The organism is Streptomyces sp. NRRL S-378, assembly GCF_000720645.1.
Taxonomy (GTDB): domain Bacteria; phylum Actinomycetota; class Actinomycetes; order Streptomycetales; family Streptomycetaceae; genus Streptomyces.
Window position 1 is genome coordinate 1 of record NZ_JOBX01000053.1, and the last position, 47,691, is coordinate 47,691.

50 protein-coding genes are annotated in these 47,691 nt (G+C 71.6%); 37 read left to right on the forward strand and 13 right to left on the reverse strand.

The annotated features are described in order from the left end of the window. Positions 1–335 precede the first annotated feature (335 nt). The 5 genes from rpe (at position 336) to IH80_RS0129235 (ending at position 3,562) form a co-directional block, all read left to right on the forward strand. Entirely contained in the window at positions 336–1,022 is a 687-nt protein-coding gene (gene rpe, locus IH80_RS0129215; protein ID WP_030964474.1) for a ribulose-phosphate 3-epimerase, read from the forward strand. 105 nt (positions 1,023–1,127) lie between these two features. Next, positions 1,128–2,177 carry a sugar-binding transcriptional regulator gene (locus tag IH80_RS0129220; protein WP_183067549.1) on the forward strand — a complete coding sequence of 350 codons (1,050 nt, stop codon included), beginning with the start codon at positions 1,128–1,130 and terminating at the stop codon, positions 2,175–2,177. Positions 2,178–2,401: 224 nt separating this feature from the next. Further along, a complete protein-coding gene (locus tag IH80_RS0129225) occupies positions 2,402–2,623 on the forward strand; it encodes a CarD family transcriptional regulator (RefSeq protein WP_030841491.1) in 222 nt (73 codons plus the stop codon). Between the two features lie 49 nt (positions 2,624–2,672). Continuing rightward, positions 2,673–3,134 (forward strand): ribonuclease domain-containing protein, encoded by a 462-nt coding sequence (locus IH80_RS0129230; RefSeq protein ID WP_030964477.1) that lies wholly within the window; start codon positions 2,673–2,675, stop codon positions 3,132–3,134. Then, a complete protein-coding gene (locus IH80_RS0129235) occupies positions 3,131–3,562 on the forward strand; it encodes a barstar family protein (RefSeq protein WP_078906798.1) in 432 nt (143 codons plus the stop codon). Before IH80_RS0129230 ends, IH80_RS0129235 begins: the two co-directional genes overlap by 4 nt. A 76-nt stretch (positions 3,563–3,638) precedes the next feature. Here the strand turns inward: IH80_RS0129235 and IH80_RS47220 are convergent, their stop codons facing one another. The 5 genes from IH80_RS47220 to IH80_RS0129260 all read right to left on the reverse strand — a co-directional run bounded on the left by IH80_RS47220 (position 3,639) and on the right by IH80_RS0129260 (position 7,102). After that, positions 3,639–4,109: a group II truncated hemoglobin gene (locus IH80_RS47220; RefSeq protein WP_030964480.1), complete on the reverse strand. Its 471-nt coding sequence runs from the start codon at positions 4,107–4,109 to the stop codon at positions 3,639–3,641. Further along, positions 4,106–4,435, reverse strand: a complete 330-nt coding sequence (locus IH80_RS47225) for a putative quinol monooxygenase (protein WP_030964481.1) — start codon at positions 4,433–4,435, stop codon at positions 4,106–4,108. Before IH80_RS47225 ends, IH80_RS47220 begins: the two co-directional genes overlap by 4 nt. 72 nt (positions 4,436–4,507) lie before the next feature. After that, the gene (locus IH80_RS0129250; protein ID WP_030964483.1) at positions 4,508–5,017 is read right to left on the reverse strand and encodes a hypothetical protein; all 510 of its coding nucleotides are present in this window, start codon (positions 5,015–5,017) and stop codon (positions 4,508–4,510) included. A 55-nt stretch (positions 5,018–5,072) separates the two neighbouring features. Further along, the gene (locus IH80_RS0129255) at positions 5,073–6,806 is read right to left on the reverse strand and encodes an FAD-dependent oxidoreductase (RefSeq protein ID WP_030964484.1); all 1,734 of its coding nucleotides are present in this window, start codon (positions 6,804–6,806) and stop codon (positions 5,073–5,075) included. Further along, positions 6,803–7,102: a UBP-type zinc finger domain-containing protein gene (locus IH80_RS0129260; RefSeq protein ID WP_386392252.1), complete on the reverse strand. Its 300-nt coding sequence runs from the start codon at positions 7,100–7,102 to the stop codon at positions 6,803–6,805. Before IH80_RS0129260 ends, IH80_RS0129255 begins: the two co-directional genes overlap by 4 nt. A gap of 261 nt (positions 7,103–7,363) precedes the next feature. Here IH80_RS0129260 and IH80_RS0129265 point away from each other — a divergent pair, with 261 nt between their 5' ends. The 27 genes from IH80_RS0129265 to IH80_RS0129395 all read left to right on the forward strand — a co-directional run bounded on the left by IH80_RS0129265 (position 7,364) and on the right by IH80_RS0129395 (position 34,296). After that, positions 7,364–8,188: a type 1 glutamine amidotransferase domain-containing protein gene (locus IH80_RS0129265; protein ID WP_030964488.1), complete on the forward strand. Its 825-nt coding sequence runs from the start codon at positions 7,364–7,366 to the stop codon at positions 8,186–8,188. Positions 8,189–8,230: 42 nt separating this feature from the next. Further along, positions 8,231–9,871: a thiamine pyrophosphate-binding protein gene (locus IH80_RS0129270; protein ID WP_030964490.1), complete on the forward strand. Its 1,641-nt coding sequence runs from the start codon at positions 8,231–8,233 to the stop codon at positions 9,869–9,871. Positions 9,872–9,928: 57 nt separating this feature from the next. Beyond that, complete coding sequence (locus tag IH80_RS0129275) at positions 9,929–10,363, forward strand: nuclear transport factor 2 family protein (RefSeq protein ID WP_030964492.1); 435 nt, start codon at positions 9,929–9,931, stop codon at positions 10,361–10,363. Between the two features lie 40 nt (positions 10,364–10,403). Further along, positions 10,404–10,859: a nuclear transport factor 2 family protein gene (locus IH80_RS0129280; protein ID WP_030964493.1), complete on the forward strand. Its 456-nt coding sequence runs from the start codon at positions 10,404–10,406 to the stop codon at positions 10,857–10,859. A gap of 15 nt (positions 10,860–10,874) precedes the next feature. Further along, positions 10,875–11,246 carry a nuclear transport factor 2 family protein gene (locus IH80_RS0129285; RefSeq protein ID WP_030964494.1) on the forward strand — a complete coding sequence of 124 codons (372 nt, stop codon included), beginning with the start codon at positions 10,875–10,877 and terminating at the stop codon, positions 11,244–11,246. 10 nt (positions 11,247–11,256) lie between these two features. After that, positions 11,257–12,861 (forward strand): GMC family oxidoreductase, encoded by a 1,605-nt coding sequence (locus tag IH80_RS0129290; RefSeq protein ID WP_030964496.1) that lies wholly within the window; start codon positions 11,257–11,259, stop codon positions 12,859–12,861. Continuing rightward, positions 12,854–13,465, forward strand: coding sequence for a DJ-1/PfpI family protein (locus IH80_RS0129295; RefSeq protein ID WP_030964497.1), 612 nt, complete (start codon positions 12,854–12,856; stop codon positions 13,463–13,465). Before IH80_RS0129290 ends, IH80_RS0129295 begins: the two co-directional genes overlap by 8 nt. Next, on the forward strand, positions 13,465–13,902 hold the full coding sequence (locus IH80_RS0129300) for a VOC family protein (protein ID WP_030964498.1): 438 nt from the start codon (positions 13,465–13,467) through the stop codon (positions 13,900–13,902). Before IH80_RS0129295 ends, IH80_RS0129300 begins: the two co-directional genes overlap by 1 nt. A gap of 1 nt (position 13,903) precedes the next feature. After that, the gene (locus IH80_RS0129305; RefSeq protein WP_030964499.1) at positions 13,904–15,727 is read left to right on the forward strand and encodes an AGE family epimerase/isomerase; all 1,824 of its coding nucleotides are present in this window, start codon (positions 13,904–13,906) and stop codon (positions 15,725–15,727) included. Between the two features lie 37 nt (positions 15,728–15,764). Beyond that, the gene (locus IH80_RS0129310) at positions 15,765–16,109 is read left to right on the forward strand and encodes an STAS domain-containing protein (RefSeq protein ID WP_030964501.1); all 345 of its coding nucleotides are present in this window, start codon (positions 15,765–15,767) and stop codon (positions 16,107–16,109) included. After that, positions 16,106–18,253 (forward strand): glycogen debranching protein GlgX, encoded by a 2,148-nt coding sequence (glgX, locus tag IH80_RS0129315; RefSeq protein ID WP_030964502.1) that lies wholly within the window; start codon positions 16,106–16,108, stop codon positions 18,251–18,253. Before IH80_RS0129310 ends, glgX begins: the two co-directional genes overlap by 4 nt. Before the next feature lie 16 nt (positions 18,254–18,269). Next, positions 18,270–18,581, forward strand: a complete 312-nt coding sequence (locus IH80_RS0129320) for an STAS domain-containing protein (protein ID WP_030964503.1) — start codon at positions 18,270–18,272, stop codon at positions 18,579–18,581. Positions 18,582–18,595: 14 nt separating this feature from the next. Next, a complete protein-coding gene (locus IH80_RS0129325; RefSeq protein ID WP_030964504.1) occupies positions 18,596–19,051 on the forward strand; it encodes an ATP-binding protein in 456 nt (151 codons plus the stop codon). After that, on the forward strand, positions 19,033–20,292 hold the full coding sequence (locus tag IH80_RS0129330; RefSeq protein WP_051810095.1) for a PP2C family protein-serine/threonine phosphatase: 1,260 nt from the start codon (positions 19,033–19,035) through the stop codon (positions 20,290–20,292). Before IH80_RS0129325 ends, IH80_RS0129330 begins: the two co-directional genes overlap by 19 nt. Continuing rightward, on the forward strand, positions 20,293–21,036 hold the full coding sequence (locus IH80_RS0129335; RefSeq protein ID WP_030964507.1) for a MinD/ParA family ATP-binding protein: 744 nt from the start codon (positions 20,293–20,295) through the stop codon (positions 21,034–21,036). A gap of 69 nt (positions 21,037–21,105) precedes the next feature. Beyond that, positions 21,106–21,846, forward strand: coding sequence for a type 1 glutamine amidotransferase domain-containing protein (locus IH80_RS0129340; protein WP_051810097.1), 741 nt, complete (start codon positions 21,106–21,108; stop codon positions 21,844–21,846). Positions 21,847–21,882: 36 nt separating this feature from the next. Continuing rightward, positions 21,883–23,367 (forward strand): aldehyde dehydrogenase family protein, encoded by a 1,485-nt coding sequence (locus IH80_RS0129345; protein ID WP_030964509.1) that lies wholly within the window; start codon positions 21,883–21,885, stop codon positions 23,365–23,367. A 31-nt stretch (positions 23,368–23,398) separates the two neighbouring features. Beyond that, positions 23,399–24,013 carry an NADPH-dependent F420 reductase gene (locus tag IH80_RS0129350; protein ID WP_030964513.1) on the forward strand — a complete coding sequence of 205 codons (615 nt, stop codon included), beginning with the start codon at positions 23,399–23,401 and terminating at the stop codon, positions 24,011–24,013. Continuing rightward, positions 24,010–24,522, forward strand: coding sequence for a (2Fe-2S)-binding protein (locus IH80_RS0129355; protein WP_234432423.1), 513 nt, complete (start codon positions 24,010–24,012; stop codon positions 24,520–24,522). Before IH80_RS0129350 ends, IH80_RS0129355 begins: the two co-directional genes overlap by 4 nt. A gap of 5 nt (positions 24,523–24,527) precedes the next feature. Next, positions 24,528–26,933, forward strand: coding sequence for a xanthine dehydrogenase family protein molybdopterin-binding subunit (locus IH80_RS0129360; protein ID WP_030964515.1), 2,406 nt, complete (start codon positions 24,528–24,530; stop codon positions 26,931–26,933). Next, positions 26,930–27,760: an FAD binding domain-containing protein gene (locus IH80_RS44980; RefSeq protein ID WP_030964517.1), complete on the forward strand. Its 831-nt coding sequence runs from the start codon at positions 26,930–26,932 to the stop codon at positions 27,758–27,760. Before IH80_RS0129360 ends, IH80_RS44980 begins: the two co-directional genes overlap by 4 nt. A gap of 88 nt (positions 27,761–27,848) precedes the next feature. Beyond that, on the forward strand, positions 27,849–29,069 hold the full coding sequence (locus IH80_RS0129370) for an MFS transporter (RefSeq protein WP_030964518.1): 1,221 nt from the start codon (positions 27,849–27,851) through the stop codon (positions 29,067–29,069). Then, positions 29,066–30,595 carry an ATP-binding protein gene (locus IH80_RS0129375; protein ID WP_051810101.1) on the forward strand — a complete coding sequence of 510 codons (1,530 nt, stop codon included), beginning with the start codon at positions 29,066–29,068 and terminating at the stop codon, positions 30,593–30,595. The genes IH80_RS0129370 and IH80_RS0129375 overlap by 4 nt, the downstream gene beginning before the upstream one ends. A 12-nt stretch (positions 30,596–30,607) precedes the next feature. Then, a complete protein-coding gene (locus IH80_RS0129380; RefSeq protein ID WP_030964520.1) occupies positions 30,608–30,949 on the forward strand; it encodes a nuclear transport factor 2 family protein in 342 nt (113 codons plus the stop codon). Between the two features lie 101 nt (positions 30,950–31,050). After that, entirely contained in the window at positions 31,051–31,695 is a 645-nt protein-coding gene (locus IH80_RS0129385) for a TMEM175 family protein (RefSeq protein ID WP_037881427.1), read from the forward strand. A 73-nt stretch (positions 31,696–31,768) separates the two neighbouring features. Then, on the forward strand, positions 31,769–33,082 hold the full coding sequence (locus IH80_RS0129390) for a transposase (RefSeq protein ID WP_078906800.1): 1,314 nt from the start codon (positions 31,769–31,771) through the stop codon (positions 33,080–33,082). Continuing rightward, the gene (locus IH80_RS0129395) at positions 33,082–34,296 is read left to right on the forward strand and encodes an XdhC family protein (protein WP_063757353.1); all 1,215 of its coding nucleotides are present in this window, start codon (positions 33,082–33,084) and stop codon (positions 34,294–34,296) included. Before IH80_RS0129390 ends, IH80_RS0129395 begins: the two co-directional genes overlap by 1 nt. Here the strand turns inward: IH80_RS0129395 and IH80_RS0129400 are convergent. After that, positions 34,240–34,605, reverse strand: coding sequence for a hypothetical protein (locus IH80_RS0129400; protein ID WP_030964525.1), 366 nt, complete (start codon positions 34,603–34,605; stop codon positions 34,240–34,242). The genes IH80_RS0129395 and IH80_RS0129400 overlap by 57 nt on opposite strands. A 269-nt stretch (positions 34,606–34,874) precedes the next feature. On the opposite strand from IH80_RS0129400, the gene IH80_RS0129405 reads away from it, so the two are divergent. Continuing rightward, on the forward strand, positions 34,875–36,317 hold the full coding sequence (locus IH80_RS0129405) for a GuaB1 family IMP dehydrogenase-related protein (RefSeq protein ID WP_030964526.1): 1,443 nt from the start codon (positions 34,875–34,877) through the stop codon (positions 36,315–36,317). Between the two features lie 69 nt (positions 36,318–36,386). Here IH80_RS0129405 and IH80_RS0129410 read toward each other — a convergent pair whose 3' ends face one another. The 6 genes from IH80_RS0129410 to IH80_RS0129435 form a co-directional block, all read right to left on the reverse strand. After that, on the reverse strand, positions 36,387–37,634 hold the full coding sequence (locus IH80_RS0129410) for a sensor histidine kinase (protein WP_030964527.1): 1,248 nt from the start codon (positions 37,632–37,634) through the stop codon (positions 36,387–36,389). Further along, complete coding sequence (locus IH80_RS0129415) at positions 37,631–39,361, reverse strand: cation acetate symporter (protein ID WP_030964529.1); 1,731 nt, start codon at positions 39,359–39,361, stop codon at positions 37,631–37,633. The genes IH80_RS0129410 and IH80_RS0129415 overlap by 4 nt, the downstream gene beginning before the upstream one ends. 95 nt (positions 39,362–39,456) lie before the next feature. Continuing rightward, positions 39,457–39,732, reverse strand: a complete 276-nt coding sequence (locus IH80_RS0129420; protein ID WP_030964530.1) for a hypothetical protein — start codon at positions 39,730–39,732, stop codon at positions 39,457–39,459. A gap of 187 nt (positions 39,733–39,919) precedes the next feature. Continuing rightward, complete coding sequence (locus IH80_RS0129425) at positions 39,920–40,744, reverse strand: LytR/AlgR family response regulator transcription factor (RefSeq protein WP_030964531.1); 825 nt, start codon at positions 40,742–40,744, stop codon at positions 39,920–39,922. Positions 40,745–40,868: 124 nt separating this feature from the next. Continuing rightward, complete coding sequence (locus tag IH80_RS0129430; protein ID WP_030964532.1) at positions 40,869–41,822, reverse strand: SCO0930 family lipoprotein; 954 nt, start codon at positions 41,820–41,822, stop codon at positions 40,869–40,871. A gap of 116 nt (positions 41,823–41,938) precedes the next feature. Then, a complete protein-coding gene (locus IH80_RS0129435; protein WP_037881445.1) occupies positions 41,939–42,916 on the reverse strand; it encodes a GDSL-type esterase/lipase family protein in 978 nt (325 codons plus the stop codon). 690 nt (positions 42,917–43,606) lie between these two features. On the opposite strand from IH80_RS0129435, the gene IH80_RS0129445 reads away from it, so the two are divergent. Both IH80_RS0129445 and IH80_RS0129450 read left to right on the forward strand, forming a co-directional pair. Further along, on the forward strand, positions 43,607–45,097 hold the full coding sequence (locus IH80_RS0129445; RefSeq protein WP_030964534.1) for an amino acid permease: 1,491 nt from the start codon (positions 43,607–43,609) through the stop codon (positions 45,095–45,097). A gap of 10 nt (positions 45,098–45,107) precedes the next feature. After that, positions 45,108–45,563 (forward strand): Lrp/AsnC family transcriptional regulator, encoded by a 456-nt coding sequence (locus IH80_RS0129450; protein WP_030027017.1) that lies wholly within the window; start codon positions 45,108–45,110, stop codon positions 45,561–45,563. Between the two features lie 42 nt (positions 45,564–45,605). On the opposite strand, the gene IH80_RS0129455 is transcribed toward IH80_RS0129450, so the two are convergent. Beyond that, positions 45,606–45,797 carry a DUF1059 domain-containing protein gene (locus IH80_RS0129455; protein WP_030964535.1) on the reverse strand — a complete coding sequence of 64 codons (192 nt, stop codon included), beginning with the start codon at positions 45,795–45,797 and terminating at the stop codon, positions 45,606–45,608. Between the two features lie 168 nt (positions 45,798–45,965). On the opposite strand from IH80_RS0129455, the gene IH80_RS0129460 reads away from it, so the two are divergent. Both IH80_RS0129460 and IH80_RS0129465 read left to right on the forward strand, forming a co-directional pair. Further along, the gene (locus IH80_RS0129460) at positions 45,966–46,703 is read left to right on the forward strand and encodes an SAM-dependent methyltransferase (protein WP_030964536.1); all 738 of its coding nucleotides are present in this window, start codon (positions 45,966–45,968) and stop codon (positions 46,701–46,703) included. Positions 46,704–46,864: 161 nt separating this feature from the next. Further along, positions 46,865–47,665, forward strand: coding sequence for a carbon-nitrogen hydrolase family protein (locus tag IH80_RS0129465; RefSeq protein ID WP_030964537.1), 801 nt, complete (start codon positions 46,865–46,867; stop codon positions 47,663–47,665). Positions 47,666–47,691: the final 26 nt, after the last annotated feature.

Sequence of the window (47,691 nt, forward strand, 5' to 3'; positions counted from 1 at the left end):
GCCTGACCACCGCCTGGCCTGACCACCGCCTGGCCTGACCACCGCCTGGCCTGACCACCGCCTGGCCTGACCACCGCCTCACCGCCCCACCACCGCCTCACCGCCCCACCACCGCCCCGCCGTCCTACCACCGCACCACCCACCGCCGCCCCTGCACCCGCCCGTGCTTTCCGGCCCGCACCGGCGTGCCGCCGCTCGCCCTGCCCCGGTGCAAGGGCGCAGTGGATCTGTAAGGGTGGGTTAAGGGTTGCTCGTGATCTGTTTAGCGATGCTGAGTGGATCCTGACTTGCGGGGTCGTGGCCGGAACCGGCTGCAGGCATGGCAGGCTTGGGGCATGGCCGCTCAGATTTATCCCAGCATCCTGTCCGCCGACTTCGCCCGTCTCGCCGAGGAGGCGAAGGCCGTCGAGGGGGCCGACTGGCTGCACGTCGACGTCATGGACAACCACTTCGTCCCGAACCTCACCCTCGGTATCCCGGTCGTGGAGTCCTTGAGCCGTGCCACGGACATCCCGCTGGACCTGCACCTGATGATCGAGAACCCGGACCGCTGGGCTCCGCAGTACGTGGAGGCGGGTGCGGGCTCGGTCACCTTCCACGCCGAGGCCGCGGCGGCGCCCGTGCGCCTCGCGCGGGAGATCCGGGCGAAGGGGGCGCGGGCCTCCATGGCGCTCAAGCCCGCCACGCCGATCGAGCAGTACGAGGACATCCTCCCCGAGCTCGACATGCTGCTGATCATGACGGTCGAGCCGGGCTTCGGCGGCCAGCCCTTTCTCGACATCATGCTCCCCAAGATCCGCCGCACTCGGGAGCTGATCGCCAAGCACGGTCTGGAGCTGTGGCTCCAGGTCGACGGCGGGGTGTCGGCCTCGACCATCGAGCGCTGCGCCGAGGCCGGCGCGGACGTCTTCGTGGCGGGCAGCGCGGTCTACGGGGCGGTCGATCCGGCGGCCGCCGTCCGCACGCTGCGTGACCAGGCGGGTGCGGCGATCGCGGCGGCGCCGTGGGCTTGTGACCACTGAGCCGAGCATTGATGAACAGCTCGGTGAACGGGAGCTGTCCAGGCTGATCAACGGCCGTCGGATCTGACAGGATGAACGACGAGTCGAGAGTGTGAACACGAGAGTGTGAACAGCAGTGAGGAGAACGCGGTGTCTGCAATGTCGGCGGGACGGTCAGCCCTGCGGATGGGACCCGCGGAGCTGGTGCAGGCGGCGGCCATGGCGCGCCGCTTCTACCTGGAGGGCAAGTCCAAGATCCAGATCGCCGAGGAGTTCGGCGTGAGCCGCTTCAAGGTGGCCAGGGTGCTGGAAACCGCCCTCGAACGCGACCTCGTGCGCATCGAGATCCGGGTGCCGGCCGAGCTCGACGCCGAGCGGTCGGACGCGCTCCGGGCCCGGTACGGGCTCCGGCACGCCGTCGTGGTGGAGTCGCCCGCCGACACCACCGAGGACGCCCCGGACCCGGAGAACCTGGGCGCGGTCGCCGCCGACCTGCTGGGCGAACTGGTCAGCGAGGGAGACGTACTGGGTCTCGCGTGGGGCCGGTCGACCATCCACATGGCCGCCTCCCTGCACCGCCTCCCGCAGTGCACCGTGGTCCAGCTGACCGGCGTGTACGACGCGGGGACGGCGGAGCGCGGTTCGGTCGAGGCCGTACGCAGGGCCGCACAGGTGTCGGGCGGCGACGCGCACCCGATTTACGCGCCCATGCTGCTCCCCGACCCGGCGACGGCAGCCGCGCTGCGCAGCCAGACGGGGATCGCCCGCGCCTTCGACTACTTCGACAAGGTGACGGTCGCGGCCGTCTCCATCGGTTCGTGGGAGCCGGGCATCTCGACCGTCCACGACATGCTGACGGACGAGGAGCGGGCGCACTACGCCTCGCTGGGTGTCGCGGCCGAGATGTCCGCCCACCTCTTCGACGCCGAGGGCCGGCGCGTCGGCCGGGACCTCGGCGAGCGGTGCATCACCGTCGAGGCGGACCGGCTTCGGCGGATCCCCGAGGTCGTGGCGATCGCGGGCGGGCTGCGCAAGGCCTCGGCGATCGGCGCGGTGCTGCGGTCGGGGCTGGTGACCAGCCTGGTCACGGACACGGCGGTCGCCGACTACCTGCTGACCGAGTCGGCTCCAGGGCTGCGGCCGGCGCTGGACCGGGCCGACCCCGACGACCTGTAGGACCCGGCGCGGGGCCGCTGCGCCGCGTACGGAGGAGCGCGGGCCCGGCCGGGCCCGTGGTGCGTCGGGTCGTTCCTGGGTGCCCGCGGAGGGGGACCGGAGCGGGATGGAGCGGGTTCGGCGCGGACGTACACCTGCTCCGGGGTGCCGCTGATGCGGATGTTGCCCGGATCGAGATCCGAAGGGCCGCCGCGCGGCGGCCCGCGGGGCGCATACTGAATGCAATGACAAAATCAGCAGTTCCTCGCCGCCATTTGCCGTCCAGCCCGTTCAAAGCCCCCGTGGAACAGCCCATCCGGCAGTTCAGCGTCGGCGATCGGGTCACTCACGACGAGCACGGCCTCGGCCGTGTCGTCGGAATCGAGGAGGGGATCGCCGTTCTCGTCGACTTCGGTTCGGTCCAGAAGCGCATCCTGAGTCCCTACAGCAAGATGGCCGCGCTCTGACGCGACCGAGCGATTCGCGGGCGAATCGGATATTTGGCACCATCGGCGCATGATCTTCCGGAACATGCCCCGATGGTTGTCGTGTTCACTGGGGGCCGTGTTCCTCTGTGTCGCGCTCGTCGCGACGGCGGGCTGTGGTGCGCAGAGACCCGGCCCCGCCGTCGCCAGCGGCAGCGCCGAGCTCAGTGCGGCTCCCAGCGCCGCACCCGACGCGGTTCCGGGCTGGGCGCAGGGGATGGCCGTCGTGCGCGCCGAAGCGCTGCCGCGGCAGGCGCAGGACGTCCTCGCGCTCATCGACAAGGGCGGCCCGTACCCGTACCGGCAGGACGGCACCGTCTTCGGGAACTTCGAGAAGGCCTTGCCGCGCCACAAGCGCGGCTACTACCACGAGTTCACGGTGCGCACGCCGGGGGAGCGGGACCGCGGGGCCCGGCGGATCGTGACGGGTGAGGGCGGGGAGTTCTACTACACGGACGACCACTACCAGACCTTCAAGGCGGTTCTCCGATGACCCTGCATCCGCAGCCGCTCGCCCCGGCCCTCGCAGCCGCCGAGGCCGCGGGCTGGACGACCGTACGGCTGGACCTGGACGGCGTACGGGGCAAGGCCGAGCTGATGAGGCGGTGCGGGGAGGCCATGCGGCTGCCGGAGTGGTTCGGCGGGAACTGGGACGCGCTGGCCGATGTCCTGCAGGACCTGTCCTGGTTCCCGGAGGCGGCGGGGCGGCTGGTCGCCGTCACGTCGTGGCGTGGGTACGCGGGGGCGCGGCCTGCGGAGTGGGAGACGTTGGTGGAGGTCCTGGAGGAGGCCGTGGACTTCTGGCGGGAGCAGGATTCCGGGCTCACCGTGGTGCTGGCGGAGCCGGAGCCCGAGCCCAGGCGCGGGCCCGCTGCCGGGGTTCCGCCCCGGGCCCCGCGCCTCAGGCGCCGGCGGGGCTGAAGGGTGCGGCGGGGGTGAGGAAGCGGGGCCGGGGCGGAGGGAACCGGGTGGCCCGGAGCCACCCGGTTCCGGGTTCTCAGTCCGTCTTCGGGATCCAGGGTGGCGTCTGGCCCCAGGACCAGACCGGGATCTTGGCCGCGTCGACCGGCGGCGGGTTGGGACCCGAGTAGATCAGGGCCATGCGGGTGCCCCACTCGATGTAGTAGGCGAACACCCCGCGGAACTCCGGGTCCGTCGGGAGGCCGACCTCGTCGGCCGTGTCCATCAGCAGGTCCACCCAGCGGCGGCGCTGCTTCTCGGTGATCGCCCGGCCCAGGTGCTTGGTGGCCATGTGCTGGTGGCCGCCGTGGTGGGCGGTGTAGTCCGCCGGGCCGCCGAAGACCTCCGACAGCCAGACCGCGACGTGCTGGGGGTGCTCCGAGTCCATGCCCGCGAAGACCGGGGCCAGGATCTCGTCCTGGAGGGCGTGGGCGTAGAAGGCGTCGGTGAGGCGGTTCATCGCCTCCGCCCCGCCCATCCACTCGTAGATGGTGGGTGTGGTGCTCATCGCTGTCCGGCGCCCTTTCCCGTGCCCACGACGCCCGTCACGAGGTAGTGCTGCATCTCCTCGATGGCCGTCACGTACGGGCGGATCGCGCTGAAGAAGGCCGGGAAGTGCTCCCCCTTGCGGAAGCCGCCCAGGTGCGCCTCGATCGAGGTCCAGCGGATCCGGAGGATGTAGCGCTCCTTCTCCTCCTCGCACCGGGCGAGTTCGTAGTCGATGCACTCGGGCGAGGCGGCCAGGGACTCGGCCGCCCGGGCGTACGCGTCCTCGAAGGCCTCCTGGTCGTCCAATGCGATCCGGTAGCGGATGTATTCGACGGTGGTCGTCATGGTGCGTACCTCTCCCTGGGTGTAGGTCTCGGTCAGCCTTACGCGATCACGCGACGCCATGGGGCGGATTCGTCATTCGGACCCGGACTTCATGGAGTCGGTCGTGCCGGAGACGTCGGGACCCTGGGCGCGGACCCGGCCCACCTGGTCCAGGGATTCGCGCAGCTCCGTCAGCCAGCTGTCGGTGTTGCGCCCGACGAGGCGTACGCACCAGGCCAGTGCGTCGGCGCGGCTGCGGGCGACGCCGCCGGCGACCAGGGTGTCGAGGACCTGGCGCTCGGACTGGCGCAGCCGGGTCATGACGGGGACGGCGAGGTGGGTGAAGAGGGTCGTCTCGTCACCCACCCTCACGCCCCAGGCGACCTTGCGACGGTAGAGCTCCTCGGCCTCGCGGGCCACCTCGATGCGCTGTTCGCGGGTGCGTTCGCGGAACGCCCGTACCGACTCGTTCGCCGGGGCGGTGCCGACGACCGTGATCTCCTCGCGGTCGACGGTGACCGAGTCGAGGGACTCGTACACGTCGACCGGCAGGCGCTCGGCGAACCACGCGCGGAGCTGTTCGCTCTGTTCGGCTGTAATCATGTAATCAACGTTGCATCCGCCCCGGCCTTGATCACAAGGACCGGGGCGTTCGCTCTCAGCCCATCGAGCGGTAGCGGTGGATCAGTGAGACGGCCATGGCCCCTTCGCCCACGCCCGACGCGACCCGTTTGACCGAGTGGGCGCGGACGTCGCCCGCCGCGAAGACGCCGGGCACGCTCGTCTCCAGGGGGTAGGGCGCGCGCTCCAGGCTCCACTCGGCCGGGAGCTCGCCGCCGTTCGTGATCAGGTCCGAACCGGTGAGGACGAAGCCGTACTCGTCCCGCTCGACGACGCCCGCGAGCCAGTCGGTGTGCGGGCGGGCCCCGATGAAGGTGAACATGAAGCGCGCCGGGATCTCGGTGTCGTGGCCCGTCTCCGCGTCGTGGAGGGTCAACCGTTCGAGGTGCTCCTCGCCGTCCAGCCGGACCACCGTGGTGCGGACCTTGACCTCGATGTTCGGGGTGCGTTCGATCTCGTCGATCAGGTAGCGGGACATGCTCGCGTCCAGGGAGGACGCGCGCACCAGGATCGTCACGCGGGCGGCGTACTTGGCGAAGTGCACGGCGGCCTGCCCCGCCGAGTTCGCCCCGCCGACGATGAACACGTGCTGGGAGATGCAGGCCGAGCTCTCGGTGGTCGCCGCCCCGTAGTAGAGGCCGGCCCCCTCGAAGCGGTCGGCGCCCGGCGCGTCGAGCCGGTTGTAGGAGACGCCGGTCGCGAGCAGGACCGTCTCGGCGGAGATCTCCGTGCCGTCGGCGAGGGTGAGGATCTTCGCCGGGTCGTCCCGGGTCAGCGAGACCACCTCCACCGGGTGCAGGATCTCGGCGCCGAACCGGGAGGCCTGGATGGTCGCCCGGCGGGTCAGGTCGCCGCCCGAGAGGCCCGAGGGGAAGCCGAGGTAGTTCTCGATCAGGCTGGAGGTGCCGGCCTGGCCGCCCGGGGCGCGGGAGTCCAGCATCAGCGTGGACAGGCCCTCGGAGGCCGAGTAGACGCCGGCCGCCAGGCCCGCGGGGCCCGCGCCGACGATGACGCACTCGTAGTGCGGGCGGGAGGCGGTGGTGGCCAGGCCCAGGCGCTGGGCGAGCTGGGTGTCGGTCGGTGCCGAGAGCACCGACCCGTCGGGGAAGCGGACCAGGGGCAGGGCGCCGTCGGGCTGGGCGGCGATCAGGGTCAGCGCCTCGGGGTCCCGTTCGACGTTGAGGAAGCGGAACGGCTGCCCGTTGCGGGTGAAGAAGTCCCGTACGGCGTGGGTGCCGGGGGAGACCAGGTGGCCGGCGACGATGATCCCGTCGTAGGCGGGCCGGTAGGTCGCCAGCCAGTCCGAGAGCAGGTCGTCCAGGACGGGGAAGAGCCGTTCGTGCGGCGGGTCCCACGGTTTGAGCAGGTAGTAGTCCAGCCGGACCCGGTTGATCGCGGTGATCGCCGCGTCGGTCTCGGCGTACGCGGTCAGGAGCACCCGGCGGGCGTCCGGGAAGCGGCTGACCGCCTCCAGCAGGAACTCGACGCCGGTCACGTCCGGCATGCGCTGGTCCACGAGGAACAGGGCCGGGTCGTGGCCCCGCTCGTCGAGGGAGTCGAGGATCTTCAGGGCGTCGGCGGCCGAGGAGGCGCCGAGGACCCGGTAGCGGTCGCCGTAGGCGCTGCGCAGGTCCCGGCGGACGGCGCGCAGCACCTGCGGGTCGTCGTCGACGGCCAGGATCACCGGCTTGCGGCTCTCCGCACGCTCGGCGGCGGCCGGGGACGCGGCGGGGGCCGCGGGCGCGGGGGAGCTCTCCCGGGCCGTGCTCATGCGGGGTCCAGCATCAGCTTGTCGGTGTAGCACCACGCCCAGTCCTCGCCCGGCTCGTGGGAGGCCGCGATCGGGTGCTCGGTGGTCCGGTAGTGCCGGGTGGCGTGACGGTTCTTCGACGAGTCGCAGCACCCGACGTGTCCGCAGGTCAGGCACAGCCTCAGGTGCACCCAGGTGTCGCCGGCGAGGAGGCACTCCTCACAGCCCGCCGCGGTGGGCTCCACCGGGCGTATCTGATCGATGTGTGTGCACAGCAGGTCCATCGTCATCGTCGCCGTCCCTCTCCTCGTGCTCATGCTCGTCACAGCAACACGGCTCGCGCGCCCGCGATTCACGGCGCGTCCAGACCTTAGGACGGGCCCCGCGAAATGGTTCACCGATTCGGCCGAAGTCAGGTAGTCCTGGAGGTACTTCATGACGTTCTCGAACGACTTCCTGAAGTGCCGCCGTCGCCTGTACCGCTACCTCACGAAGTCGCATGCCAGCGCTTTGACGAAGGCCCGGGGCCCGGCCAGTGTGGGGAACGCCAACGACAACAGGCGGCGCTGGAGGAATACGTGAGCAGAAAGATTCTGGTCATTGTCTCCGAACACGGTTACTGGGCCGAAGAACTGATAGGACCCGTCTCGAAGTTCGACGAGCGGGGCTACGAGGTCATATTCGCCACGCCGACCGGGAAGCGTGCACACGCTCTTCCGCCGAGCCTCGACGCGAAGTACATCGACCCGCCCCTCGGACGCTCGGTGACCACCGAGGAGAACGCCAGGCTGGGGCGGGAGTTCGAACAGTCGAGCCGGCTGGACTCACCGCTCGACATCGAGGCGTGGGTGCCCGAGCGCCCGTACACGAGCGACGCGGCCTACCTGCCCAAGCTGGAGCAGTACCACCGCGACCTCGACAAACTCGACGCCGACATCGCCGGGTACGACGCGGTCCTCATCGTCGGCGGCAGCGGCCCCATCGCCGACCTCGCCAACAACGAGCGCGTGCACGCCCTGATCCTGGCCTTCCGGAAGGCCGGCAAGGTCGTGGCCGCCGAGTGCTACGGGGTCGCCTGCCTGGCCTTCGCCCGGGACTGGGACGACCGCAGGAGCATCATCTGGGGCAAGCACGTGACCGGCCACTGCAAGGAGTACGACTACAAGGACGGCACCGGATTCCTCGGTACCGACTTCAACATGGGGCCGCCGCCGTATCCGCTGGAGTACATCCTGCGTGACGCGACGGGGCCGCGCGGCGCGTACCACGGGAACTTCGGCAAACCCGTCTCGGTGATCGTCGACTTCCCCTTCGTCACCGGACGTTCCACCCCCGACTCCTATCTGACGGGACAGAAGATCGTAGAGGTCCTGGAGGACGGGCTCACCCGATACGGCTGGTAGTCCCGGAACGCGCCGGGAAATCGAATGGTCGAGGGGGAATTCATGGATGCCACTCCCGGACGGGAAAGGCTGATCGAGCAGTTCAAGGCCGACGGCCTGAAGGTGATGTTCGGAAATCCGGGGACGGTGGAACAGGGATTCCTCGACGCGGTGGACGCCGCGGAGGACTTCCGGTACGTCCTCGCCCTCCAGGAGACCGTGGCCGCCGGCATCGCCGACGGGTACGCCCGGGCGACCGGCGGCGCGGCCCTCCTCCAGCTCCACTCCGGGGTGGGTCTCGGAAACGGCATCGGGATGCTCTACCAGTCGCTGCGCGGCCACACCCCGCTCGTCGTCGTCGCCGGCGACGCCGGGGTGCGCTACGACGCCATGGACGCCCAGATGGCGTCCGACCTGGTCGCGATGGCCAGGCCCGTCACCAAGTACGCGACGCGCGTCACCGATCCCCGGTCCGTGCTGCGCACCGTCCGGCGGGCTGTGAAGATCGCGCTCACCCCGCCCCGCGGGCCCGTGTTCGTCGCGCTGCCGATGGACGTGCTGGACGAGCTCAACTCCGAGCCCGTGCTGCCGGCCACCGTCCCGCTCACGGACGTGGCGCCCTCGCCGGCGTCGGTGGGCCGGGCGGCCGGACTGCTCGCCTCCGCCGAGCGGCCGGTCGTGCTGGTCGGGGACGGGGTGGCGCTCTCCGGGGCGCAGCGCGAGCTCGTCGCCGTCGCCGAGCTGCTGGGCGCCGACGTGTACGAGGTCGACTCCTCCGAGGTGAACATCGCGGCCTCGCACCCGCTGCGGCGCGGCCAGACGGGCCACATGTTCGGCCCGCACAGCAAGGAGCTCATCGGTGACGCCGACGGGGTGCTGATCGTGGGCACCTACGTCTTCCCGGAGGTGTTCCCCGAGCTGGCGAGCCCCTTCCGGGCGGGAGCGAAGGTCGTCCACATCGACCTCAACGCCTATGAGATCGCCAAGAACCACCCGGTGGACCTGGGCCTCGCCGCCGACCCCCGGCAGGCGCTGCACGCGCTGGCCGGGGTGCTGGAGCGGCAGCTGACCCCGCAGCGCCGGGCCGCCGCGGCCGCCCGGCTCGACATACGGACCCGGGAGCGGGCCCGGGCCGCGGGCGCGGCCGCGGAGGACGACGGCACGCCGATGGCCGTCTTCCTGCGGACCCTGGCCGAGCGCACCGGCAGGGACCTGATCGTCTTCGACGAGGCGCTGACCACCTCGCCGCTGGTCACCCGGTACCTGCCGGCGGAGCGCCCCGGCGACTACCACCTCACCCGGGGCGGATCGCTCGGCGTGGGCTTCCCCGGGGCGGTCGGCGCGAAGCTGGCCCGCCCGGACCGGCTCGTCGTGGGCTTCGCGGGCGACGGCGGGTCCATGTACACCTACCAGGCGCTGTGGACCGCTGCCCGGCACGGCATCGACGCGAAGTTCGTCGTGTGCAACAACCGCAAGTACCGGCTGCTGGACGACAACATCGCCCAGTACTGGCGGGAGCGGGACATCCCCGAGCACGGCTTCCCGGGCTCCTTCGACCTCTCGCACCCCGAGATCGACTTCGCCGGACTGGCCCGCTCGCTCGGCGCCGGCGGGATGCGGGTGGAGAAGCCGGACGAGGCGGTCGCCGCGGTGGGCCGGATGCTGTCCCACCCCGGGCCGTTCCTCGTCGACGTCCAGATCTGACCGCACGCCAACGCAACAGGCGCAACAGGCGCAACAGACGGAAGAGGAGGAGACCGCATGCCCGCCGAGCGGCAGCTGACCGAGGACGCGATCCGCACTTTCGCCGAGAACTGGTACGTGGCGCTGGACCGGCACGTGGGCCTGGCCGACGTGCTCGCCCTGATCACCGAGGACCTGGAGTTCAAGGTCCCCGAGGACACCTTCCTCGGACACGAGGGCTTCGGCCGCTGGTACGAGGCCGTCACCCACCGCTTCTTCGACGAGGTGCACACGGTCACGAAGGTGGAGCCCGTCATCGAGGGCGACCGGGCGGTCGTCCGGGTCCTCGTCAACTGGCAGGCCAAGATCTGGGACCCGCCGGCCGCCCGCAGCCAGTGGCTCGGCTTCGATGCCGACCAGACCTGGACGGTCGTCGCCGGCCCCGACGGACCCCTGATCCAGCAGTACACCGTCAACGACCTCGCCCCGATGCCCGGTTCCGGCTCCCTGTGACCGAGACCGTGACCGCGACCGCGGTGAAGGAGGAGCGACGATGACCGAAGTGACGCGGGAGCGGGTCCGGGAGGCCTACGCGGCCCTCGGCTCCGGCGACCGGGCACGGATCCTGGAGTACTACTCCGAGGACCTGCGCTGGCTGGTGCCGGGCAACCACCCCCTGGCCGGCTGGTACGAGAGCCTGGACGCCTTCCTGGAGCTGATGGGGCAGACCCACAAGCTCACGGGCGGCACCTTCCGGATGGACCTGGAGGCGGTGCTGGTCGGCGAGGACTGCTCGGCGGACGTGTGCCGCAACGTCGCCCTGCGGGCCGGCGCGGCCGACGCGAGCGGGTCCCCGTACGAGCGGATGGACTACCCGGTCTTCCACTTCATGCGGTGGCGGGACGGCCGGATCGTCGAGGGCCGCGACGGGCTCTTCGGGGACTCGGCGACCGCCTTCAGCCAGTTCTGGGCGCCGTTCGCGCCGGACGGAACCCGCAGGGACCGATAGAGGGGGATGAGCGCGATGGACGCACGACAGATCCTGCAGAAGTACTACGAGTACGCCAACGCCGGGGACTGGGACCGCTGGTGCGACCTGTTCGCCGAGGACCAGGTCATGGACGAGCAGCTCGCCGGCCACATCGAGGGCCTGGAGGTGCTCCGCTCGATGATGAAGGGCATGGGGACCATGTACCGGGTCTTCCGCAACGAGCCCGTGCACTTCCTCGTCGACGGGGAGAAGGCCGCGGCCGTCTCCCACCTGACCGCGGTCAGCGCCTCCGGCGAGCCCATCGAGGCCGAGGTCATGAACTTCTTCCGGATCGTGGACGGAAAGATCGCCTACATGGCGAACCACCACGACACGGTCCCCTTCCAGGTGCTGAGCCAGGACTGAGGGGGCTGAGGTGAGCGTGGAAGAGTACGACTACATCGTCGTGGGCTCGGGCACCGCGGGCAGCGTGCTGGCGAGCCGGCTCTCGGAGGACCCGGACGTCTCCGTCCTCGTCCTGGAGGCGGGCGGCTCGCGGATCCCGCCCGAGGTGGACGACCCGTCCTCCTGGTACAAGCTCCTCGGCGGTCCCGTGGACTGGGGCTACACCAGCACACCGCAGCCCGGCCTCGACGGCCGCCGTACCTACGAGCCGCGCGGCAAGGCCCCCGGCGGCAGCAGCAACCTCTACATCATGATGCACATCCGCGGCCACGCCTCGGACTTCGACAACTGGGCCTACCAGGGGGCGGCCGGCTGGGCGCACGAGGACGTGCTCCCGTACTTCGCCCTGCTGGAGGGCCAGGAGGACGTCACCGCAGCCACCACCGGCACCCGCGGTCCGCAGCGGGTCACCAACGCCGGGCTGCACGGCCCCAACCCGGTCTCCCGCGCCTTCATCGACGCGGCCGTCGAACTGGGCCACGAGGAGATCGCCGACTTCAACACCGACGGGCCCCGGCGCGGCCTGTTCGGCACCGGCTGGCACCACATCGACGTGGCCGACGGCCGCCGCCAGGGAGCCCTGGCCGCCTATCTGGAGCCGGCGCTCGACCGGCCGAACCTGACCCTGCGCACCAACGCGCAGAGCACCCGGCTGCTCGTCGACGGGGACACCTGCACGGGCGTCGAGTACGTCCAGCTCCAGCCCCCCGCAGAGTTCCCCGGCCGGACCGTCCGGGACGGCCACAGCCGTGCCGCCGCGCCCGGGCCGCACACCGTACGGGCCCGGCGCGAGGTGCTCGTGGCAGCCGGGGCGATCGAGTCGCCGAAGCTGCTGCTGCTCTCCGGCATCGGCCGGCCCGAGCAGCTGCGCGAGCACGGCATCGAAGTCACCGCGGCCCTGCCCGGGGTCGGGGAGAACTTCCACAACCACGTCCTGACCGGGCTGATGGCCGAGGTCACCCAGGAACTCCCGCCGCCCGCGCAGAACCTCTCCGAGAGCGCTCTGTTCCTGTCCTCGCAGCCGGGGCTGCCCGCCCCCGACCTGCAGATCGCCTTCGTCCACGTGCCCTTCGACGTGATCGTCGGCAAGGACCACCCGAACACCGTCTCCATCCTGCCCGGCGTCGTACGCCCGGTCTCGCGCGGCTGGATCAGGCTGGCGAGCGCCGATCCGCTGGCCCACCCGCTGATCAACCCGAACTACCTGGGCGACCGGTGGGACCTGGAACGCATGGTGCAGGGCGTCAAAATCGCCCGGGAGATCTTCGCGACCTCGGCGTTCTCGCCCTGGTACAAGCAGGAGCTGCAGCCCGGCCCGGGATACGTGAGCGACGACGACCTGCGGACCTTCGTGAAGCAGAAGTCGGAGAGCTACCACCACCAGGCCGGCTCCTGCCGCATGGGCGTCGACGACCTCTCCGTCGTCGACCCGGAGCTGCGGGTGCACGGCGTGCGCAACCTGCGCGTGGTCGACGCGAGCGTGATGCCCGCGGTCCCGTCGGGCAACTGCCACACCGCCATCGCGATGATCGCCGAGCGCGCGGCGGACTTCCTGAGGGGGACCTCCCGTGTCTGATGCCGTCCTGCGCGAGGGCGCCCTGTCCGGGACCCGGATCGCGGTCCTGGTCGAGAGCGACTACTACGAGCCGGAGATCTTCTACTACCGGCACCGGTTCGCCGAGGAGGGCGCCGAGGTCGACTTCCTGACCCGGCTGTGGGGCAACGGCTCCCTCACCTTCACCGGGCACGAGTACCGGGCCCCCCTCACCGTGAACCGGTCCCTGGAGGGGCTGGGCGACGAGGAGCTGCGCCGGTACGCCGCGATCATCGTGCCCTCGGGCATGGTGGCCGACCGGCTGCGCTACACCGAGGACGTGGACGTCCTCGCCCCGGCCACCGAGCTGCTGCGCCGGGCCTTCGAGGAGCCGACGGTCCTCAAGGGGATCATCTGCCACGGCATGTGGCTGGCGTCCTCGATCCCCGGGAAGATCCGCGGCCGCAAGGTGGTCTGCCACAACAACCTGATCGGCGACGTCCGCAACATGGGCGGGGAGTACGTCGACGAGGACGTGGTCGTCGACGGCGACCTGGTCACCGGCCGCACCGGCGCGCACCACCACCTGTTCGCCCGCCGGATCATCGAGCTGATCGCGGCCGGGCGGGGCCGGGGGGCCGGCTGATGGCCGCCGGGCTGCGGTGGTCGCACGTGGGCCTGAACTGCGTGGACCAGAAGACCACCGAGGAGTTCTACACCCGGTACTTCGGCTTCTCCCGGGCCCGGGTGGTCGACCTCGGGGAGACGCAGATCGTGTTCCTGCGCAAGGGGGACGCGTACCTGGAGCTCTTCGCCGCCGGTGGGACCGAACCGGCCCGCCCCGCGGACGACGACGGGCCGCAGGTCCCGGGCCGGATGCGCCACCTGGCGTTCCAGACCGACAGCGTGGACGCGTTCCTGGCCGAGCTGGGCGACGCGGCGGAAGTGACCCTGGGGCCGCTGGACTTCGACGACTTCATCTGCGGCTGGCGGACCGTGTGGATCCGCGACCCCGACGGGGTGATCGTCGAAGTGAGCCAGGGATACGAGGACGACAGCACTCACGACAAGGACGGTGCATGACATGGCGGACGCCGTGAGCTTCTCCTTCTCCGACACCATCGCGGGCTACGTCGTCCGCTTCGACTCCGGTACGCGCCTGCTGCGGCTGAGGACCTCCGACGACCGCGAGTTCGACGTCTCGCTGGCCGGTGACCCCAGCGCCGAGCTGGTCCGCAACCTGGACGAGCCCTACATCGACGCGTCCGGGCACATCGACGAGATGCTCTCGCCGGGCCGGTACCTCTTCGTCCACGGCGTCCACTACCCGGAGCACGGCGGCCGTTTCGACGCCAAGCGCCTGGTGTTCCTGGGCCGCGGCGCCGAGGACTACCGCTTCGAGGAGGGCAGCTGGTGGATCAAGCAGATCGAGTCGCTGGCCGACTTCTACAAGCGGGCGCAGTTCGGCGACGGGCCGGTGGACTTCACCGAGTACCGCACCGAGATCCGGCTCGGCGGTGACAAGACCGCCAGCCACGTCCAGGAGACCGACACGATCTCCCGCCTGGTCTACGGCATGGCCTCGGCCTACCTGCTGACCGGCAAGGACGAGTACCTGGAGGTCGCCGAGCGCGGCACGGAGTACCTGCGCAAGCACATGCGGGTCGTGGACGGCGAGGAGGACGTGGTCTTCTGGTACCACGGCATCAGCGTCGACGGGGACAGCGAGCGCAAGCTGTTCACCTCGGAGTTCTCCGACGACTACGACGCGATCCCGATGTACGAGCAGATCTACGCGCTGGCCGGCCCCGTCCAGACCTACCGGGTCACCGGCGACGTCCGGATCAAGAACGACGCGGACGCCACCATCCGGCTGTTCGACAAGTTCTTCTTCGACCCGGAGCAGGGCGGGTACTACTCCCACATCGACCCGATCCTGTTCAGCGCGGACCACGAGTCCCTCGGCGAGAACGCCGAGCGCAAGAACTGGAACTCGGTCGGCGACCACGCCCCCGCCTACCTGATCAACCTGTACCTGGCGACGGGCGAGCAGAAGTACGCCGACTTCCTCGAGTACACCTTCGACACGATCGCGGACAAGTTCCCGGACTACAAGAACAGCCCCTTCGTCCAGGAGCGCTTCATGCGCGACTGGTCGCACGACAAGGCCCACAGCTGGCAGCAGGACCGCGCGGTCGTCGGCCACAACCTGAAGATCGCCTGGAACCTGATGCGGATGAACTCGCTGAAGGCCAAGCCGGCGTACGAGGAGCTCGCCAGGAAGATCGGCGAGATCATGCCGGCCGTCGGCAGCGACGTGCAGCGCGGCGGCTGGTACGACGTCGTGGAGCGCGTGAAGCAGGGCGACCAGGAGACGTATCGTTTCGCCTGGCACGACCGCAAGGCCTGGTGGCAGCAGGAGCAGGCGATCCTCGCCTACCTCATCCTGAACGGCACGGTCGGCGGCGACGCGAACCTGCGCGAGGCCCGGCAGGCGCAGGCCTTCTACAACACCTTCTTCCTCGACCACGACGAGGGCGCCGTCTACTTCAACGTCCTCGCCGGCGGGACGCCGTACCTGCTCGGCACCGAGCGGCTCAAGGGCAGCCACTCGATGTCCATGTACCACTCGGCGGAGCTCTGCTACCTCGCCGCCGTCTACAACAACCTGCTCATCAACGGCCGGGAGATGGACTTCCACTTCCAGCCCGACCCGACCGGCCTGCCCGACCGGATCCTGCGCGTCTCGCCCGACCTGCTGCCCGCCGGCGCGGTGCGGATCGCGTCCGTGGAAATCGACGAGAAGCCGTACACCGACTTCGACGCGGAGGCGCTCACCGTGCGCCTGCCCGACGTCCAGAGCCGCGTCAGGGTCAAGGTCCGGCTGCGGCCGACGGCCAAGAAGTAGCGCTCAACGGGGGGCGCCCCAACCAGAGGGGAAGGCAATGACTCTCAACGTCAAGGAACGCCGGAACAAGACGGGCACCGTGCTCGTCGCCACCGGCGAGATCAACAGCGAGACGTCCGGCACGCTGCTCCAGGCCCTGCTGCCGCTGGTCCGCGAGGGCAAGCCGCTGCGGATCGACCTCACGGCGGTGACCTACGTCTCCAGCGCCGGCCTGCGCACCCTGCTCGTCGTCTACCGCGAGGCCCAGCACGCCGGCGTGGCCGTCACCCTGTACGGGGTGAGCGAGGAAGTCCGGTTCGTCATGTCGGCCACCGGCTTCCTCGACTTCTTCGAGACCGGCGAGGCCGCGGCGGCCGCCGCCAGGGCCAAGGTCGCGCGATGAGCGAGACCCGGTCCGAGCAGGTCCTGCGCGTCGACGCGTACCCGACCCACGAGGTGGGCGGGTACCGGGTCCGCGCGGGCAAACCGTTCCCCTTCGGGGCCAACGTGGTCCCCGGCGGAGTCAGCTTCTCCGTCTTCTCCGACCAGGCGACCTCCATGACCCTGGTCATCTACAAGCGCGGAGAGCCCGAGCCGATGGCCGAACTGGAGTTCCCCGAGGAATTCCGCACCGGCAGCGTGTTCGCCATGACGGTCTTCGGCCTCGACCACGAGAACATCGAGTACGGGTACCGGGCCGACGGCCCCTACGACCCGGTCACCGGCCACCGCTTCGACGCCCGCCAGGTCCTCTCCGACCCCTACGCGCGGCTGATCTCCGGCCGTGACGTGTGGGGCGTGGAGCCGGACTACAGCCGCGGCTACCAGTACCGCTCCCGCGTCTGCCTCCAGGACTTCGACTGGGGCGACGACACCCCGCTGGGCATCCCCGCCGAGGACCTCGTCGTCTACGAGGCCCACGTGCGCGGCTTCACCCGGCACCCCAACTCGGGCGTCACCGCGCCCGGCACGTTCGCCGGGCTGCGCGAGAAGATCCCGTACCTGAAGGAACTCGGGGTCAACTGCATCGAACTGCTGCCCGTGTTCGAGTTCGACGAGAGCGACAACCCGCGCTCCAACCCGGAGACGGGCGAGAAGCTCTTCGACTACTGGGGCTACAACACCGTCTCCTTCTTCGCGCCCAAGGCCGGCTACGCGGCCACCGGACGCTACGGCATGCAGGGCGACGAGTTCCGCACCCTGATCAAGGACCTGCACGCGGCCGGCATAGAGGTCATCCTCGACGTCGTCTTCAACCACACCGCCGAGGGCAACGAGCAGGGGCCGACGATCTCCTTCAAGGGGCTCGACAACGCCACCTACTACATGCTCACGCCCGAGGGGTACTACTTCAACTTCAGCGGCACCGGCAACACGGTCAACTGCAACCACCCCGTCGTGCGCAACTTCGTCCTCGACTGCCTGCGCCACTGGGTCGCCGACTACCACATCGACGGGTTCCGCTTCGACCTCGCCGCCATCCTCGGCCGCTCCCTGGACGGCACCCCGCTGCCCAACCCGCCGCTCCTGGAACTGCTCGCCTACGACCCGGTCCTGCGGCACACCAAGCTCATCGCCGAGGCCTGGGACGCCGGCGGCCTCTACGAGGTCGGCAACTTCCCGGCGTACGGCCGCTGGGCGGAGTGGAACGGCAAGTACCGCGACACCGTGCGCCGCTTCCTCAAGGGCGACCCCGGAGTCACCGGCGAACTGGCCACGCGCATCGCCGGCTCGCCCGACCTCTACTCCAGCCGCGGCACCGCCGCCTCGGTCAACTTCCTGACCGCGCACGACGGCTTCTCCCTCGCCGACCTGGTCTCCTACAACGACAAGCACAACGAGGCCAACGGCGAGGGCAACAACGACGGCGCCAACGACAACAACAGCTGGAACTGCGGCGCCGAGGGTCCCACCGACGACCCGGAGATCAACGCCCTGCGCACCCGGCAGATGAAGAACGCCCTCGCCATCCTCCTCACCAGCCAGGGCATCCCGATGCTGCTCTCCGGCGACGAGGTCGGCAGGACCCAGCAGGGCAACAACAACACCTACTGCCAGGACAACGAACTGTCCTGGTTCGACTGGGACCAGGTCGACGACAACGCCGAACTGCTCCGCTTCACCCGCGAGATGATCGCCTTCCGGAGGCGCCACCGCGAGCTGCGCTCCACCTCCCACCCCACCGGACGGGTCCGCGAGCACCTCGGCCTGCCCGACATCAGCTGGCACGGGGAACGGGCCTGGCAGCCCGACTGGTCGGCCGACAGCCGGCTGGTGGCGGTCGCCCGCTGCGGCGCCGGTGACGACGACGTGGTGTACGTGGCCATGAACGCGCACTGGGAGTCGCACGACCTGGAACTGCCGGCCCTGCCCGGCGGACGCAGCTGGCACCTGTTCGCCGACACCGGGGCCGAGGCACCGTACGACATCCACACCCCGGGGGCCGAGCCGGAACTGGACAACGCCGGCAAGTACCTGATCGGCCCGCGGTCGGTGGTGATCCTGGTGGGCCGCACGAACGACCCCGACGCATCCGACACGCCCTGACTGAAGGAGACCTGACATGCCGCTTTCCGTGTCCCTGAGCATCGAGGGCGACACCACCGTGATCGAACTGTCGGGCGAGCTGGACGCCAAGACCGCGCCGGACTTCCACCGGACCATCGAGAAGGCCGCCGGACACGGCACCACCACCGTCGAGATCAGGATGGCCGGCGTCGGCTACATGGCCAGCGCCGGACTGCGCTCCCTGGTCTTCGCCCAGCAGAAGGTCGCGGACGACGTCACCATCAAGGTGGTCGGTGCCATCGAGCCCGTCTCCCGGACCATCCGGACGGCCGGCCTCGACCGCAGCATCGTCCTCTCCGATGAGTGACGACCGTGAGTGACATGGTCGAGCTGGCGAGGACGCCCGTCGTACTGGAGGTGCCCGCGACGGTGGGGGCACTGGGCGACATCGCCGCGTTCGTCCTGCGGCTGGCCGGACGGGCGGGGCTGGACAGGCGCGCCGCCTACCGGCTCCGGCTGGCCGTCGACGAACTGGCCACGAACATCGTGATGCACGGGTACCGGGGCGGCGACGGACGGATCACCGTCCGCGGCCGCTCCGGCCCGGGCCGGGTCCAGATCACCCTCGAGGACTCCGCCCCCGCCTTCGACCCCGTCGCGGGCCGCCTGCCGCCCTGCCCCGGGGTCCCCCCGCAGGACCGGCGGATCGGAGGCCTCGGCATCCACCTGGCCCTGACCAGCGTGGACGAGTTCGCCTATGCGCACAGGGACGGCCGCAACATCAGCACGCTGACTGTGAAGGCTGAGGGGACGGACCCATGCCCTCCACGACCGTGATCATCCTCGACGCGTACCCGGCACCACCGCCCGAACTGCTCGACGCACTGCGGACGATGGACGCCTCACTCGTCACCCGCACGCTGACGGAGCTGCGCGAGGGCCCGCTGGAGCTGCTGCCCGTCGCCGACGTGCTGCTGGCCCCGGCCGATTCCGACGGGGACGCCGTGCGGACGGCCGTACGCCGGCTGCGCCGCTGGGCCGGTGCCCCCATCGTGGTCGTCTGGACCGTGACGGAGTTCGCCGCCCTGGAGGAGCACGTCCGGATCGGGCACGACTACCTCGTACCGCCCTTCCTCCCTGCCCTCGTCGGGGCCCGGCTGCACAGCTGCTCGGAGCGCGCCGGACTCGGCCGCACCCTGCGGGAGGCCGACGCCCGCGCCGAACTCATGGGCTACGAGAAGGAACTGGAGATCGGCCGGGAGATCCAGGCGGGCTTCCTGCCCGAATCCCTGCCCGTCCCCGACGGCTGGGAGATCGACGTACGCTTCCGGCCCGCCCGGCAGGTCGCCGGGGACTTCTACGACGTCTTCGAGATCTCCCGCGGCCGCCGGCTGGCCTTCGTCGTCGCCGACGTCTGCGACAAGGGGGTCGGCGCCGCCCTCTTCATGGCACTCATCCGCTCCCTGCTCCGGCACACCGCGCAGAACAGCGGACTGCAGCACCTGGTCGCCGCCGGACGGGCCGGCGGCAGCCGGCGGATCCCGGTGGTCGGGGCCACCCCCCTGCTCAACGCGGTCACCGCAACCAACGGCTACCTCACCAGCAACCACCTGCGGCAGGGGTACTTCGCCACCCTGTTCTTCGGGGTGCTCGACCCGCTCACCGGCAGCCTCGTCTACATCAACGGCGGCCACAACCCGCCCCTGCTGCTGCCCGCCGACGGCAGCCCGCCCGCCCCACTGGACATCACCGGACCGGCCGTCGGCGTCCTGCCCGACTGCGTCTACACGCTCGGCTACGCCCAGCTCGACCCCGGCGACACCCTCTTCGCGTTCACCGACGGAGTGCCCGAGGCCCGCTGTCCGAACGGCAGTTTCCTCGGCGACGAACGGATGCTGGAACTGCTCGCCGGACCACCGGTCAGCGGCAAGGAGGTGGTCGACCGGATGGACCTCGCGGTGCGCGAGCACACGGGCACCGCCGAACAGCACGACGACGTCACCATGCTCGCCCTGCACCGGCCGCGTACGGCGCGGGGGCCGTACGCGCCCGCACCCGGCCACCGGGTGGTGGCCTAGATGGCCCGCACCATCGTGGTGCACTCGCACCGCGGCGGCACCGGGAAGTCCTCCGTACTGGCCAACCTCGCGCTGCTGATCGCGGCCGGGGGACGCCGGGTGGGGGTCGTGGACACCGACATCCAGTCACCCACCCTGGACCTGCTGTTCCGGCTCGGCCCCGGGCCCTCGCTGGCCGACTACCTGCTCGGCCGCTGCGAGATCGAGGCCACCGCCCAGCGGGCCGGCGTGTCCGGGCTGTACGTCGTACCGGCCCGGACCGGGACGGCGGCACTGCGGGAGCTGATGGCCGGCGGCTACGACGTGGGCCTGCTCCCGGAGGGCTTCGACCGGCTCGTCGGCCACTACGCGCTGGACGTCCTGCTGCTCGACACCCACGCCGGGCTCAACAACGAGTCGGTGGCCGCGATGGCGAGCGCCGACGTACTGATGATCATGGCCCGCGCGGACCGGATCGACCTCTCCGGGGTCGAGGAGACCATCGCCCTCGCCGGGCGCCTGGCCTGCCGCCGGACCCTGGTGCTGAGCATGGCACCCGCGGGCATCGACCGGGAGGCGGCCCGGCGGCGCTCCGAGGAGGTCTACGGCGCACCCGTGGCCGGAATCCTGCCCTACTCGCCGGAAATGGCCTCCTTGTACGGCGAGCGCATATTTGCAGAAGCCCATCCCGACCACCCCCTGGTCGGTGAATTCCGCACCATCATCTCGGCGTTGGACGCACGTGACGAAGTATCGCGGGCCTGACGTCACCCCCTTACGCCCCCTGCAGGGGGCGTGTTGAATCGGCAGCGAATCCAGAACAAGGAGAGAATCATGAAGATTCTCGTCGTCATGACGGCCAAGGCGACCCTGCACCTGCTGGACGGTGAACAGCATCCTTCGGGATTCTGGGCAGAGGAATTCGTCGTTCCCTTCTCGCTCTTCAAGGCGGCCGGTCACGACGTGGACGTGGCGACGATCGGAGGCCGCACGCCCACGGTCGACCCGACGAGCATCGACCCCCAGTTCCTCCGGTGGGTCCGGCCCCAGGGTTCCCCCGACGAGGACGCGGCCAACGCCGCCGAATACGTCCGGGTCATCGAGAACACCCCCCAGCTGAAGGCGCCCCTGGCCCTGGAGTCCCTCACCGAGAAGGACGTCACCGACTACGACGGCGTCTACGTCAGCGGCGGCCACGGCGCGATCGGCGACCTGCCCAAGTCCGACGAGCTCGCCCAGATCCTGCGCTGGGCCATCGCCCAGGACAAGCCCCTCGCCACCGTCTGCCACGGCCACACCTCGCTGCTCGCGCTGCGCGACGGCGAAGGCCGCTGGCCGTTCGAGGGCTACCGGATGACCGCCTTCTCCCACGACGAGGAACTCGTCACCAACATGGCGGGCCGGCTCCCGCTGATCCTGGAGGTCGAGCTCACCCGGCTCGGCGCCCGCTACGAGAAGGCCGACGCGATCTGGGACTCGCACGTCGTCGTCGACCGCAAGCTGACGACCGGCCAGAACCCGTACTCCTCGAAGGCCCTCGCCGAGACGTTCCTGGCGCAGCTCGCGAAGGGCTGACCCCGCCCGATTCGCAACCGACACCGGAAGGCAGCCATGACCAAGCGTGAGCTGAGCGGCCCGCCCCTCGCCAACCCCGGGAAACTGTTCATCGGCGGCCAATGGGTCCCGGCCCGGGACGGCCGTACCGAGCCGGACGTCAGCCCCGTGGACGGACAGGAGATCGTGCCGGTGGCCCAGGCCGCCGCGGCCGACGCGGACGCGGCCGTGGCCGCCGCCCGTACGGCGTACGAAGAAGGGCCGTGGAGCAGACTGTCCGCCCAGGAGCGGGCGCTGCGGCTGAACCGGGTCGGTGAGCTCATCGAACGCGACCTGGAAGAGATCGCCCTGCTGGAGACCGTGGACATGGGCAAGCCGTTCGCGTTCTCCAGCACCGTCGACGCCCCCATGGCCGCCCAGCTCATGCACTACTACGCCGGGGCCGTGACCCGCGTCGACGGCTCCTCGCGCGCCCCGGCCGGCGGGCAGCTCGCCTACACGCTGCGCGAACCGCTGGGCGTGGTCTGCGCGATCACCCCGTTCAATTTCCCGCTGCTGCTGTCGATGACGAAGATCGCACCGGCACTGGCGGCGGGCAACACGGTCGTCCACAAGCCCTCCCCGGCCACCCCGCTCACCGCACTGAAGATCGCCGAGCTCTTCCAGGAGGCGGAGATCCCCGACGGGGTGCTCAACGTGGTCACCGGCCCCGGCGTGGAGCTGGGCGAGACCCTCACCGACCACCCCGGCATCGACAAGATCGCCTTCACCGGTTCCACCGTGGTCGGCCAGTCGATCATCCGCAGGGCGGCCGGCACCCTGAAGAAGGTGACGATGGAGCTCGGCGGCAAGTCCGCCAACATCGTCTTCGCCGACGCCGACCTCGACGCCGCCGAGGAACTCGCCTTCTTCGGCATCTACTACAACAAGGGCGAGATCTGCACCGCCGGATCCCGGCTGCTGCTCCAGCGCCCCGTCCACGACGAGCTGGTCGAACGCCTCGTGCGCCGGGCGGCCGCCCTCAAACCCGGCGACCCGCGCGACCCGGCCACCCTCTTCGGGCCCCTGGCCCACCGCGGCCAGTTCGACAAGGTCAGCTCGTACATCGAGATCGGCGAGAAGGAGGGCGCGGTCCTGCGGACCGGCGGCACCGGCTGGACCCCCGAGGGGGCCTCCGCCGAGGGCCTGTACTTCCTCCCGACCGTCTTCACCGGTGTCGACAACGGGATGCGCATCGCCCAGGAGGAGATCTTCGGCCCGGTGCTGTCGATCATCCCCTTCGACACAGAGGAGGACGCCGTGCGCATCGCCAACGACAGCGCGTACGGCCTCGCCGCCGGCGTCCACACCAAGGACCTGCGCCGCGCCCACCGCGTCGCCTCCCAGATCAAGGCCGGCACCGTCTGGGTCAACTGCTACAACCAGTACGACCCCGCGGTGCCCTACGGCGGCTACAAGGCCTCCGGCTTCGGCCGCGAGTGCGGACCCGAATCCCTGGAGAGCTACACCCAGACCAAGTCGGTCTGGATCGGCATGGACTGACAGCGGCAGATCCCCTTCCCGAGGAGCGGCAATGCGGACAGGCATCATCGGCACCGGGCGGATCGGCACGGTCCTCGCGAGGATCCTCGTGGCGGCGGGCCACCAGGTGGTCCTCGCCAACGCCCGGGGCCCGCAGACCCTCGGCCCGCTCGTGGCCGAGCTGGGACCGGCGGCCTCGGCGGCGCACCCCGCCGAGGCCGCCGCCCAGGCCGAACTCCTGGTGCTGATGGTGCCCTTCGAGCGCGTCCGGGGACTGCTCCCGCCGCACGTCGTGCAGGACAAGGTGCTGGTGGACGCGACGAACGCGTTCGGCGGCCCCGGCGCCCCCGCCGACCTCGGCGGGCGCGCCTCCAGCGACCTGGTCGCCGAGTGGTACCCGGACGCCCAGGTCGTGAAATCACTGAACACCATGCATTACGAAACACTCGCCGTCGCGGGATCCGCACCCGGAGAGCGCCTGGCGCATTTCACCGCGGGCGACGACGCGAAAGCGAAGGAAATCGTCGCGGGAATCATCACGGATCTCGGATTCGCCCCCGTCGACACCGGTCCGCTGCACTCCGGTGGAATTCTCCAACAGCCCGGCGGGCCCCTCTTCAACCGGCCCCTCACGGAAGCGCAGGCGCTGGCATGGATATCACGCTGAACGTGAACGGAAGACCCGAGCGGTTCTCGGCGCCGCCGAACGAACTGCTCGTGGAACGGCTCCGCGACGGCCTCGGCCTGACCGGTACCAAGGTCGGCTGCGACACCGGCCAGTGCGGCTCCTGCGTGGTCCGCCTCGACGGCCGCTCCGTCAAGAGCTGCCTGGTCCTCACCGCCTCCGCCGCCGGCGGCGAGGTCGCCACCATCGAAGGCGTCACCACCCGCGGCGGGGAACTGTCCGGCCTCCAAGAGGCCCTGCGCGAGGAACACGGCACCCAGTGCGGCTTCTGCACCCCCGGCATGGTCATGGCCCTCGGCGAACTCGTCGACGCCACCGCCGACGGCCCGGCCCCCACCGAGCCCGAAATCCGCGAGTGGCTCACCGGCAACCTGTGCCGCTGCACCGGCTACCACAGCGTCGTACGGGGAGTGCAGCGCGCCTGCGCGGCCGGCCGCGACGAGGTGCGCGCCGGCTCCGCCGCATCCACCGCAGCCGCACCGGAGGTGTGAGGGACATGACCACAGTGACGGGGGAGGCCCCGGCCGACCGGGGCGGCGTGCTCGGGCAGCCGCTGGACAGCCGCGAGGATCCGCAGCTGCTGCGCGGCGAGGCCACGTACGTGGCGGACATCGACCTGCCCGGTACCGCGCACATGGCCATCCTGGGCAGCCCGGTGGCCCACGCGAGGATCCTGTCCATCGAGACCAAGGCCGCCGAGCAGCTGCCCGGAGTGCTGAAGGTGGCCACCGCGGCCGACTTCACCGACGTCATGCCGCTGCCCTGCATCTGGATCCCCGGCGGCGTCGAGAGCCACTTCCCGCCGCACCCCTACGGGCTTCCCGGCGCCCGCCCGGTCCTCACCGGCGACACCGTCCGCCACGTCGGCGACCCCATCGCCGCGGTCGTCGCCGAGACCCCCCGGCAAGCCGCAGCGGCCCTGGCCGCCATCGCCGTCGAGTACGAGCCGCTGCCCGTCGTCACCCGCGCCGACGAGGCCCTCGCCGACGGCGCGCCCCAGCTCCACGAGGCCGTCCCGGGCAACCTCAACGCGTACTGGACCTGCGGAGACAAGGACCGCACCGACGCGGCCATCGCCGCCGCCGAGGTCACCGTCGAACTCGACCTGGTCAACCAGCGCACCATCAACAGCCCCATCGAACCGCGTGGCGCGGTCGGCGACTACGACCCGGCCACCGGCGAGTACACCCTCTACGCCTCCACCCAGGGCCCGCACAACCACCGCTTCCTCCTCTCCGCGCTGGTCCTCGGCATCCCCTTCAACAAGCTCCGGGTGATCGCCCCGACCGTCGGCGGCAGCTTCGGCACCAAGGGCTACCTGTACCCCGACATGCCCCTGGTCCTGCTGCTCTCCAAGGCGCTCGGCCGGCCCGTGAAATGGGTGGACACCCGTACCGGCCTGATGAACTCCACCGTCCAGGGCCGCGACCACCGCCAGCACGTCACCCTCGCCGGCACCCGCGACGGCCGCATCACCGCGGTGCGCTGCACCAGCTACGCCAACCTCGGCGCGTACCCCTCGACGATCGGCCCCGGCGTCGCCACCGCCCTGATGGGCCGCTCCATCAGCGGCATGTACGACATCGACGCCGCCTTCTGCGAGGTGTACGCCGCCTTCACCAACACCGTCCCGCTCGGCGCGCAGCGCGGCAGCGGACGCGCAGAGGCCGCCTTCCTCATGGAGCGGCTCGTCGACCGGTACGCCTCCGAGATCGGCATGGACCCGGCAGCGGTGCGGCGCAGGAACCTGGTGCCGAAGGAGAAGTTCCCCTACGACAACGGTCTCGGCTGGACCTACGACTCCGGGGACTACCGGCTGAACTTCGACAGGGCCGTCGAACTGTCCGGTTACGCCGACATGCCCGCCCGGAAGGCGGAAGCCCGCACCCGTGGCAAACGCCTCGGCGTCGGCATCGCCACCTACGTCGCGATCTGCGGCGTCGGCCCCTCCACCCGGATGTCGCAGGAGGGCATGCTCGGCGGCACCTGGGAGAGCGCCAACATCCGCGTCCACCCCACCGGCGAGGTCACCGTCACCGTCGGCTCCGCCTCCACCGGACAGAGCCACGGCACCGTCTTCGCGCAGGTCGCCGCGGACGAGCTCGGCATCAACCCCGCGACCGTCCAGGTCCACGAGGGCGACACGCAGAAGGCCCCGTACGGTCAGGGCACCTACGGCTCCCGCTCCTACAGCATGGCCGCGCCCGCCGTGGCCCTCACCGCCCGCAAGCTCAAGGCCAAACTGGTCCGGGCCGGCGCCGTCTTCCTGGGCGTGCCCGAGGACAGGGTCGTCTACGAGGGCGGCGGCATCCACGAAGAGGGCAACCCGGAGAACGCCAAGACCTTCGCCGAACTGGCCATGGCCATGTGGTACGGCTGGGGACTGCCCCCGGAGATCGAGCCGGCGCTGGACGAGACCACCCACTTCGACCCGCCGGACTTCAACTACCCCTTCGGCACGCACGTCGCCGTCGTCGAGATCGACGAACTGACCGGCGAGACCGAGGTGGTCGCCTACACCGCCGTCGACGACGCCGGCAACATCGGCAACCCGAAGATCGTCCAGGGGCAGATCGAGGGCAGCATCGTGCACGGCCTGGGCCAGGCCCTCATGGAGGCCGCCGAATACGACGAGAACGGCCGGCTGCTCAGTGCCGACCTCGGCCACTACGCCCTGCCGCGCGCGGCCGACGTGCCGTTCTTCGCGCTCGACAAGACCGTCACGCCCAGCCCGCACAACCCGCTCGGCGCGAAGGGAGCGGGCGAGATCGCCACCGTTCCGCCCGCCGCCGCCGTGGTCAACGCCGTCGTCGACGCCCTCTCCGACCTGGGCGTCCGGCACATCGACATGCCGCTCACCCCCGAGAAGGTCTGGCGCCGCCTGAGAGGGGAATCCCAGTGATCCTCACCGAGTTCGACTACGCCCGCCCCGCCGCGCTCGACGAGGCGCTCGCCCTCCTGGCGGGTACCCGCGGCGCCCGGGTGCTGGCCGGCGGCCAGAGCCTGCTGCCCGACCTGCGCGCCGGAGCCGACGACGCCCGCCTGCTCGTCGACATCCGGCAACTGGCCGAGCTGCGCGGCACCACCCGCACCCCGGACGGCCGCCTGCTGCGCATCGGGGCCCTCACCACGCTGGCCGACCTGGCCGCCGACCCGCTGGTGCTCGCCGCAGCACCGGAACTGGCCGCCGCGGCCCGCTCCAACGGCGACCCGCAGGTCCGCAACCTCGGTACGGTCGGCGGCAACCTGGCCGCCTCCGGGCGGCCGACCGACCTGCCGGTCGCCGCCATCGCCGCCGACGCCGTCGTCGAACTCGCCGGGCCCGGCGGCCGCACCACCCTCCCTGCCGAGGAGTTCGCCGCCGCCGGCGCACCCGAAGGCGAGGTCCTCACGGCCCTGCTCGTGCCCGCCGCCGGGCCGGCCGCGGCCTTCGAGAAGTCCGCCGACCGCGCCACCCGCTACCCGGTCTGCGCCACCGCCGTACGGATCACCCCCGACGGGCCGCGCATCGCCGTCACCGGGGCCACCCCCGGGCCCCTGCGCCTGCGCGGGGTCGAGGACCGGCTGCGCGGGGGCCCGTACGGCACGGAAGCCGTACTCGCCGCCTTCCGCGCCGAACCCCGGGAGCTGTTCGTCCCCGGGCGCGGCACCTCGGCCGAGTACCTCGGCCACCTCGCGGGGGTCCTCACCGCCCGAGCACTGCAGAGGGCCGAGCGGGCCCTCGCCTGACCGACCGACCACGGGCCCGCCCGGGCCCATCACGGGGGAGTTGAGTGAAGCAGTGGCCGAACCGTCCCGAACGACCACGGAGGTATCCGTGCACCCCGCCGCCCACGCGGCCGGCGCGCCCAGAGGCTCCGGCTTCTGGGTGGTGGGCGCCGTCCTCGTGCTGCTGATGCTCTCCTCCTCCGTGCCCTCCGCCCTCTACGTGCTCTACCAGCAGAAGTGGGGCCTGTCCTCCGGCACGATCACGGTGGTCTTCGCCCTGTACGCCGTGACCGTGCTGGCCGGGCTCCTGCTCTTCGGCTCCCTCTCCGACACCCTGGGCCGGCGCCCGGTCCTGGGCACCGGCCTGGTCCTGGCGATCGTCTCCATGGCCCTGTTCGCCGGAGCCCAGGGGCTCGGACTGCTCCTCGCCGCCCGCGCCGTGCAGGGCCTCGCCGTGGGCCTCGCCACCGGAGCGATGGGCGCGGCCCTGCTGGAACTGGGCCCCGCCTCGCGCCCGGCGCTGGGAGCCCAGGCCAACAGCGCCGGACCGACCATCGGGATCGGGCTCGGCGGGATCGGTGCCGGACTGCTCGTCCAGTACGCCCCCGCACCGACCGTCCTGAGCTACCTGCTGCTCATCGGGGCCTTCGCCGTCACCCTGGTGGGTGTCGTCCGCATGCCGGAGAGCGCTCCCGGCGCCGGCGGCCGGCTGCGGGTGGTCCCGCACCGGATCCACGTACCGGCGGGCGCCCGGGGCCGCTTCCTGGTCCTCGTCCTGACCATCGTGGCCGTCTGGTCCGTGGGCGGCTTCTACCTCTCGCTCGGCCCGCACCTGGCGCTGTCCCTGCTCCGGTCCACGAACTACCTCGTCGGCGGGGCCACGGTCGCCCTGCTCGCCGGCGCCGCCACCGTCGCCCAGCTGATGCTCGGCCGCACCGCGGCGCTGCGCACCGCCGTCCTCGGGCTGCTCGGCATGCTCACCGGTCTCGGGATGGTGCTGCTCGCGCTGGGCTTCGGCTCGGCCCCCGTGTTCCTGGTGGCGACGGCCGTCCTCGGCAGCGGCTGGGGAGCCGCCTTCCTCGGCGCCTTCCGGGCGCTGAGCGGACTGGCGGACCCGGCGCACCGCGGTGAACTGACCGCCGCCGTATACGTCTTCGCGTACCTCGCGATGAGCGTGCCGGCCGTGCTCGCCGGGATGCTCACCAATGTCCACGGGCTGCACCGCACCTCGGTCGGCTTCATGGCCGCCGTCGCCGCGGTGTGCGCGGTGGCCCTGCTGGCCACCGTACGGCTGGCCGCCCGTACCAGAACCGAGGGGAGTGCCGCATGAACACGCCGGAGCTGCGCTCCGCCCTGCGGGCCCTGGAGGTCTTCGCGGGGATCACCGAGGAACAGCTGGACTGGCTGGTCTCGGTGTCCCGGCCGCAGGTCCTCGCCGACGGGGAGGTGCTCTTCCGGGACGGCGAGGAGGCCACTGGCTTCCACGTACTGCTCTCGGGCGGGCTCGTCGTGACCAAGGTCGTCGACGGCCGGGAGGAGGTGCTCACCCGGCACTCCACCGAGGAGGAGGGCGTCGCGGCCGACGACCACGACGGCAAGCCCGCGGCCGCCCACCGCTTCACCGGCGAACTGCCGCTGCTGACGGACGGCGCGTACGTGGCCACCGCCGCCGCGACCGGGCCGTCGACCACGGTCGTGGCCTACCCCAAGGCGGTCTTCTTCGAGATGCTCACGCGCTGCCACGGGGTGGCCGCCGTGCTGATCCCCGTTCTGGCCTGGCGCATCAAGTCCTCCGAGGTCCAGGCCCGGAAACGGGCCACCGTGGAGGCGCTGGGCACCCTCGCGGCAGGGCTCGCGCACGAGTTGAACAATCCGGCTGCGGCGGTCGCCCGGGCCGCGCAGGAACTGGCCCCCGCCCTGGAGCGGCTCACCAGGACCGCCCAGGACTGGGGTGCGGCCGCCACCCCCGCCGAGCGTGCGGTCCTCGACCGGGTCACCGGGGAGCTGGACGCGCTGCCGCCGCCGGTCACCACCGACCCGCTGGCCCAGGCCGACGCCGAGGAGGAGATCGCCGACTGGGCGGCGGGGGCCGGCGCCGAACGCCCCGGTCTGCTCGGCTCGGGCGTCTCCGACCTCGGACTGGAGCTGGGCTGGCTGCTGGAGCGGACGGAGGGCGTGGGCAAGGAGGCCCTCGCCCGCGCCCTCGACCACCTGGCGGCGCTGCTGGAGATCCGCTCGCTCGCCGCCGAGCTGCGGGCCGCGGGTCCGAGGATCTCCCAACTCGTGTCCGCCACCCGGGATTACGCCAATCTCGACCGGGCGCCCGAGCAGCGCTTCGCGGTGACCGAGGGACTGGAGAACACGCTGGTCGTGCTGCGTGCCAAGCTCGACGGCATCACCATCGTCCGTGCGTACGAACCCGACCTGCCCGAACTGACGGGCTATCCGAGCGAGTTGAACCAGGTGTGGACCAACCTCGTCGACAACGCCGTCGAGGCCATGGAAGGCGCCGGCGTGCTGACGCTGAGCGCCCGGGCCGAGGGCGTCTGCATGGTCGTGGAGGTGGCCGACACCGGCCGGGGCATCCCCGAGGAGTCCCTGCCGCGGATCTTCGAGCCCTTCTACACCACCAAGGACGTGGGCAAGGGAACGGGCCTGGGGTTGCACCTCAGCTACCGCATCGTGACCCAGCGCCACCGCGGGTCGCTCACGGCCCGCTCGCGTCCCGGCGAGACCCGGATGGTCGTGCGGCTGCCCTTCGCGGGCAGCGCCGAGTCCTGCCTCCCACCTGCGCGCACACCCGATACCGCACAGGAAACCGCGTCCGCGCGCACCCCGGGCGCCCCTCCCAGTTGAAACGGAGTCGACATGACCAAGTACGACATCTCCACGCTGCACCCGGTGTTCGTCCGTCAGATGGAGGCGCTGGCCGCCCTGGACATCGAGGCGGTGATGAAGAACTACACCGACGACGCCGTGCTGCTGCGCTTCGAGGGCGTCTCGGTGGGTATCGAGGCGGTCCGTGAGACCTTCACCGGCTATCTCGCGGTGAAGCCCACGCTGGTGGAACTCCAGGAGTACGTCGAGACCGAGGACACCATCTTCTACCGGGCGATCATGAACCTGAACGGCGAACCGGAGCACGCGTTCGGGACACTCGTGGTCCGCGATGGCCGAATCTGGCGCCAGACGGCCGGCTTCGGCGGCTGAGACCGGAAATCTGGGTAGCGTGTGCGGGGAGGGGCGGGAGAACGCGCTCTCCCCGTATGCGCGGCCCACCGCGCGCGTAGAGAAACGGCAAAGGGGAGGTCATGGAAAATGAAACCGGGCGGGTCGAGGCATTCAGTGACGGCGTATTCGCCATCATCATTACGATCCTCGTCCTGGAATTAAAGGTTCCGGAAGAAACCGGGTCCGAGTTCTGGCACGGTGTCCGTGAACAATGGCCCCATTACGCCGCCTATGTGGTGAGCTTCCTCATCATCGGTGTGATGTGGGTGAACCACCACACCATCTTCAGTCACCTCAAGCGCGTCGACCGTCCGCTGTTGTTCCTGAACCTCATGGTGCTGATGGTGGTCTCGGTGATTCCGTACACCACCAACGTGCTCGCCGAACACCTCACCGAAGGCGGCTCCGCCAACCCGGCCGCCGTGCTCTACAGCCTCGTCACCGTCGCCTACGCCTTGGCGTTCCTGCTCTTCTGGTGGTACGTCACCCGGGTCGGGCACCTCTTCCACGAACAGGTGGACAAGGACGGCGCGCGAGCCACGCGGGTGCGCTTCGGCCTCGGCGCCATCGCCTACCCCTGCACGGTCGTCCTGGCCTTCTTCTCCGCACCGCTCACACTTGTCGCACACTTCCTGATCGCGATCTACTATGCGGCGAACCAGATCCCCATCCCCCTCGTGGTAGAGGAAGAGCGGCTCGAATCTGCCAGCGACCTCAGGAAGTAGCCGCAGGGGCCTACGGCCGTTCTCCGCGGTCAAGTAGGGTATCGGATCTAGCTGGTCGCGGGGGAGGCACCAGATGGCTCGCGCAGTCCTGCCGGAGGATTCCGCCAAGGAAGTCCCCGAATTGATCGATGTCATGATCTCTCTTCTCTTTGAGTCCTTACCCCGGCGGGACCAGCGAAACTGGGCCCGCGTTTATCTGAACGGCCTCGTGCGGACCAACGGGAAGAAAACAATCCGTAACATCGCCGGAACCGGAGCGAGTTCCGTCGAGCAGAGCCTGCAGCAGTTCATCAGCAAGTCCCCCTGGGACTGGACGCCCGTACGGCGTTCCCTCGCCCAGCACCTCGAACGCACCGCACAGCGTCCGCTGGCCTGGGTGCTCCAGCCCATGGTCATCGAGAAGGCCGGGGACCGCTCGGTCGGCGTCGGCCGGCAGTTCGTCCCCCAGCTCGGCCGCACCGCCAACTGCCAGCAGGCCAGCGGGATCTGGCTCGCCTCCAGCGACGCCAGCTTCCCGGTCGAATGGACCCTCACCCTCCCCGGCCCCTGGACCAGCGAACTCATGCGCCGCCGGCGGGCCGGCATCCCGGACACCGCCCGCTCCCTCACCCCCGCCCAGGACGCCGTACACGCCGTCCAGCGGATGGCCGCCACCTGGCAACTCCAGCGCCGGCCCGTGGTGATGGAGGTCGCCAACGGCGACCTGCCGCAGAGCATCGACTCGTTCGCCCTCCAGGACATCCCCTTCGTCTTCAAGGTCGACGGCTCGCTGCCCGTCTCCTTCGGCGGCGCCGGCCGGCACAAACCCGGCCCGCACACCGCCCCCGCACGCGAACTCATCGACTCGCTGCGCTCCCAGCGCCGCGTCGTCGAATGGACCCGGCACGGCCGGGCCGAAGGAGCGGTGACCCTGCTGACCTCGGCCCCGATCTCCGCCACCCCCTGCGAGGACCGCCCCGCGTCCGCCCCGCCCACCCCGCTGCTGCTGGTCGGGGCATGGACCGAAGCGGCCCTGCTCCCCTCCGAGTTCTGGATCACCAACATCGGGGACCGGCCGCTCGCCCAGCTCTTCCTGCTCGCCAAGCTCACCGACCGCGTCTCCCTCGACTTCACCGAGACCTGCGAACAAGTCGGCATCCGCGACTTCGAGGGCCGCTCCTTCCGCGGCTGGCACCACCACGCCACCCTGGCGAGCGTCGCCCACGCCGCGAAACTGCTCTCCGCACGCCCCCACGCCCGCGACCCGTACCCCGGCCCCGCGCGCCCCGCCGCCCTCACCCAGCAGGCCACCGCCCTGCCCCGGCCCGCCGCAGCCCGCCCGGCCACCCCGGCCGTGCTGCCGCCACACCTGTCCGGACAGGCCCCACGCCGCGAATACATCCGCTGATGCTCGACATCGCCGCAGAGCTACGCGCGTGGTGCGCCGAGCGCCGGGAATTCGCCCTGGCCACCGTGGTCGCCGTCAGCGGCAGCGCGCCGCGCGGCCCCGGCGCCTCGCTCGCCGTCGACGACCGCGGCACCGCGCTCGGCTCTGTCTCCGGAGGCTGCGTGGAATCCGCCGTCCACGAACTGTGCCTCGACGCGATAACCTCCGGCCGGGGCGGCCTGCACCGCTTCGGCTACAGCGACGACGACGCCTTCGCCGTGGGCCTGACCTGCGGTGGAATCCTCGACGTCCTGGTCACCCCGGTCCGCGGCCGCGACCCGGTACGGCCCGTCCTCGGCTCGGTCCTCGACGCCGCCGCGGACGGCGCCCGGGCCGCGCTCGCCCGCGTCGTGTCCGGACCGCCGCGCCAGCTCGGCCGGGCCCTCGCCGTCCACGCCGACGGCTCCTACGAGGGCGGACTGGCCGGCGGCGCCGCCCTCGACCGGGCCGCCGCCGTCCGGTCCCGCGCCCTGCTCCTCGCCGGACACACCGGCACCACCGCACTCGGCACCGCCGGCGGGCTGTGCGGGGAGCCCCTGACCCTGCTCGTCGAGTCCGCCGCCGAACCGCCCCGGCTGATCGTCTACGGGGCCATCGACTTCGCCGCCGCCCTGGCCCGGATCGGCGCCTTCCTGGGCCACCGGGTCACGGTGTGCGACGCCCGGCCGGTCTTCGCCACCCCGGCGCGCTTCCCCGACGCCGACGAGGTGGTCGTCGACTGGCCCCACCGGCATCTGGCCGCGGAGTGGGAAGCGGGCCGGCTGGACTCCCGTACCGCCGTCTGCGTCCTCACCCACGACGCGAAATTCGACGTACCGCTGCTGGAGCTGGCCCTGCGGCTGCCGCTCGGCTACGTCGGCGCCATGGGATCGCGGCGCACCCACGCCGAACGCGTCGGACGGCTGCGCCAGGAGGGGGTCACGGACGCCGCCCTGGCCCGGCTGCGCTCACCCATCGGCCTCGACCTCGGCGGCGCCACCCCCGAGGAGACCGCACTGGCCATCGCCGCCGAGTTCACGGCCCTCCGGCACGGCGGATCGGCCGCCCCCCTGACCACCACCACCGGCCCCGTCCACCGCAGACCGGCACCGGCACCCGCACCCGCCCCCCGGCAGCCCTCAGCCCGCCCCGCCCTTGACGTGCTCCACGACCCGGTGGAACTCGGCGGACGGTGAGAAGTCGACGTACTCCGTGTCGGCGAGCGCCACGGGGACGTGCCCCGGGCCCCAGTAGAAGGCCTGCCCCTCCTCGTACACCTGCTCCCCGTCCCGGGTCCGCATCAGCAGCCGGCCCTTGAGGAGGTACCCCCAGTGCGGGCACGGGCACATGTCGTCCGGAAGCCCCTTGAGCGCCTCCGTGAAGTCGGTGCCCTGCGGGAGCCGGAAGAACCCGACGCTGAGGTCGCCGCCGATCTCCTGCACCCGCACCTCCAGCCCGCCGCCCTCCACCGCGATGGGTGTCTCTTCCCGCGTCGTCGCCCTCATGGATCCTCCACCCGGCCGTTCGGCCCGGACGTCCCGGGACCGTCCCTTCCCTTCCACTGTGGCCCGGACCGGTGCATCCTGCCCCTGCGGGAGCGGTCCGCCGCACCCCCGCGGGACGCAGGGTCCCGTAGGAAGACACCACACGGTCCGCAGCGCCTTGGACGATCGGCCCGGGCGGCATGAACCCCAGGTCGTGGGAGAATGAAGTACGTGCGTTTCCTCGGCTGCACCCTGTCGAGGCACCTCCGATTGACTGGGATGTTCAGCACGTGCGTTTCCTCAATGACCTGAAGCCGCCGTACGACCTCACGTACGACGATGTGTTCATGGTGCCGAGCCGCTCCGCGGTCGGTTCCCGCCAGGCCGTCGACCTCTCCTCGCCCGACGGGACCGGCACCACCATTCCCCTGGTCGTGGCGAACATGACCGCGATCGCCGGCCGCCGGATGGCCGAGACCGTCGCCCGCCGCGGCGGCCTCGTCGTCATCCCGCAGGACATTCCGATCGAGGTCGTCACCGACGTCATCTCCTGGGTGAAGACCCGCCACCTCGTGCTCGACACCCCGATCACGCTGGCGCCCGCCCAGACCGTCGCCGACGCACTGTCCCTGCTGCCCAAGCGCGCCCACGGCGCCGGCGTCGTCGTCGACGGCGGGGGCCGCCCGGTCGGCGTCGTCACCGAGCACGACCTGACCGGCGTCGACCGCTTCACCCAGCTCTCCGAGGTCATGTCGAAGGAGCTGCTGCTCATCGACGCCGACATCGACCCGCGCGAGGCCTTCAACCAGCTCGACGCCGGCCACCGCAAGCTGGCCCCGGCCGTCGACAAGGACGGCAAGCTCGTCGGCATCCTCACCCGCAAGGCCGCCCTGCGCGCGACCCTCTACACCCCGGCCACCGACGCGAACGGCAACCTGCGCATCGCGGCCGCCATCGGCATCAACGGCGACTTCGTGGCCAAGGCCAAGCAGCTGCTCGACGCGGGCGTGGACACGCTCGTCATCGACACCGCGCACGGCCACCAGGAGTCGATGATCAACGCGATCAAGGCCGTCCGCGCCCTGGACCCGCAGGTCCCGATCGTGGCCGGCAACATCGTCGCCGCCGAGGGCGTCAAGGACCTCATCGACGCCGGCGCGGACATCATCAAGGTCGGTGTGGGCCCCGGCGCCATGTGCACCACCCGCATGATGACCGGCGTGGGCCGCCCGCAGTTCTCCGCGGTGCTGGAGTGCGCGGCCGAGGCCAAGAAGTACGGCAAGCACGTCTGGGCCGACGGCGGCGTCCGCCACCCGCGCGACGTGGCGATGGCGCTGGCCGCCGGCGCCTCCAACGTCATGATCGGCTCCTGGTTCGCCGGTACGTACGAGTCCCCGGGCGACCTCCAGCAGTCCGCCGAGGGCCGCCTGTACAAGGAGTCCTTCGGCATGGCCTCCGCCCGCGCGGTGCAGAACCGCACGAGCGAGGAGTCGGCCTACGACCGCGCCCGCAAGGGCCTGTTCGAGGAGGGCATCTCCACCTCGCGCATGTTCCTCGACCCGGCCCGCCCGGGCGTCGAGGACCTGATCGACTCGATCATCGCGGGCGTCCGCTCCTCCTGCACCTACGCCGGTGCCGGCTCCCTCGCGGAGTTCGAGGAGAAGGCAGTGGTCGGCATCCAGTCCGCCGCGGGCTACGCCGAGGGCAAGCCGCTGCACGCCAGCTGGAGCTGAGCACCCGGGAACACCCGTCCCGCGGCCCCGGGCTCCGTCCACCACGGACGGGCCCGGGGCCGCGGCCGTTCAGGGCCGGGGCGGCGGGACCTGCCCGGACTGAGAACTGTGCACGCCCGCACGGTACTTGGGGATGCGCACCGTCACCTTCATGCCGGCGCCGACCCCCGTCTCCATCACCGGACCGTACGCGTCCCCGTACACCTGCCGGATCCGCTCGTCGACGTTGGGCAGCCCCACCCCCGACGAGGAACCCGCCCGCTCCCCGGCCAGGATCCGGCGCAGCAGCGCCGGATCCATCCCCACCCCGTTGTCCTCGACGGTGATCACCGCGTCGGGTCCCGCGTCCTGCGCCGTGATCGTGATCCGGCACTCCTCGGTGGAGTCCTCCAGCCCGTGCTTGACGGCGTTCTCCACCAGCGGCTGCAGACACAGGAACGGCAGCGCCACCGGCAGCACCTCCGGCGCCACCTGCAACGTCACCTTCAACCGGTCACCGAACCGGGCCCCGGCCAGCGCCAGGTACTGCTGGATGGAACGCAACTCCTCGGCCAGGGTGGTGAAGTCCCCGTGCCGCCGGAACGAGTACCGCGTGAAGTCCGCGAACTCCAGCAGCAGTTCCCGGGCCCGCTCCGGATCGGTCCGCACGAACGAGGCGATCGCCGCCAGCGAGTTGAAGATGAAGTGCGGGGAGATCTGCGCCCGCAGCGCCTTGATCTCCGCCTCCATCAGCCGGGTGCGCGAGCGGTCCAGCTCCGACAGCTCCAACTGCACCGACACCCACCGCGCCACCTCCGTCGCGGCCCGCACCAGCACCGCCGACTCCCGCGACCCGTACGCCACCAGCGCCCCCAGCATCCCGTCCTCGCCGGTCAGCGGGGCGAACACCGCCCACTTCAACGGACAGTCGGGCCGCTGGCACTCGGTCCGCACGCTCTGACTGCGCCCCGACTCCAGCATCACCGCCACCCGGGCCATCGCCCGCCGCTGGTGGTGGTCGGCCCCCGGCCCGTCCCACGCCAGCACCGCCTTGCGGTCCGTCAGGCACAGCGCCTCCGTGCCCAGCAGCGACCGCAGCCGCCGGGCCGCCTTGCGGGCCGCGTCCTCGGTCAGGCCCGCCCGCAGCGGGGGAGCGGCCAGCGAAGCCGTGTGCAACGTGTGGAAGGTGGCCCGCTCCACCGGCGTCCCCAGGTCCAGGCCCGCCAGGCGCTCCCCGCGGCGGGCGTGCCAGCGTCCCGCCGCCCAGCCGACGCCCAGCATCAGGGCCGCGCCCGCCACCGCCGGCACGACGAGCAGAGCCTGTCCCGCCCCCGTCACCGCCGTCCTCCCGCCGGGCCTCCGGCCACGACCTCCGGCAGGTGCAGCCGGGCCAGGGTGGCCGCCGTACCGGCCGGGATCCTCGACCGGGTGGCCAGCGACACCACCACCATCGTCAGGAACCCGAGCGGCACCGACCACGCCGCCGGCCAGGCCAGCATCGTGTGCGTCCAGCCCGCCGGAGCCAGCCCGGCCCGCGTCGCCAGCACCGCACTCAGCGCCGCCCCACCACCGGTGACCAGCCCCGCCACCGCACCCGGCGGCGTCAGCCCCCGCCACCAGATCCCCAGCACCAGCAGCGGGCAGAACGACGAGGCCGACACGGCGAACGCCAGCCCCACCGCATCCGCCACCGGCACCTCCGTGGCCGCCACGCTCCCGCCCAGCGGCACCAGGATCGCCACCAGCGCCGCCCAGCGGAAACTGGGCGCCCCGCACTTCGGCAGCACGTCCTGGTGCAGCACCCCGGCCACCGCCATGGTCAGTCCCGAGGCCGTCGACAGGAACGCCGCGAAGGCACCCCCGGCCAGCAGCGCCCCCAGCAGCTCGCCGAGCACCCCGCCCAGCATCCGCTCGGGCAGCACCAGCACCGCCGCGTCCGCGTCACCCGTCAGCGCCAGCTCCGGGACATAGATCCGGCCCAGCGCCCCGTACACCGGCGGCAGCAGGTAGAAGGCGCCGACCAGCCCCAGCACCACCAGCGTCGTGCGCCGCGCCGCCCGCCCGTTGGGACTGGTGTAGAACCGCACCGCCACGTGCGGCAGCCCCATCGTCCCCAGGAACGTGGCCAGGATCAGCCCGTACGTGGCGTACAGCCGGTAGTCCCGCAGCTCCCCGGACGGCGGCTCCGGCCAGGTGCCCGCTCCCGCACCCGGTTCCTCCCGCGCGTCCGGCACCGGAGTGTCCGGGGCGAACTCCAGCCGGGCGTGGGCCCGTACCGCATGCTCGCCGACCGCCAGCACCAGCGGCTCCGCCACATGAGCCCGCCCGTCCACCTGCCCGGTCACCGTCACCGCGAGCGGCTCCTTCACCGACAGCCGCACGTCCTGAGCCAGCGTCACCGACGTGGCCTCGCGGAAGACCGCCGGGGCGTCGAAGGTGGCCCGCGGCGCACCGTCCCCGGCCCACGCGGCGATCAGGAAGAACGCCGGGACCAGCAGGGCGGTGAGCTTGAGCCAGTACTGGAAGGCCTGCACGAAGGTGATGCTGCGCATCCCCCCGGCGGCCACCGCGACGCTGACCACACCGGCCACCACCAGCCCGCCCGCCCAGTGCGGGGCACCGGTGAGGACCTCCAGGGTCAGCCCGGCCCCCTGCAGCTGCGGCAACAGGTACAGCCAGCCCACCCCGACCACGAACAGCACCGCGATCCGGCGCACCGTCCGCGACTCCAGCCGCGCCTCCGCGAAGTCGGGCAGCGTGTACGCGCCGGAGCGGCGCAGCGGGGCCGCGACCAGGGCCAGCAGCACCACGTACCCGGCGGTGTAGCCGACCGGGTACCAGAGCATCCCGGGCCCCTGGAGCAGCACCAGACCCGCCACTCCGAGGAACGACGCCGCGGAGAGGTACTCCCCGCTGATCGCCGCCGCGTTCAGCCGCGGTCCCACCGTGCGCGAGGCCACGTAGAAGTCCGAGGTGGTCCGGGATATCCGCAGGCCCAGCGCGCCGAGCAGCAGCGTGACCAGGACGACGACCGCGACCGCGGTCAGCGCGTACGTCTGGTTCACCGGGGCGGTCCTTCGGACGGGGGAGGGGTGACCGGAGTCTACGCACGCCCCCGACCGGGCGACAGGCACGATTCGGACCTGCCGGTCCGCCCCGTTCAGACGGCCGGGTCACGGTGCTCGGCGCAGTCGCGCAAGGCGATCTCCAGCTCCACGTACGACTCCTCGGCACGCCGGAAGGCCAGCGTCAGCGCCGCCTCCGCGCGCGGCGGGACCTGGTCGCGGGCGCCCTCGCAGGACTCGTAGAGGATGTCCGCCCAGCGGGCGGCCGCACTGCGCAGCAGGGCGAGCAGCACCTGGGCCTCGGCGGGCCCCGCCGGCCGCCTCCGCGGCAGCCCGCTCAGGGCGTCGACCAGCGCCTGGACCTCGGACATCTCGCTCCTCCCGCGCCGGGAAGATCCACGATACGCAGCGCCGACGGCATCGGCGGGCCGTCCGCGCCGCCGGTGCGGCAGGCGGCTCCCGCGGATCGCCGTACGCCCCTCCCGGTGCGGTGAACGGCATCCGTGCGCGTCCGGCGGTCGCCCCACGGGGTCCGGCGGCGGTCGTCGGCGACCGGTTTCAGCCGGTCGCGTGCCGCATCAGGAGGTCGCGCAGTTCCCGCGCGTGCCTGCGGCTCACCTGGAGCTCCGCGGAACCGACCCGGACCGTGGTGGTGCCCGAGTCCAGCCGGAGCTCGTCGATCCGGGCCAGCGCCACCAGATGGCGGCGGTGGATCCGTACGAACCCGCGCGCCGCCCACCGTTCCTCCAGCGTGGACAGCGGGATCCGCACCAGATGGCTGCCCTCGTCGGTGTGCAGGCGGGCGTAGTCGCCCTGCGCCTCGACGTGGGTGATGTCGGCGATCGCCACGAAGCGGGTGACGCCGCCCAGTTCGACCGCGATCTGCTCCGGGCCCCGGTCGGGCACGGCCGCCTCCGGGGCGGGCCGGTGCGCCGCCACCACGGCCGGCGGGCCCGCCGGCGGCGCGGCGGCCACCGGCACCTCCTCGGCCCGGCCCAGCTGCGCGCAGGCCCGCCGCACGGCCTCGGCCAGCCGCTCCGGGCGCACCGGCTTGAGCACGTAGTCCACGGCCTTCAGGTCGAAGGCCTGCACGGCGAAACCCTCGTGGGCGGTGACGAAGACGATCAGCGGCGGCCGCGCGAACCCGGCCAGCAGCCGGGCGATGTCCAGCCCGGTCAGACCGGCCATGTGGATGTCGAGGAAGACCACGTCGATTCCGTCGGGCCCGTCCGGACCGGACTCCAGCGCCCGGGTGACCCGGCGCAGGGCCTCGGTGGCGTCCGAGGCGCCCTCGGCGCTGTGCACCCGGGGGTCCGAGCGCAGCAGGTAGAGGAGTTCCTCCAGGAGCGGCTTCTCGTCGTCGACAGCGAGCACACGCAGCATGCGGCCGAGTCTATGACCCGCCCGGCGCACTCCTGAGGGCCGAGAACGGGGCGCGGCCCCTGCCCGGGGGGAGGTGGGGCAGAGGCCGCGCGGACCGTGGTGGGGGGCCGGGGGACCGGACCGGCTACTGGACGGTGATCAGCTTGCCGTCGGGGGAAACGGCGTACCAGGTGCCGCCCACGCCCTGCCCGTTGGTGTCACCGGGCTTCTTGTCGCCCGAGAAGGTGTAGACGGGCCAGCAGTCGACGGTCTGCTGCTGCTTGCCGTCCGGGCGGTCCAGGACCCGGTAGTTCTTCTCGGTGATGCCCTTGGCGTTCGCCTTGTCCACCGGGGGCACGACCGGCCACTTGGTCAGGCAGTCGCCGACGCAGTTGGAGACCATCGGCCAGGCGGTGTCCTTCTTGAAGCGGTAGACGGTCATGCCCTTGCCGTCGACGATGTGCTCGCCGAGCTTCGGGTCCTTCGCCACGGACAGGCCGGGCGCCGCCTCCGCGGGGGCGGCCTCGCCCGGGGCGGGCGAGGCGGCGGCCGGAGGAGCCTCGGAGGGAGCGGCCTCGGCCGGGGCGCCCTTGGCCGCCTTCTTGCCGTCCGGGCCGAACGCGAACCACACTCCGCCGACGCCCTGCCCGTTGACGTCACCCGGCTTGGCGTCCTTGTTGAAGCGGTACGCGGGCCAGCCCGCCACCGTCAGCTGCTTCGTGCCGTCGCCGCGCACCACCTCGCCGAGCAGCGACGGGTCCATGCCCGCGGCGGCGGTGACGTCTCCGGCAGCGACGACCGGCCAGGTCTTCGCGCAGTCGCCCTCACAGTTCGACTTCGGCGGCTTGGCGGTGTCCTTGTCGAAGCGGTAGAGCGTCAGGCCCGCGCTGTCGGTGAGGACGGGGCCGGCCTTCTCGGTGGTGGAGACGGCCAGTTGTCCGCCGGGCTGGTTGCCCGGGCCGGCTGCCGCCGCCGGGGCGGCGGCGCCGGCGGGCTGGGCCGTGTCCGATGCCTTGTAGTCCGACGGGCCGCAGGCGCTGGCCGCCAGGACGACGGCTACTGCGGCCGCGGCGAAGGTGGTTGCGCGCTTCATGCCCATGTTGATCTCTCCCACGTGGTGTCTGTCGTGCCGTCGCCCCCAGCGGCGGCAACTGTGCACAGGACACGCCCCGGTGGGCGGGATCTGTTCACCGCGTCCGGTGTGGGCTGTTTCACTCACCCCGCGCCGAACCCGGTGCGCCGCAGGGCCGTGGCCACAGCGAGGCCGAGCACCTGGTGTCCGGAGTCGTTGGGGTGCAGCCCGTCCGCGAGGTGCTCGGGTCCGAGCAGGTCACGGCCCGGGAGGACGGCGAGCCGGTCGTCGCCGGCGGCGATCCGGTCCCGGGCGGCGCGCTCCATCGCGTCGCGCAGGGCGCCCAGGGTGGCGCCGAGCCTGTTCGGGGTGCGCTCCGCGTCGGGCCGCAGCACGGGGGAGACCAGTAGCAGGGGGGTCCGCGGGTGCCCCTGGCGGACCAGTTCGAGGAAGGCGCGCGTGGTCTCGTACAGCAGGGGCGCCGAGAAGGGGACCCGGGACCAGCAGTTGGTCCCGAAAGCGAGGGTGAGGACGTCCGCCGGCAGGCCCGCGAGCTGTTCGGCGACGGCCAGTTCGCCGCGCGCGGCGCCCGCGTAGCCGAGGTTGACGGTGTCCCAGCCGAGGGCCCGGCCGGCCACGGCGGGCCAGCCGTGGGCGGGGCGGGTGGACCACCAGCCCTCGGTGATGGAGTCGCCGTGCACCACCCAGCGCGGCGCCGGCGGGGCGGGGGCGAGGGCGCCGCCGATCCCGCGCAGGCCGAGGACGAGGGGCGACTGGTTCTCGGGCGGGTGGATGGTGAAGGGACCGTGGAAGGGGCCCTCGCCGGACCCGAGGCCGATGCGTACGACGGCCTCCGCGGCCGGTTCGGTGAACACCTCGGTGACCACCCCGTGGCGGTCCCACAGGGCGAAGCCGTGCGCGAGGTCGCGCAGGGAGTCCGTGGGGCCGGGCACGGTGGCCCGGTAGCGGATCTCGACGGCCCGCGCGGTCTCGGTGGTGAACTCCAGACGGACCCCGATGGGCAGGGTGGCCCGCTCACCGGTGTCCCAGGGCAGCCGCATCGTGTCCGCCGGGTCGGCGCGCACCGGACGGCCCTTGTCCAGCCAGGCGACCCCGCGCAGGAAGGGCTGCGGGTCCTGCCACCCGCCGGGTACCTCGTCCCGTTCCCCGCCCTGCCGCTGCCCCGGCGCCGCTCCCTGTCCCCAGCGGCCGGTCCGCTCCTGCCACGGTCCGGGCCGGCCCTCGTCGTGCACCGGTGCGCTCACCCTTCGCCTCCGATCGTCGGATACCGGAACTTCCTGCCGACCCCGCCGTCGCCCACGAGCGTGTGCCCCGTCCCGTACGAGGACGGCGGCGAGGCGGGGAAGTGCGGGGCGGCCACCCGGGGGTCCGGTTCCACCGCGGGGCCATCGCGTTCACCCGTACCCCGCGGCGTCCGCCCGTACCCCGCGCGGGTCCGGTTCCCCCGCGGACGTCCGGACCCGCGGCGGCACGCTGCGACAGATCTGACGAAGTGTCAAGGAAGGGGGTCTCCGGTGGGCTGCGCAGCGATCGATCATCCACACGCAACAAACGACTGTCAGTGACCGATCCGCGCAATGATCGTGCGTCAATGTGCAAGGATGGTCCATTACGGGCGGTATCACTCAGCTCGTAGGCTCACTCGCTGTACGTGGAGTGGCGCGGATCGCCTGCTCGGCGGTCCCCCATGCCAGGCCCTTCCCCCGTCGGGCCCTGTCCTGCTCCGGACCGTCGCGGTCGACGCCTCATCCCCGACCTCTGTCGATCCGCAGTGACAAGGAGTCCCCCTCGTGCTCGACCACGGCCAGGCGCCACCGCTCGCTTCCGAGCCCCGTAGGCCCGCCAACCCGCTGCTCCGCCGCAAGCCGGTCGAGCTGCTGGTCGCCGAAGGCGGCCAGGGTGAGGGCGGCGCGCTCAAGCGTTCGCTCACCATGTGGCAGCTGACCATGATCAGCATCGGCGCGACCCTGGGCACCGGCATCTTCGTCGTCCTCGGCGAGGCCACCCCGGTCGCCGGCCCGGCCGTCTTCATCGCCTTCATCGTCGCGGGCCTGACCGCGCTGTTCTCGGCGCTCTCCTACGCCGAGCTCGCGGGCTCGATCCCCGTCTCGGGCTCCTCGTACTCCTACGCCTACGCCACCATGGGCGAGCTCATAGCCTGGGTCTGCGGCTGGTGCCTGGTCCTGGAGTACGGCGTCTCGGTCGCGGCCGTCGCCGTCGGCTGGGGCCAGTACCTCAACGAGCTGCTCGACAGCACGCTCGGCTTCACCATCCCCGAGGGCTTCTCCGCCCCGCTGGGTGAGGGCGGCTACATCAACCTCCCCGCCCTCGTCGTGGTGCTCCTGTGCATGGTCTTCCTGCTCCGCGGGGCCAAGGAGAGCGCCCGGATCAACACGATCATGGTCGCCGTCAAGATCGTGACGCTGGCGCTGTTCATCGTCATCGGCTTCATGGGCATCAAGGCCGGCAACTACACCCCGCTGGCCCCGCTCGGCGTCACCGCCATCAGCACCGCCGCCTCCATGCTCTTCTTCTCCTACATCGGCTTCGACGCGGCCTCCACCGCCGGTGAGGAAGCCAAGAACCCGAAGAAGGACCTGCCCCGCGCGATCATGCTCTCGCTGCTGATCGTCACGGCGATCTACTGCCTCGTCGCCCTGGTCGCCGTCGGCGCCATGCCGTGGCAGGAGTTCGAGGGCAGCGAGGCCGCCCTGGCCCAGATCATGGAGAACGTCACCGGCCACTCCTTCTGGAGCGTCATCCTGGCCGCCGGTGCGGTCGTCGCCATCGCCAGCGTCGTCTTCGCCGTGCTCTACGGCCAGACCCGCATCCTCTTCGCCATGTCCCGCGACGGGCTCATGCCGAAGGCCTTCGCCAAGGTCGACGAGAAGACCGGCACCCCGAAGGTCAACACGATCATCGTCTGCCTCTTCTGCGGACTGCTCGCCGCGTTCATCCCGCTGGGTGAGCTGGCCAACGCCACCAGCATCGGCACGCTCTTCGCCTTCGGCCTGGTCAACGTGGCCGTCGTCATCCTGCGCTACACCCGCCCCGACATGCCCCGCACCTTCAAGGTCGCCCTCTTCCCGGTCACCCCGATCCTGGGCTTCCTCTTCTGCGCGTACCTCATGATCGAGCTGCCGATGGCCACGTGGCTGTGCTTCGGTGGCTGGATGGCGGTCGGGCTCGTGATCTACTTCTTCTACGGCATGCGCCGCTCCAGCCTGGCCACCGTGGCCGCCGTGGCCGCCTCGGCCGCGGAGGTCGCTGAACAGAAGTGATTCACCCCCCGTGCGACTGAACGATCTCGACGAACGCATCGTGCACGCCCTCGCCGAGGACGCCCGCCGCTCCTACGCGGACATCGGCTCCGAGGTCGGGCTCTCCGCCCCCGCGGTCAAGCGGCGCGTGGACCGGCTGCGCGCCGAAGGCGCCATCACCGGATTCACCGTCCGCGTCGACCCGGCCGCCATGGGCTGGGAGACCGAGGGCTTCATCGAGATCTACTGTCGCCACAACACCTCGCCGGACGACATCCGGCGAGGACTGGAGAGATACCCCGAGGTGGTGTCCGCGTCGACCGTCACCGGCGACGCGGACGCCCTCGTGCAGATCTTCGCCTCCGACATGCGTCACTTCGAGCGGGTCCTGGAACGCATCGCGGGCGAGCCCTTCGTCGAACGCACGAAGTCCGTCCTGGTCCTGTCCCCGCTGCTGCGCCGCTTCACCTCGGGCGCCCCGGCGTAGACCCGGCCGCGCGGCCCGGTCCCGCACCGGGACCACGCGCCCTCACGCGTGCTGCGGCGCCTCGTCCTTCATCATCCCGCGCAGCGAGGCCCGGAACTCCGGAGTGTCCTCGTGACCGTGCACGGTCGCGGCGTGCTGGGCCGCCGCCGCAATGACCTCTTCCTCCTCACCCGAGATCGCGAGGGTGCAGTTCACCTCGCTGGGGTAGTCCCTGCAGTCCATGACCTTCCGCATGACGAGCCTCCCGGGACGGGTGTCCGCCGGCGCCGACGCCGGACGGTGCACTTCCCACGATCCTCTTCGCGGCGGTCCGGCGAAAGCCGGGCGGGCACCCGTGCCGCTCTCCGGGGCGCGACCGGAAAACCGGATGCCCGCAGCGGCCGATACGGGGAAGGTGTCCCGGTGAACCGAGAAACGATCTCCCACCTGGCCCACGCCCACCACCCCGTCGCGGCCCCGCTGAGCGACACCGCCGTGGCCCGGCTCCTGGACCGCGCACTGCCCCGCGGCACCGAACGCGTCCTCGACCTCGGCTGCGGTCCCGGCGAATGGCTGCTGAGGGCGCTGCGCGACCGCCCCGGCGTGCACGGCGTCGGCGTCGACCTCTCCCGGACCGCCCTCGACCGGGCCGCGGCCGCCGCACAGGCCCTCGGCGTCGCCGACCGGCTGTCCCTGCACCTGCGGTCCGCCGCGGACCACACCGACCCGCACCCCTACGACCTCGTCCTCAGCGTCGGAGCCGCCCACGCCTTCGGCGGGCTCCTGCCCAGCCTCGACGCGGCCCGCGCCCACCTCGCCCCCGGCGGCCACGTCCTCGTGGGCGACGGCTACTGGGAGCACCCGCCCACCCCCGCCGACCTCCAGGACTTCGGCCCCCTCGCCGACCTGCCCACCCTCGTCGACCAGGTCACAGCGGCCGGCTGGACTCCGGTGTACGGTCACCTCAGCACCCGCGAGGAACTCGACGACTACGAGTGGTCCTGGACCGGTTCGCTGGCCGCCTGGGCCCTCGACCACCCCGACCACCCGGACAGCGCCGAAGCCCTCGACGCAGCGAACGGCCACCGGACCGAATGGCTCCGCGGATACCGTGCCACCTGGGGTTTCGCCACCCTCCTGCTGCGCCGGACCGCCGACTGACCGGCCTCCCCGGGCGTGGCGCGCAACGAATCGCCGCCAGAGGCCCTCAACGCGCAACGAATCGCACACCAGCGCGCAACATCGGCGCCTTGTTGCGCCGGGAGGGCGAAACGTACCGTTCATAGGACCGCACCCACCCCTCCAGCCACAGAGGTACGCCCATGCCCCCGCTGCGCACCGCCCTCCTCCAGAGCTCCGGAGTCCTCGGCGACGTCGCCGAGAACCTCAAGGCTCTCGACGAGGCCGCCGAGCGCGCCGCACAGGCGGGGGCCGGGCTGCTGGTCACCTCCGAGATGTTCCTGACCGGCTACGCGCTCGACCTCGAGGCCGTCCCCGGCCTCGCCGAGGAGAGCGACGGCGACTCGGCCCGCACCATCGGCGAGATCGCCCGCCGCCACGGCCTCGCGGTCCTCTACGGCTACCCCGAGCGCGACGGCGAGACGGTCTACAACTCCGCCCAGCTCATCGGCCCCGACGGCGCCGCCCTCGCGAACTACCGCAAGACCCACCTCTTCGGCTGCTTCGAGCAGGACGCCTTCACCCCCGGCGACACCCCCGTCGTCCAGGCCGACCTCGGCGGCATCCGCATCGGCATCATGATCTGCTACGACGTGGAGTTCCCCGAGAACGTCCGCGCCCACGCGCTCGCCGGCACCGACCTCCTCCTGGTGCCGACCGCCCAGATGCACCCGTTCCAGTTCGTCGCCGAGCACCTCGTCCCCGTCCGGGCCTTCGAGAACCAGATGTACGTCGCGTACGTCAACCGCACCGGCCCCGAGGGCGAGTTCGAGTTCGTCGGCCTCAGCTGCCTGGCGAGCCCCGACGGCACCACCCGCACCCGCGCCGGCCGCGGCGAGGAAATGGTGTTCGGCGAGGTCGACCCCGACCTGCTCGGCGCCTCGCGCGAGAACAACCCCTACCTGCGCGACCGCCGGCCCGGGCTCTACGCCTCGCTCGTCTGACCCGCACCAGCACCCCGCCCCACCCC

Bases quoted from the DNA above. Each gene is read 5' to 3' on its own strand.
- IH80_RS0129235 (WP_078906798.1), top strand. From the start codon at position 3,131: ATGACCCTGCATCCGCAGCCGCTCGCCCCGGCCCTCGCAGCCGCCGAG.
- IH80_RS0129425 (WP_030964531.1), bottom strand. From the start codon at position 40,744: ATGCTGCGTGTGCTCGCTGTCGACGACGAGAAGCCGCTCCTGGAGGAA.
- IH80_RS0129285 (WP_030964494.1), top strand. From the start codon at position 10,875: ATGGACGCACGACAGATCCTGCAGAAGTACTACGAGTACGCCAACGCC.
- IH80_RS0129325 (WP_030964504.1), top strand. From the start codon at position 18,596: ATGGTCGAGCTGGCGAGGACGCCCGTCGTACTGGAGGTGCCCGCGACG.
- IH80_RS47220 (WP_030964480.1), bottom strand. From the start codon at position 4,109: ATGAGCACCACACCCACCATCTACGAGTGGATGGGCGGGGCGGAGGCG.
- IH80_RS0129380 (WP_030964520.1), top strand. From the start codon at position 30,608: ATGACCAAGTACGACATCTCCACGCTGCACCCGGTGTTCGTCCGTCAG.
- IH80_RS0129260 (WP_386392252.1), bottom strand. From the start codon at position 7,102: ATGAGCACGAGGAGAGGGACGGCGACGATGACGATGGACCTGCTGTGC.
- IH80_RS0129395 (WP_063757353.1), top strand. From the start codon at position 33,082: ATGCTCGACATCGCCGCAGAGCTACGCGCGTGGTGCGCCGAGCGCCGG.
- IH80_RS0129250 (WP_030964483.1), bottom strand. From the start codon at position 5,017: ATGATTACAGCCGAACAGAGCGAACAGCTCCGCGCGTGGTTCGCCGAG.
- IH80_RS0129270 (WP_030964490.1), top strand. From the start codon at position 8,231: ATGGATGCCACTCCCGGACGGGAAAGGCTGATCGAGCAGTTCAAGGCC.
- IH80_RS0129275 (WP_030964492.1), top strand. From the start codon at position 9,929: ATGCCCGCCGAGCGGCAGCTGACCGAGGACGCGATCCGCACTTTCGCC.
- IH80_RS0129430 (WP_030964532.1), bottom strand. From the start codon at position 41,822: ATGGGCATGAAGCGCGCAACCACCTTCGCCGCGGCCGCAGTAGCCGTC.
- IH80_RS0129345 (WP_030964509.1), top strand. From the start codon at position 21,883: ATGACCAAGCGTGAGCTGAGCGGCCCGCCCCTCGCCAACCCCGGGAAA.
- IH80_RS0129375 (WP_051810101.1), top strand. From the start codon at position 29,066: ATGAACACGCCGGAGCTGCGCTCCGCCCTGCGGGCCCTGGAGGTCTTC.
- IH80_RS0129400 (WP_030964525.1), bottom strand. From the start codon at position 34,605: ATGAGGGCGACGACGCGGGAAGAGACACCCATCGCGGTGGAGGGCGGC.
- IH80_RS0129255 (WP_030964484.1), bottom strand. From the start codon at position 6,806: ATGAGCACGGCCCGGGAGAGCTCCCCCGCGCCCGCGGCCCCCGCCGCG.
- IH80_RS47225 (WP_030964481.1), bottom strand. From the start codon at position 4,435: ATGACGACCACCGTCGAATACATCCGCTACCGGATCGCATTGGACGAC.
- rpe (WP_030964474.1), top strand. From the start codon at position 336: ATGGCCGCTCAGATTTATCCCAGCATCCTGTCCGCCGACTTCGCCCGT.
- IH80_RS0129305 (WP_030964499.1), top strand. From the start codon at position 13,904: ATGGCGGACGCCGTGAGCTTCTCCTTCTCCGACACCATCGCGGGCTAC.
- IH80_RS0129455 (WP_030964535.1), bottom strand. From the start codon at position 45,797: ATGCGGAAGGTCATGGACTGCAGGGACTACCCCAGCGAGGTGAACTGC.
- IH80_RS0129465 (WP_030964537.1), top strand. From the start codon at position 46,865: ATGCCCCCGCTGCGCACCGCCCTCCTCCAGAGCTCCGGAGTCCTCGGC.
- IH80_RS0129320 (WP_030964503.1), top strand. From the start codon at position 18,270: ATGCCGCTTTCCGTGTCCCTGAGCATCGAGGGCGACACCACCGTGATC.
- IH80_RS0129310 (WP_030964501.1), top strand. From the start codon at position 15,765: ATGACTCTCAACGTCAAGGAACGCCGGAACAAGACGGGCACCGTGCTC.
- IH80_RS0129390 (WP_078906800.1), top strand. From the start codon at position 31,769: ATGGCTCGCGCAGTCCTGCCGGAGGATTCCGCCAAGGAAGTCCCCGAA.
- glgX (WP_030964502.1), top strand. From the start codon at position 16,106: ATGAGCGAGACCCGGTCCGAGCAGGTCCTGCGCGTCGACGCGTACCCG.
- IH80_RS0129360 (WP_030964515.1), top strand. From the start codon at position 24,528: ATGACCACAGTGACGGGGGAGGCCCCGGCCGACCGGGGCGGCGTGCTC.
- IH80_RS0129280 (WP_030964493.1), top strand. From the start codon at position 10,404: ATGACCGAAGTGACGCGGGAGCGGGTCCGGGAGGCCTACGCGGCCCTC.
- IH80_RS0129350 (WP_030964513.1), top strand. From the start codon at position 23,399: ATGCGGACAGGCATCATCGGCACCGGGCGGATCGGCACGGTCCTCGCG.
- IH80_RS0129300 (WP_030964498.1), top strand. From the start codon at position 13,465: ATGGCCGCCGGGCTGCGGTGGTCGCACGTGGGCCTGAACTGCGTGGAC.
- IH80_RS0129230 (WP_030964477.1), top strand. From the start codon at position 2,673: ATGATCTTCCGGAACATGCCCCGATGGTTGTCGTGTTCACTGGGGGCC.
- IH80_RS0129420 (WP_030964530.1), bottom strand. From the start codon at position 39,732: ATGTCCGAGGTCCAGGCGCTGGTCGACGCCCTGAGCGGGCTGCCGCGG.
- IH80_RS0129335 (WP_030964507.1), top strand. From the start codon at position 20,293: ATGGCCCGCACCATCGTGGTGCACTCGCACCGCGGCGGCACCGGGAAG.
- IH80_RS0129340 (WP_051810097.1), top strand. From the start codon at position 21,106: ATGAAGATTCTCGTCGTCATGACGGCCAAGGCGACCCTGCACCTGCTG.
- IH80_RS0129225 (WP_030841491.1), top strand. From the start codon at position 2,402: ATGACAAAATCAGCAGTTCCTCGCCGCCATTTGCCGTCCAGCCCGTTC.
- IH80_RS0129330 (WP_051810095.1), top strand. From the start codon at position 19,033: ATGCCCTCCACGACCGTGATCATCCTCGACGCGTACCCGGCACCACCG.
- IH80_RS0129385 (WP_037881427.1), top strand. From the start codon at position 31,051: ATGGAAAATGAAACCGGGCGGGTCGAGGCATTCAGTGACGGCGTATTC.